We start from the raw sequence: 57,047 nt of genomic DNA on the forward strand, positions 1-57,047 counted from the left end.
CTTTCGCATGGTCCCCAAACCCCCGCAGGCGACCAAAGGGACAGAATTTCCCTTTGGAAACCCTTTCGCCGACCCGGTGCGGGTCGGAAGAGCCGGAAACGGCAGTTTTGGGGCAGAGGCATCAGGGAAAAGATTCATTTTTTTTGTTTTTTCTAAAAAAGTACAAAGAAAAACACCTTCCCAATTTTTCGGAAGGTGTTTCTTCTATTATAAATGTATCGCCGCCGATACATTTCTTATTTCAAATTCTCTGGATTCAGGCACTCCAGCTCCGGCAGGACGAACCGTCCGTCCTTACGGATGAGTACATCATCGAACCAGATTTCGCCGCCGCCGTATTCCGGTGTCATAATCAGCACCAGATCCCAGTGGATGGCGGATTTATTGCCGTTGGGGGCGTCGTCATAGCAGTTGCCGGGGGTGAAATGGATACTGCCGGAAATCTTTTCGTCAAAGAGGATATTGTTCATGGGCTTGGTGATATAAGGGTTTACGCCAATGGCGAACTCGCCCACATATCGTGCCCCTTCGTCCGTATTGAAAATATGCTCCAGACGCTCCTTGTCGTTGCCGTCACAGTCTACGATCTTTCCGTCCTTGAACGTCAGCTTGACATTTTCAAAGGTAAAGCTGTTGTATTCGGAAGGTGTGTTGTAGGTGATGACGCCGTTGATGGAGTCCCTTACAGGCGCGGTATAGATTTCCCCGTCGGGGATGTTGCAGGTGCCGGCGCATTTAATGGCGGGGATATCCTTGATGGAGAAGGTCAGGTCAGTGCCTTTTGCCACCAGACGCACTTTGTCTGTCCGGTTCATCAGCTCTACAATGCTGTCCATGGCTTTGGACATTTTGGTGTAGTCCAGATTGCAGACGTTGAAATAGAAATCCTCGAAATCCTCCAGACTGGTATGGGCCGCCTGTGCCATGCCGTTGGTGGGATAGCGCAGCACCACCCATTTGGTATGGGGCACCCGGATCTCATGGTGTACGGGGGAGGAATAATATTTTTCGTAAATACTCTGCTTTTCATTGGGGACATCGGCCTGTTCCGTAATATTGTCCTCACCTCTGACGCCGATAAAGGCGTCCATTTCCTTCATCAGCAGGCTGTCCGCCTCCGCCATCAGCTCCATCTGTTCCTTTGTGGCGCCTAAGAGCAGTTCCCGTTCCAGAGAGTTTGTCATCAGCTGCAAAAAGGGCGTAGCGCCGATGTTGTATACCTCTTTGATGATGGCCTTTACCAGCGGCGCAGGATGGATGCCGTTCTGGTGGATCATGACCTTTTCGCCTTTTTGCAGGCGGCAGGAATTGTGTACCAGGTTATATGCAAGTTGTTGGATTCTGGGGTCCATAATGATTCTCCTTTCTTTTCCTTCTGATTCCTTCCTATTTTACCCCGAAAACCGCCGATAGGCAAAAAAATTTTTCCGAAAATTTGACAAGGGCTGGCGGGCTGGATACAATAGTCACAGACAGAGAAAAAAGGACGGTGAAGGGGATGCGTGTGGCCATTCCGACAAAGAACGGCAGAGTGTACCGCCAGTACCATATGGCGAAGGAATTTACGGTCTATGATGTGGAGATCGAACTGGTAAAGGCCAGAGAGGTGGTTCCGCTGGGGAACAGGACCATGGCGGAATTTCTGACGGAACAGGGCATCAATGCCGTTATCTGCTGCAACATCCATTCGGAAGGCAGGACCCTGCTGCGGACCAAGCGGATCGAGCTGACCTACGGCGTGGTAGGAGAAGCCGATGACATCATGGTTCGTTACCTCAGCGGGGAAAAGCTGGGGGATATTGAGGAAAACGCCCTGCTGCGCATGGAGTGGAGCGAGGAGAAGAAGGAGGACTTATGATACTGGAGAGATTTTTCCCGGATTTGTATATTTCGTCTGTGTATGAGCTGCCTCTGGAGCAGCTGCGGGCCATGGGCATCCGCGGACTGGTATTCGATATCGACAATACCATTGCCCCCTTTGATGTGGCGGACCCGGACGAGAAACTCATCGCGTATTTCGCCAGACTGCGGGAAATGGGCTTCCGGCTGGTGATCCTGTCCAATAACAATAAGGAGAGGGTGAGCCGGTTCAACGCGCCATTAAAGACGCTGGCGGTGTATAAGGCGGGCAAGCCCGGCTACAAAAAAATGCATCTGGCGCTGGCAAAGCTGGGGCTGGACCCTTCCGAGGCGGCGCTGGTAGGGGATCAGGTCTTTACAGATATGTGGTGCGGCCACAGAGGCGGCCTGTACAGCATTATGACGGCGCCCATCTGCAACCGGGACCAGCTGGTGACAAAGGTAAAACGTGGCCTGGAACGTCAGGTCATGAAGGTCTATTTCCGCCGGAACGGGCTGAAATAAAGGAAAAAATGGGGCAAAACCCGTTTTTTTCTTAATTTTTTATTGAAAAATAGGCGTTTTTCCTTTAGAATATAAAAGGATATGCTTATTTTTCAGAATAAGAAGTATATAATAAGTTTCATGACAGCGGTGGAATACCACCGTAGGAAAAGAATTTGAGGAGGAATATACATGATTTCTGCAGGTGATCTTAGAAATGGCGTAACCATGGAATACGAAGGCGAAGTATACAGCGTTCTGGAGTTCCAGCACGTAAAACCCGGTAAGGGCGCGGCTTTCGTTCGTACCAGACTGAAAAACATCAAAACAGGCGCGGTAGTGGAAAAAACTTTCCGTCCTACGGAAAAAATGTCCAAGGCGCACATTGACAGACAGGATATGCAGTACCTGTACACAGACGGTGAACTGTATCACTTCATGAACAACGAAACATTCGACCAGATCGCGCTGAACGCAAGCGATGTAGGCGATGCGCTGAAATTCGTTAAGGAAAACGAAACCGTTAAGATCCTGTCTCATGACGGCAACGTATTCGGTATCGAGCCCCCTCTGTTTGTAGAACTGGAAATCACAGAAACAGAACCCGGCTTCGCAGGCAACACAGCACAGGGCGCAACAAAACCCGCCATTGTGGAAACAGGCGCATCCGTACAGGTGCCTCTGTTCATCAACCAGGGCGAGATCATCAAGATCGACACACGTACAGGCGAATACCTGAGCAGAGTAAACAACTGATTTCATGACCCAATCATGGGGAAGGAGGCCTTTGCATGGAATATTTCGAGAAGAAGATCACATATCTGCGCGGTCTTTGCGACGGCAGCGGATTTGACCCCGACAGCAAGGAAGGGAAAATCTTTCATGGCATGATGGATATTCTGGAGGATATGGCCTTTATGCTGGAGACATTTCTGGACGATGAGGATCTGGAGGAAATGGACTTTGAGACAGACGAGGAGGAACCGGTATATTTCTATTCCTTCATCTGCCCTAACTGCGGCGAGGAGATCGACGTAGACGAGGAGACCATGGAAACGGAAACTTCTATCCAGTGTCCTGCCTGCGGCAACGATATCCCCATGGGTACTACGGATATGGATGAATTGAAATTCTGAAAAAAAGAAGAGAGCTGCTTTTGCCAATTCCGGCAGAACAACTCTCTTTTTTTGCGGCAAAAGGGGGACTCCTTTGGAAAGAGGAGTGTGGAGCAGAGAGAAGGAGATGTTGCCTCTTTTTGGCGGATCAATGGTCGGGGAAGGAGTTGGCCGAAAGAATCTCCGTTAAGGCCTCCAAATATTGTCCCATCCCCTGAAGGAAGACGGTTCTGACTTCCGGCGATAGCTTTGTGAAGGCGCGCAGCTGCGCCTCGGACAGGGGCAGGATGATCTGTTTCCCGTAAGTCTCTCCTTCCGGCGTCAGGCGGATGATTTTTCTGTTTCTGGCGCCGGGAACATTTTCCAGGGTAACCAGACCCTTTTGCGCCATATGGTTGATAATGGTATTCACCGTCTGTTTGGAAAGGGACCACAAATTGCAGATCTCCTGCTGTGTCTGGTCTCCCTTCAGGACGATGAGAGAATACCAGACCCACAGCTCGTTTTCGGAAACGCCCAGACGGCTGACGGCTTTCCGATAAAGCCCCGCCAGCTCCTTCATCTGCTGGTTCAGTGTTTCCAACTGTTCCTTAGCGGGATCGGGACGCAGAAGTTTTCGCCGTTCCTTCTGCTGTTCGTAAAAAACGCCCAGAATGCCGTGATAAGATTCCTTCCATGGCTTGTTCCGGCCATAGTAATGCAGGATCACGGCGTTTTTTCTGACCCATGCCAGATCAATTTTCCGGTGCATGGGGTCGGCATTGTAAAAATCAATATCCCTGTCGCTTAAATTATATTTTAAAGGGTCCGCCAGTTTTACACGATGGCCGTACAGCGCCGTCAGGATATCCTGATCCGGAAGGAGCAGGGTATTTTTTTTCTCCGCCGCGTAAGCCTGAATTTCTTCCAGCTTTACTTCTTTTCGCATGAGGGGCAGATGCATCAGCAGGACGCCGGTATTGACATAGGGTACGTTTTCCTCTACGTCCAGACGGACCTGATTGATGCGGGAAAGAAGTTTTTTGGTGTGGGTACAGGCCACGAACAGATTTCCCTGAAAGTCGGTATCATATAATTCTCTCAGGTCGTTGATAACCAGGGTATCTATATCCAGATACAGAATCCGTTCCAGATGTTTGGGCAGAAGTTCCGCCGCGGCAAGGCGGTAATAGATCTGTCTGGGGTAACGTTTTGTTTCCGGGAAATCGGAAAACATCTCCTCCGGAACGGCGAGAAAAAAGCAGCGGACAGAGGGCGGGGAAAAGGCCTTGATCCGTTCCGCATCCATGCTCCCCAGGTCCGAATGGAAAATATAGGCGTCGTATGTTTCCGCACCGCCGTTTTCGGAAATGGAGTGCATACAGTTTAAGAGCAGGTCGATACAGTTTCGATCAATGGAAAATAATAAATTCATATAGAACACCATCCTCCTTCGCAGAGTATTTGACAATAGTCCGAAATCGTATTTTATATGGATTTTAGTCCGAAATCGTACTACTGTCAAGGGGAAACCTGTTTTTTTCATGATCTTAACTGATCGTTTATTTTATGCGGATGTTGGCAAAAAAATATCCGCCGGAAAAATCCGGCGGATATCATTAAGCCTACCGCGGCAGAGTATACGCATATCCATAGTGGTCTACATCCAGTCCCAATGTTTGCGCCAGAATGTCTGTGCGGATACAGAGGGAGCCTTTGATGGAAAGAAAAACAGGATAGGGGCCTTCCGCGGTGATCATATTGCCGTTTTTGTCTGTCAGAGACAGATCCACGTTGTAGATGTCCGTTGGTTCCGACATGACATATACTTCATAATCCGTAAAAGCAGTGCTTTTTGGTTCTCCGGCAAAGGCCATGGAGGTCAGCGAGCCTTCTGTTTTTACGGCAAGTCCCATCTGGCGGAACAGAGCGGGCGTATAGCCGATATAAGACTGATTCTGAGAGGTCTCTGTTTCCGGATGGAAAATGGACAGATCATAAAAAGGAACCACAGGTGCATCCGCTTCCGTATCTGTGGGCCGTGTCCATGCTTTGGAAACCAGTGTGCCCTGATAAAGGCTGGTGACCGGAAACGCTTCTTTCAGCGGAAGAAAGATACCGTTTTGGCCGTCTACGGCAGGCACAGCACTCTGTATCTGAAAATCTACTTTATTGATCCAGACATTGTTTTGCTGTGTTTGTTCCATGGTTACCGTACCGAATTTGGAAAATACGTCATAGAGATTCACGAACAGCTTTCCGTCGGAATAAAGAGAACGGAGGGGGAATGATTTTTCGTGTCCGCCGTAGGCCTTCATGTCGGTTGCCGCCGGGACATAGGAGGCGGGATGGTCAGCAGAGTTTTCCGGAAAGATTGTATCTTTAAAATCTGCCTTTGGTGCGATGGTAGCGCAGCGTTCCTCTGGATGCCAGAGGACTTCAAAGCCATACTGCCGCAGATCGGCAGCGGGGAGAAAGCAGTCTCCGAGGGAGTAATTGCATTGTGGCCCATAAACAGGGTCATCATAGACATCTGCCAGGAAAAAAACAGAAACGGGATGTCCTGCAATGGAAACCATGTGCTCCTTTGGCAGGGAGACCAGTGTTTCCGCGGCCAATGCGGGTACAGTATTCCCCAGAAGCAGGAAAGTGGAACAGAAGAAAGCGGCGATTTTTCTTTTCATAGCAAGGTCTCCTTTCTATTGGCAGAATGGCGGCGTTTTTTTCATCATAGCACTTGTGTGACAAGAAGCAAAGAGGAGAAGTGTGGTTTAAAGAATTTGTAAGAAAGGCCCTTCCTGTTTCCCAGGAAGGGCCTTAGCTTTAGAATTTGGCGATGACGAGGGTATCCTCTGACTGGATGACAGAGTTGCCGTCAGGGATGATGGTTCCTGCCTTATTCTGGATCATGACAATGAGAGTTCCTTTGGGCAGAGCCAGTTCCTTGAGGGATTTGCCCTTCCATTTGTGGGTCTTGTCGATGGAGACTTCGTACAGCGTCATGTTGTCCCGATCTTCAAATTCCTGCCCGGCGATGACCAGCAGGTCCCCCGGCAGCAGCACGGTGGAGCCGTTGGGGATCAGAGAGCTGTTCTGACGCAGGATCAGCACTACCAGCAGCTCCGGCGGCATAGGCGCGTCACGCAGGGGCAGATTTGCCCAGGGGTGGTTTTCCCCAATGGAGATCTTGGCGAAGGTAACGTCGCTTTCCTCCTGATAGTCATTGAAGGTTTTGCGGACGTCGGCTTTTTCGTCGATCATATTCAATTTATGGGCCAGAGGCGCCAGAAGAGACCCCTGGAAGGAAATGGACAGCAGGACAATACAGAACACCAGGTTAAACAGGTTGAATTCGTGGGAGGCTCCATGAAGCATGGCCTGGATGGCGAATACGATGGAAGCGGCTCCCCGCAGGCCGGACCAGGAAACCAAAGCGATCTGCTCCTTGGGCGCGCCAAAGGGCACCAGCACTGCCGCTACGGCAACCGGTCTGGCGATAAAGGTCAGGAATACCATAATGAGCAGAGAGGGCAGGAACACAGCCCCCAGCTCTGATGGGGTTACCAGAAGTCCCAGCAGGAAGAAAATAATCATCTGGGCAACGCCGGTCAGTACATCGAACATCAGCACCAGATCACGTTTTCTGGGAAGATAGGAGTTGCCCATGAGGATGCCGCACAAATAGGCGCTCAGATAGCCGTTGCCGCCCAAAGCACTGGGCAGGGCGTAGGCCAGAAGAGCCGTCGCGAACAGGAAAATGGTATTGCCCTGTGCAATATAGAAGTTGCAGCGGTTCAGGACAAAAACCACGATTTTTCCCAGAACCAGACCGAAGAGGCCGCCAATGAGGATCTGCTTGAGCAGCAGCAGCGGTACGGAGATGCCCTCACCGCCCAGCAGGGAAATAAAGAGCAGCGTCAGCATATAAGACATGGGGTCATTGGAACCGGATTCCATTTCCAGCATGGAGGCGGTATGGTGCTTCAGATTCAGCTTCCGGGAACGGAGGATGCTGAAGACCGAGGCCGCGTCGGTGGAGGAAATTACAGAGCCGATTAACAGACTTTCCAGCCAGTTGACGCCCAGTACGTAATGGACGAAAGCCCCTACCAGACCGGCGGTCAGAACAACGCCAGCCGTGGAAAGCAGCGTGGCCGGGACCGCGATGGAGCGGGCTTCTTTGAAATTGGTGCCGAAGCCGCCGTAAAACATAATAAAAATCAGAGCGGCGGAGCAGACGATCTCAGACAGGCCGTAATCGCTGAAAGAGATCTGCAAAGCGCCGTCGACGCCGAAAAACATCCCCAGTACCAGAAAGACCAGCAGGGAAGGCACACCCAGACGGAAGGTCAGACGGTGAGCCAGTATGCAGATCATGATGACGATACCGGAGAGCAGTAATACTTCATTCAAGATTTCATCCCTCCTATACTGCCGTCCCGGAGAACGGCGTTCCTTATTAAGAGTAAAGGAAAATTGGCTTGTTTCGCAAGGGTTTTTCCCACTTTCGTCGAAGTTGACGAAAAGTTTTCATTTTTCGCTGTTTTTTCGGTCTTTTTGAAAAAGGAAACGGGCGGGGAAAAACCGAATTACAAAAGAAGAAGAAAAAGAAAGGACGGCGGGATAATGGAGGCATATCTGCATAAGGTGCATTATTACGAAACGGATAAAATGGGCATCACCCATCACGCCAACTATGTGCGTTGGATGGAGGAGGCCCGTGTGGATTTTCTGGAAAAAATCGGCTGGGGCTTTGAGAAGATTGAGGCGGAAGGTCTGGTATCTCCGGTGGTGGGGGTGCAGGTGCGTTATCTTCACTCTACGACCTTTGCCGATCAGGTGGAGATTTCAGTGACAGTGGAGAAGTATAACGGTCTGCTGATGTATCTGGGCTATGAGATGCGAAATGCCCAAACGGGAGAAATCCTCTGCACGGCACAGTCTCAGCACTGTTTCCTGACGCAGGAAGGAAAGCCCGCCCGGATGAAACAGCGGATGCCGGAACTGGACAGCATCCTTCGCCGTCTGGCGGCGGAAAATAAATAAAAAAGGCGTGTCCGCCGTAAAAATCAGGAGGACACGCCTTTTTCTATGGAAAAACAGGGGTGTTGTCAGTTTTCTGTTCGGCAGGGAGGCAGAGGGCGGTTGGTGAGCAGTGCCCGTTCTACGCTCCAGTAGAAGTTTTCCTTGCCGATATACTCATCCAGATCGGTACGGCGCATCATTTCCATGGCCCGGGCGGGAAGACCGCAGAGGGCTACGTCAATGCCCTGCATCCGCAGATTGCCGACCAGGGTCCGCAGTGTCTGGGCACAGGAAATATCAATGTTGGAAACGCCGCGCATGGACAGCAGCAGGGTGTCGCAGCCTGCCATGTGAAGGGCGATATCCGCCACATTCTGAGTATTGGCAAAGATCATGGGGCCGGTGATATAGGCCACCATGGCGTTATCGTAACGGCGGCAGAGGGCCTCGTCTGTGACATGGAGACGGGACATATCCACCTTTTCGTAATTGATCTCGATAAAAGAGAGGCGGGAAACCAGAAATACCAGCCCGATGACCACACCGACCAGAATGGCGATGGTCAGGTCGAATACGATGGTAGCGATCATGGTAGCGACAAATTCCAGCATGGCCCCCTTGAATTTATGAGAGAACATATAGAGGATAGAGTTCCACTCGTTCATTCTCCAGGCGGTGACCATCAAAACACCGGCCAGAGCCGCCATAGGAATCTGGGACATGACGGGGGCCAGCAGGAACATGGAGATCAAAAGCCCGATGGCGTGGAATACGCCGGTAAGTCTTGTTTTGGCGCCGGAACGGATGGCAACGCTGGTACGGGCGATGGCCGCCGTGGCGGGGATGCCGCCGAAGAAGGGCAGCAGGATATTGCCTACGCCCTGGGCAATCAGTTCCTGATTGCTTTTCAGGCGCACACCCGTCATCTGGGAGGCGCTGGCGCCGCAGAGGAGACTTTCGATCATGCCAAGAATGGCGATACTGAAGGCTGGCGTAATGAGCCCCGCCATCATGGAAGGGTTCAGGGAGGACAGCTTCAGACTGTTTTCCGGGAACAGCGTCTGGGGAATGGTACCCACCACGGGCACCTCCAGCCCTGCCAGTATGGAAACGGCGGTGGCTAAGATAATACTGATAAGGGACGCCGGAACGACGGCGTTCCATTTTTTCGGGAAAAACACCATAAACAGCACCACAAAAAGACCGATGCCCACAGAGGTCAGGTTGGGATGGAAGCCCAGAGAGCCATAGCTGATGAGTTTGGCGATGGCGGAAGGGCCTTCGCTGTAAGTGCCGAAGAAATTATCTACCTGTCCCAGCGCGATGATGACGGCGATACCGGAGGTAAAGCCGGTGATGACCGGGGCGGGGATAAAGGAGGTCAGCTTGCCCAGACGCAGAAGCCCTGCCAGCAGCAGCAGGATGCCCGCCAGCAGTGTTGCCACAAAAACGCCGTCCAGACCGTACCCCGCCACCAGCGAGGTCAGAATGGCGGCCATAGCGCCGGTGGGACCGGAGATCTGATAATATCCCCCTGCCAGAAGGCTCATAACGATACCGGCGATGATGGCGGTAATCAGGCCGGAAGCGGCGTCGGCGCCGGAACTGACACCGAAGGCCAGCGCCAGCGGCAGTGCCACGGCGGCAACGGTAAGACCTGCCATCAGATCTTTTAGAAGCGCGGCGGAGCCGTACCCATGAAATTCCTGTTTCAAATCCTCTGCGAATCCACGCAGCATACAGAATACCCCCTTGTTTGATTCTTTGGATTCATGAAAAAAGCACCTGCTCCCATGTGTCTCTCGGTGTGACGCTCTAAGGGGCACGTGCGTTTACATCATAACAAAGGCGAATGATTTTCACAATGGGGAAAAAGGAAATGAGACAGAAAAAAACAGAGGAGGAAACATACATTTTTTTGTATATTTTGTCGGGGTAGGACAGAGAAAGGGAAACATAGAAAAAGACTGGGATTTTTAAAAACGGAAAAAGGATTGATTTGGAGGGGAAATACAAAAATATAAGGGATTATGCAAAAAGGACAGGAAGAGGAGAAAAAGAAGGCAAAAGTCAGACAAAAAAACGCCGCCGCGTAAGCCGCGGCGGCGAAATTTTCTTTAGAATGGGCAGCGGGTAGAGACCGCTGGAAAAGAAAAGGACGATCAGTCCTTGAAATAGATCTTTCCGTCTTCCACTTTCGTGATAACGGCCAGAGAATCTACGAGATAGCCAGCGTCCCGCAGCTTTTTGCTGCCGCCCTGGAATTCTTTCTCGATAATGGCGGCGATACCGCAGACGGTGCCCCCCGCCTGTTCTACCAGACTGGCAAGGCCCATAGCCGCTTCGCCGTGCGCAAGGAAATCGTCGATGATTAAAACCTTATCGTTTTCATTCAGATATTTTTTGGAAACACGGGCGATGGAAACGGTCCCTTTGGTAAAGGATTTCACCGGTGCGCCGTAAAATTCCTCTGTCATGGTATTGGGCTGTGTTTTCTTCGCGAAAACAACAGGCACCAGATCAAAATAAATGGCGGTGACTGCCGCGATACCGATGCCGGAGGCTTCGATGGTCAGTATTTTATTGATGCCCAGATGGCCGAAACGGCGGTAGATCTCCTTGCCCAGAGCCATAAACAGGCCGATATCCAGCTGATGGTTCAGGAAAGAGTCTACTTTTACGACCTCTGTTCCGATTTCTGTTCCGTCTTTGATGATTCTTTGTTTCAACAACTCCATGATACAAGCTCCCTCTGATACTTACAAAACTTCCTGATTTCACGTTTTTCCGCTCTCATGTTAAGGTATTTTCATTATACGGTGGTACGAATCCAATGTAAATACTTCTTTGGCGCTCTGCGCGCATTTTTGTAAATACGGAAGGAAATCCAAAAGAATTCAGAGAAATTTTATGGATTTTTGATAAAAGAAAAATGGAAGAAAACGGATGTCGTTTTATGGAAATTTGTTTTCTCAGGACGGATTTGCTGATATAATAAAAAACAGGAACAACGAAACCGGCACACAGGAAGGTGATGACCTATGGCATTTTTGGATAAACTGGGGGAATTCGCGAAAACGGCGGCGGATAAGGCCAACGACAGTCTGGAGATTAACCGCATCAACAGCGATATCGTTATGGAACAGGGGAATATTCAGGTCTATCAGACGGATCTGGGCAAGTATTACTGGGCGAAATTTGTAATGGGCGAAAAGCTGGATGATGAGGCCATGCATATCTGTGATAAGATCGTGGCGGCCCAGGACCGGATTCGGGAGCTGGAAACAGAAATCGAGGCCATAAAGGCGCAGCGGGAGGCGGAAAAAGCGGAGCGCGCCGAGCAGAAGCGGCTGGAGGCGGAGCAGGCGGCCAAAGAAGCGGCACAGCGCCTGGAAGAAGTCAAAGGAGATACGCCTGTGGCGGTCACCGTAGACGGCGAGAGATTCTGCGGCGGATGCGGCGCCCCTTTGGCGGAAGGCCAGAAGTTCTGCGGCAGCTGCGGCAAGGCTGTGGAGCATCCTTGACATGGAAAAATAGCTGTGCTACCATGAAAACAACATCAATATTGTGATTTCTTCGGAAACGAGTATATCTCTACCGGCGGTAACAGCCCGCAAGCCAAAAGCTGATTCGTTGCAATTACGAAGCCGACAGACAGTCTGGATGGGAGAAGAAATGACGGTGAGAGGATCATCGGCTTTTCGGCTGCCCGTTTTTTGGAGGAAAGGAATCAGGCGCCGAAAGGCGCCTTTTCTGATTTCAAAGGAGGGATGGACGTGACGGAAGAAAAAGGAAATATTCTGGGAACGGCGAAAATCAGCAGACTTTTGATGAAATTTTCCATACCGACGGTTATGACGCTGATGGTCAACTGTCTGTATAATATCGTGGACCAGATCTTTATTGGCCACGCGGCGGGCGTTGCGGGGATTGCCGCTACCAACGCCGCCTTTCCCATGGTGACCATTTCGGCGGCACTGGCGCTGATGGTGGGGGACGGCACAGCGGCCAATATCAGCCTTTGTCTGGGCCGGAAGGAACGCCCGGAGGCGGAGCGGACCCTGGGCAACGGCGTTGTGCTGCTGTTTCTGGCGGGGATTGTTCTGGCGGCGGCCATGCTGCTGGGCGGCAATTTCTTTGCCCGGCTTTTCGGGGCCTCGGAGGCAGTGCTGGAAGAATCGGTGGTTTATCTGCGTATTCTGGCGCTGGGCCTGCCTTTCCAGATGGCCAATATGGCCTTTACAGCCATCATTCGTTCTGACGGCAATCCCAAATACGCCATGAAAAGCATGATGATCGGCGCGGGAATCAATGTGGTGCTGGACCCGATATTTATTTTTCTGCTGGATCTGGGTGTGGCCGGAGCGGCCATCGCTACCATTCTGGGCCAGATCGTGGCGGGGATCATCTGTATCGCTTATCTGCCTAAATTTGAGCATATTACCTTTCATAAGGAAAATATGGCCCTGCGGGGGGCAGTCAGCGGCAGGATTCTGGTGCTGGGATTCCCCAGCTTCTGTATGCAGACGGCCACAGCCCTGACCCAGATCGTCATGAACAATCTGATGCGGGATTATGGCGCGCTGACCGTTTACGGCAGTGAGATCGCCCTGTCCTGCTACGGCATCATGATGAAGATCTATCAGATCGCTCATGCCATGTTTGTAGGCGTGGCGTCAGGCACACAGCCCATCAACGGCTATAATTACGGCGCCAAGCAGTACCGGCGGGTGAGACGGACCTTCCGTGTGGCGGTGACAGTCTCCTTTGTAATTTCCTTTGTGTGGTTTGGCGTATTCCAGTTGGGAGGACGGCTGCTGGCGGGGCTCTTTGTGGAAAATGAGCCGCTGTATGTGGAGTTTGCCGTGCTCAGCTTCCATGTGTATATGATGGGATTTTTCGTATACGGTCTGCCGCAGGTAACGGCCTCCTTCTTCCAGGCCATCGGCAAGCCATGGAAATCTCTTTTGACGGCCCTTTCCAGACAGGCCATTTTCCTGATTCCCCTGTCGCTGCTGCTGTCCTCCCGATACGGGCTGATGGGCGCATTGTGGGCGGCGCCGGCGGCGGATGTGCTGGCTTTTGCGCTGGCGGGGATTCTGATATTTTTTGAGTTCCGCGACTGGAAAGAACGGGGCTGGTAATGGACAGAATAAGACGGAGTGTTGGGAACGGATTCCCGGGCTTCGTCTTTTTTTCTTGTTTTACGTATAGGGGACAGGAAAAGGGGATATGAATGAGGTAGACCCATAGGAAGGGAAGAAGAATATGAGACATAAAAAAATCCCCGCGTATCTGCTGCTGTTTCTGTGCTGTTTCGTGGGGGGACAGACCACAGCCCGGTGGAAGGAGGTTTCCGCCCCCTCTGCCGCCTGCCTGGCGGTGGTCATTGATGATTTCGGCTATGGCGGGGCGGGAGAGGAGGAACTGCTGGAGCTGGAGATCCCATGGACAGCGGCGGTGATGCCTTTTTCGGAAAGGACAGAGGAGGACGCCCAAAAGGCGCGGCAGGCGGGAAAAGAACTCTTGATCCATCTGCCTATGGAATCTCTGGAAGGAAAACGGGAATGGGTAGGCGAAAAGGGGATTTTTCTGGATATGACGGAGGAAGACGTCCGGGAACGGGTGCGGGAGGCCTATGATATCCTGCCGGACGCGGTGGGCGTCAATAACCACATGGGCTCCGCCGTGATGGAACAGCCGGAATGTCTGGGCTGGGTGTTGTCGGAGGTGGCGGAAAGAGGCGGTCTGTTTCTGGACAGTATGACAACGGCGGAAAGCAAAGGAAGGGAAATGGCGGAAAAGACCGGCGTGGTGTATCTTCGGCGGGATGTGTTTCTGGACAGCACCCAGGACGCGGAAGCAGTGCGGCAGAATCTGCGGCAGGCGGCGGAGATAGCCAAACGGCAAGGATCGGCCATCGCCATTGGTCATGTGGGGCCGGAGGGCGGCAAGGTGACGGCGCAGGTGCTGGCGGAGATGGCCCCTGTGCTGGAGGCGGAAGGCGTACGGTTTGTGTTCCTGTCTCAGCTGGCGGCAGAATCTGGTTGACAGAAGTTATAAATTTCGTTTCACGGGGAAACAAAAGTGTGCTATAATATACCTCAAAATAAGATGCCCCAAAAGGAGAACCTGCGGCTTTGGACGCGGAGGAAGAATCGCTTTTTGGGACGGGGAAAACGGTGAACACGCAAAGAACTGATTTACATAGAGACGGTTTGATCCGAAGGAGAACAATATGGCCTATTGGAATTCCAGAGGGCTGCGGGGCAGCGCGCTGGAGGAGATCATCAATTTTACAAATGAATTTTACCGGAAGAAGGGGCTGGCCCTGTTCCAGAAGATACCAACGCCCATTACGCCGGTGCAGGTAGACAACGAAAAACGGGCCATTACCCTGGCCTATTTTGAAAAGGAAAGCACTGTGGACTACATCGGTGTGGTACAGGGGGTCCCCGTTTGCTTTGATGCCAAGGAGACGGCCCAGAATTTCCTGCCTCTGCGCAATATCCATGAGCATCAGCTGCTGTTTATGGAGGATTTTCGCAGACAGGGCGGGCTGGCCTTTTTACTGGTAGCTTTTACGGGGAAAGGAGAATATTTCCTTTTTCCGGTGGAGGAATTGAGAAAATACTGGGACGAGGCCTGCCGGGGCGGCAGAAAATCGGTGCCCTACGAGGCGTTTTCGCAGGAATACAGGATCGAACGGCAGGGCGGCGGTCTGCTCCATTATCTGGCGGCCGTAGCCCGTTATCTGGAAGAAACAGAAGAGAGGGGGTAATCTGTATGCTGAAAAAATCTGTGGTGGAAAATACACTGACGGCAGCCCTGGAAACGGGCGCGGATTTCGCGGAGCTATATGTGGAGGAGACAAGGCGCAATCAGATCGGCATGGTCAACGGGCAGGTGGAGACAGCTTTAGGCGGGCTGGATTACGGCGCGGGGCTGCGGCTGTTTTTCGGCAACCGGGTCATTTATGCCTTTACCAACGATACGGCGGAGGAAAATCTGGTGCGGCTGGCCAAGGAAACGGCAGCCACAGCCAAAGGAGCCAGACTTTATGCGCTGGCGGAGATGCAGAAAAAATATTGCCGGGGCATCAATCCCATCGCCCTTTACCCCAACAGTGTGGAAAAAAAGAAAAAGGCCCAGTATCTGGCGGCGGCGTCCGCGGCGGCTTTTGCCTATGACAGCCGTATCTCTCAGACCAGGACAGGCTTTCTGGATGTGACGAAGGATGTGCTGGTGGCAAATTCTCTGGGCGTATGGGCGGAGGAACAGCGTGTCCGCAGCCGGTTCACGGTGGAGGCGGTGGCTTCTTCCGCCTCAGAGAAGCAGAGCGGGCACCAGGGGCCGGGGGGCTCCGTGGGATTTGAGCTGTTCCGGCGGATCGACGTGGAGGAAGTCGCAAGAGAGGCGGCCAGAACGGCAGTGACCATGCTTTCAGCAAAGGCCTGCCCGGCGGGACGGATGCCGGTAGTTATTGACAACGGCTTTGGCGGCGTGATTTTCCATGAGGCCTGCGGCCATGGGCTGGAAGCGACGGCGGTGGCAAGGAACGCCTCTGTGTTTGCGGGAAAACTGGGGCAGGAGATCGCCTCCCCTCTGGTTACGGCCATCGACGACGGCACCATTCCCAACGGATGGGGTTCCGCCAATATGGATGACGAGGGGATGCCCACCAGAAAGAATGTACTCATTGAAAAGGGCATTCTGAAAACATATCTGATTGATAAAATGAACGGCAGGAAAATGGGTATGGAGCCTACGGGCTCCGCCAGACGGGAAAATTACCGTTTCGCGCCCACCAGCCGTATGACCAATACTTTTCTGGCACCGGGCGCCAGCACGCCGGAGGAGATCATCCGGGCTACGTCCTGGGGGCTGTACGCCAAACAGATGGGCGGCGGCAGTGTGGACCCGGCCACAGGCTCTTTTAATTTCGCGGTGCTGGAGGGCTATCTGATCCGAAATGGGCAGATCTGCGAGCCGGTGCGGGGGGCCACCCTCATCGGCAAGGGCGCGGAGACCCTCTGGAAGATCGACATGGTCGGCAACAACCTGAAACGGGCCCAGGGAATGTGCGGCAGTATCAGCGGCTCTATTCCCACAGATGTGGGCCAGCCTATGATCCGTGTCAGTGAAATGACCGTAGGCGGAAGGGGGTAAGCAAAAGAGATGGAACGAAGAGAATTTCAAAAGGAATTGATGGCGCTGGCGCTGGCGGAGGGCTTTTCCGACTGCGAGGCCTATTATCGGGAGAACCGTCATTTTGAGGTGATGGTACTGGAAGGCGAGGTTTCCGACTACGAAAACAGCGGCCTGCGGGGGGTGGCTTTTCGGGGGACCTATGAAGGCCGGACGGGGTATTCCTATACGGAACGGATGGAACGGGAAGATATTGCCTATCTGGTGAAATCCGCCAGAGAAAATGCCGTTTTGCTGCCCAAGGAGGAGCGGGAAAAGCTCTACGCGCCCGCGAAACCTGTGGGGCACTGGGAAAAACTCAATCCTCATCTGGAACAGCTGACGGCGGAGGAAAAGGTTCAGGCGGCCAAGCGCATGGAGGCGGCGGCCCTTCAGGAGGAGGACGCTGTGGTATCCATGGATTACTGTGTGCTGGGGACAGACTGGATAGAGACCGCCATTTGCAACAGCCTGGGGCTGGACGTTTCCTGCCGGCGGAATATGGTGACGGCCTATGTCTGCGCCATTGCCAAGGAAGGGGACGAGGTCAAGACCGGCGCCTATTTTTGGAAAGGGCAGAACTGGCATGAGTTTGATCCGGCGGCTACGGGGAAAAAAGCGGCGGAAATGGCCGTTTCCCATCTGGGGGCCGGCGGTGTGGCCAGCGGCCGCTATGGTGTGGTGCTGGAAGGCCGGGTTATGGCGTCCTTCCTGCGGGTATTCGCACCGGTATTTTTCGGGGAAACGGTACAGAAGGGCTTTTCTCTGCTGGCGGGAAAAAGAGGGGAGACCATCGCGGCGGCATGTGTGACCCTGCGGGACGATCCTCTGCTGGAAACAGGATATGTGTATGCCCCCTTTGACAGCGAAGGTGTGCCCTGCCGGAACAAGGCCGTCATCGAAAAAGGTGTTTTGAAAACATTCCTGTATAATCTGAAATCGGCGGAAAAGGACGGCGTCGCCTCTACGGGCAACGGGTTTAAGGCGGGACTGACCTCTCCTGTGAAAACGGCGGTGACCAATTTTTATCTGGAGCCGGGAAAACGAAGCCGGGAGGAACTGCTGGCGGACTTGGGCGATGGTCTGCTCATTACGGACATAACCGGGCTGCACGCCGGCGCCAATACGGTCTCTGGGGATTTCTCCCTTTCGGCGGAGGGATTTCTGGTGGAGAACGGGAACATCGGCCGTCCTGTGGAGCAGATCACTGTGGCGGGGAATTTTTACGAGCTGCTGCGTACCATGGAAGAAGTGGGGAATGATCTGTATTTCGCCGGAAATGGGACAGGCGCTCCCTCTGTGCGGGTAAGGGAAATGTCCGTTGCCGGGGAATAAAAGAAAAATATCATTTTGTACAAAAATTATCACGCTGGAATCCTTTGGAAGGATTCCAGCGTGATTTGTTTTCTGAGAAAAATACCTTTTGTGATGAGAAAAATCAGCTTTCCAGCTTGTCGCAGAGGCCGTTGATCTGTTTGAGAAGCTTTTCCATATCCCGGTTGGCGCCGCCTTTGTTCTGGCCAATGATGCGCAGAAGGCGTTTGCCTGCCTCATCCAGCTGTGCGGAAAGATACATGGCCCGTTTGCCGCCTTCGGAAGCGGCTTTCGCGTGGGGGTATGCCTTGGGGATAACGGGGATCTTGACTCCGGCGGAAATGAGGGCGCCGCTGGTCAGGTCGTAGCAGGCGCCGCTGTACGGCGCATCGGCTTTGAAGCCGTATTCCTCCGCCAGACACCGGCGAAAGTCCTCACAGACCTGATCTTCCCCGTGGACCACAAAAACCTTCTGGGGTTTTTCCGTAAAATGATGAATCCAGTTCAAGAGGCCTTTTTTGTCGGCATGGCCGCTGACACCGGCCAGCTGGCGGACTCTGGCGTTGACCTCGATGGTCTCGCCGAAGAGCCGTACCTCCGGGGCGCCTTCCACAATATTCCGGCCCAGAGTGCCGATGGCCTGATAGCCTACAAAGAGGATGGTACATTCCGGCCGCCAGAGGTTGTGTTTCAAATGATGGCGGATACGGCCCGCCTCACACATGCCCGACGCGGAAAGGATGACCTTGGGCGTCCGGTCGAAGTTGATGGCCGTAGAATCCTCGGCGGTGACCGCCAGATGCAGTCCGGGAAATTCCAGAGGGTTGATGCCCGCCTTTACCAGCGCCATGGCTTCTGTGTCAAAGCAGTCCATACGATTTTCCATAAATATTTTGGTGGCCTCAATGGCCAGAGGGCTGTCTACATAAACGGGGAAATTGGCGTGGTTTTTTACCAGACCCTTTTCCTTGATTTCCCGGATGAAATAAAGCATTTCCTGGGTACGGCCCACGGCGAAGGAGGGAATCACCAGATTGCCGCCGGCGTCCAGGGTTTCCTGGATTTCCCGGGCCAGTTCCTTTACATAGTCCGGGTGTTCCCCGTGGAACCGGTCGCCGTAGGTGCTTTCCATGATGACATAGTCCGCTTCCAGCGTATAGCGGGGATCATGGATGATGGGCTGGTTGGTATTGCCGATGTCGCCGGAAAAGACCAGCTTTTTGGTCACATCGTTTTCCGTCAGCCAGATTTCCATACTGGAAGAACCCAGAAGATGGCCCACATCCGTAAAACGCAGGCGGATGCCTTCGGAGACTTCCACCATTTCCATGTAGTCGCAGGGAACGAAATGCTCCATAACCGCCATAGCCTCTTCTGTGGTATATAAAGGCTCGAAGGGAGGTGTGCCGGCGCGTTTTGCTTTCCGGTTGCGCCACTGAGCCTCAAATTCCTGGATATGGGCACTGTCCAGCAGCATGATGCGGCACAGGTCACAGGTGGCGTCTGTGGCGTAGATTTTTCCCGTAAAGCCGTTTTTATACAGCAGAGGGATCAGCCCGGAATGGTCGATATGGGCGTGGGAAAGAAAGATGTAGTCGATATCGGCGGCGGATACGGGAATTTCCTGATTTTCATAGGTATCCCGTCCCTGCTCCATGCCGCAGTCCAGCAGGATGCTTTTGCCGCAGGCTTCGATATAGTGGCAGCTGCCGGTAACCTCGTGGTCAGCGCCTAAAAACATGAGTTTCATAGAAAATCCCTCCCTTGTGCTGAGAAAATCCGATGGTTTATCTTTGGGGGCGGAAGCCCTGTTTTCTTTCAGTATAGCTTTTTTCCACAGGATTGACAACGAGTTTGCGGCAAAATGGAAGAGTGGAAAAAATTGTCACGTTTTTACGGAGAAGTTTTCTGATTTTGATTGGAAATCTGTACAAAAGTGGTATATAATAGAGAAAATAATCTCCGCGCAAGAAAGAAGGGGGATGAGAGGATGATTACGATCAAACAGTTAAATGAAGTTTTTCGCATTATCAACGGGGAGCACCCGGACCCTCATACGGTATTGGGCATGCACGAGCTGGAAAATGACGGCAAAAAAATGGTGGCCGTCCGTGCGTTTATTCCCGGCGCGAAAACCATCACCGTGGTGGACGCGGCGTCCCGGCGATTGAAATATCCCATGGAGCGCATCCATGAGGACGGATTTTTTGAAGTGCTGATTCCGGACCGGGAAGAATGGTTCCGCTATAAACTGGACTGCACCGATTATCAGGAGCACAGCTGGACTACATACGATCCCTATGCCTTTTCCCCGACCATTACGGAATATGACCGGTATCTTTTCGGCGCGGGTACCCACTACAACATTTATGAGAAAATGGGGGCCCACATGATTACCTTTGAAGGGGCCAAAGGTGTTTCCTTTGCCGTATGGGCGCCCAACGCCAAGAGCGTCAGCGTCATTGGCAATTTCAACGGCTGGGATACCAGACGGCACCCCATGCGGCGGCTGGGGCTGTCCGGCATCTGGGAGCTGTTTATCCCCGGGCTGGCGGTCATGGACCAGTATAAATTCCATGTAGTGCAGTCTACGGGCAGACAGGTGGACAAGTCCGACCCCTATGCCTTTTATTCTCAGCTGCGCCCGGAAACGGCCTCTGTTATTTTCCCTATCGGACGGTATAAATGGAAGGACCGCCGCTGGATGACGGCCAGAAAGAAAGCCAATGTTTATACAGCGCCCATGAATATATACGAAGTGCATCTGGGCAGCTGGATGCGTGTGCCCGAGGAGGGGGACCGGTTCCTGACCTATACGGAGCTGGCGGAACGTCTGGTGCCCTATGTAAAGGAAATGGGCTTCAGCCATATTGAACTGCTTCCTGTGGAGGAGCATCCCTTTGACGGCAGCTGGGGCTATCAGGTAACGGGGTATTATTCCCCCACCAGCCGCTACGGCACGCCTGCCATGTTCAAGGAATTTATCGACACCTGCCACCAGAATGGCATCGGCGTCATTCTGGACTGGGTACCTGCCCACTTCCCCAAGGATGACTTTGGTCTGGGCCGCTTTGACGGTACTGCGCTGTACGAGCATCAGGACCCCAGAAGGGGCGAGCATCTCCAGTGGGGAACCTATATCTTCAATTACGGCAGAAAGGAAGTCAGCAATTTCCTGATTGCCAACGCTATTTTTTGGCTGGATGAGTACCATATCGATGGCCTTAGGGTTGACGCTGTGGCCTCCATGCTCTATCTGGATTTCTGCAAGAATGACGGCGAATGGGCGGCCAATGAGTACGGCGGCAGAGAAAATCTGGAGGCGGTGGAATTTATCAAGCATATGAATTCCATTATTGCCAAGCGTGTTCCCGGCGCTATGATGATCGCCGAGGAATCCACCTCCTGGGAGGGTGTGACCAAAAGCCCCAGAGAGCATGGTCTGGGCTTTACCATGAAATGGAACATGGGCTGGATGAACGACTTCCTGTTCTATATCAAGAAAGACCCTATTTACAGAAAATATCACCATAACAACCTGACCTTCGGCATGGCCTACAACTATTCCGAGAACTTCGTGCTGGTATTGTCCCATGACGAGGTTGTCCATGAAAAGAGTGCCATGATCGGCAAGATGCCCGGTGACTTATGGCAGAAATACGCCAACCTGCGTCTGGCCTACGGCTTTATGTACGGTCATCCCGGCAAGAAGCTGCTGTTTATGGGCGGGGAGTTTGCCCAGTTCAACGAGTGGAGCGAGGCCAGAAGTCTGGACTGGCACCTGCTGCAATATAAGGATCACCAGCAGATGCAGGGCTATATGAAGGCGCTGAATCATTTCTATCTGTCGGAAAGCGCGTTCTGGCAGATGGATTATGACCCCAGAGGCTTTACCTGGATCGAATGTGACGACGCGGAATCCTCCGTGGTTTCCTTTATCCGCCGCAGTGAGAAAAAGGAACTGTATTTCGTCTGCAACTTTACGCCGGAGACCTATATGGATTTCCGGGTAGGCGTTCCCTTCCGGGGTTCCTATCGTGAAGTCTTCAACAGCGACGAGACACAGTACGGCGGCAGCGGCGTTGTTAACGAAAAGGCCGTTGTCAGCGAGAAAATGCCGTGGAATCGGTACCAGAACAGCATCCGTATCAAACTGCCTCCTCTGGCCATGGTGGTCTTTGAAAAAGAGCCTGACAACGAAGAGGAACCCAAGCAGAAGAAATAACAGACGGGAAGGGCGTGGTGCGCGCCTCCTTCCGTAAAAATGTATCCAGCCGGAATCTCTGAGAACCAGAGGTTCCGGCGGTTGCGTTTTTGGAGGTATTTTTTTGCGGAAGAAAATGGGACAAAGGCACGAAAACGCCTCTTTTTTTCTCAGAAATGGGGAGAGATTTTCCATGTCGGGAATTTTTTTCTTGGGAATGGGCAGTTTTTCGGTTGACGGAACGGAGGTTTTTGTGTATAATTCTAAAATGTACGGTAAAAAAGGCAGTTTGGAGCCTTTCCCGTACACGAATCTCGCATCTGGGAGGGAGGGAAATTCATGTCAGAGGTAAAAGTTAAAGAAAATGAATCCTTAGACAGCGCACTGCGTCGTTTCAAAAGAACATGTGCCAGAGATGGCATCATGGGCGAAGTACGCAAAAGAGAGCATTATGACAAACCCAGCGTAAAACGCAAAAAGAAATCCGAAGCCGCTAGAAAACGTAAATTCAAATAATTTTGACCGGCAAAAAAGGGATGATGGAACATGTCATTAAAAGAACAGCTCTTTGCTGACTTGAAGACTGCGATGAAGGAAAAGGACACCGTTCGGAAAGATACCGTTCAGCTGATCCGTTCCGGCATTTTGCAGATCGAAAAAGACAAAAAAATCGAGTTAGACGATGAAGGCGTGATCGACGTGATCTCCAAACAGCTGAAAAGCCGCCGTGATTCTCTGCCTGATTTTGAAAAAAGCGGCAGACAGGATCTCATCGAAAAACTGAACAGAGAAATCGAAATTTTATTGAGTTACCTTCCAGAGCAGTTGAGCGAAACGGAAATCGAGGCTATCGTTGCCGAGGCGGTCGCGCAGACCGGCGCGTCCAATATGAAGGACATGGGCAAGGTAATGGCCATTGTGACGCCCAAGGTGAAGGGCCGCGCGGACAACAAAGTTGTCGGCGGTCTGGTAAAGAAAATGCTCCAGGGCAAATAAAATAAGATCGGAACATAAGACCGCCAATTTGGCGGTCTTAACGTTTTTTTGGGGTTTTTTCATGCACGATATTTTTTAAAAAAGCGGCAGATTTGTGCTTGACTTTTTGAAAATCAGGTCTATAATGTACTTTAACAGAGCACAGCATAACCGCATGTGCGTGTGAAAGTAAAAGGCAAGGGAGAGTGTATGAGTATGAAAAAGAAAAAATGGATGCGTATTCTGGCTGCTGCGACTATGGCGGCTATGGTATTTGCGATGGCTGGCTGCGGCGGCGGCACAGACAGCACAGAAGGCGACAGCGCTGACGGCGGCGACGGCACCGTTTATAAAGTAGGCGTTATCCAGCAGCTGGAACATGCCGCTTTGGACGAAGCTACCAGAGGCTTCCAGGATACCCTGACAGAAAAACTGGGCGACCAGGTAGAATTTGATTACCAGAACGCACAGAATGAGCAGGCAAACTGCGCGACTATCGCGACAAAATTCGTTTCCAACGGCGTGGATCTGATTATGGCCAATGCCACAACTGCATTGCAGGCGGCAGCGGCAGCAACAGGGGATATTCCCATTGTTGGTACATCCGTAACAGACTATGTGACAGCAGGCGTTATTGAATCCAACGACGCGCCCGGCTATAACGTAACAGGCGCTTCCGACCTGGCACCCGTAGACCAGCAGATCGCTCTGCTGCAGGAACTGGTACCTGATGTACAGAAAGTAGCCATCGTATACTGCAGTGCAGAACCCAACTCTCTGTTCCAGTCTGAACTGGCACAGGCGGAACTGGACGCTGCCGGCATCGAATGGGAAGAATTCACAGCCGCTGACTCCAACGAAATCCAGGCGGTAATCACAAACGCCATTACAGACTGTGACGCGGTATACATCCCCACAGACAACACTATGGCAAACAACATGGAAATCATTAAAAACGTAACAGTTCCCGCTGGCATCCCTGTTATCTGCGGGGAAGAAAATATGTGCGGCGTAGGCGGTTTGGCTACACTGAGCATCAGCTACTACGAACTGGGCTGCAAAGCCGGCGAAATGGCATATGAGATTCTGGTAAACGGCGCTGACCCCGCTACTATGCCCATCGAATATGTTTCCGAGAACATTACACCCAAATATAACGCAGAAATCGCTGCGGAACTGAACTGGACCATTCCCGAAGGAATGACAGCCATCGGTGAATAATTTCATTATTTTGTTATGATGATGTAAGAATAAGCAGGAGAAGACAGCGGCATTGTCCAGTGCCGTTGTTTTTTCCGTATAAAAGGGGAGGAGGCACTTATTGTGGAAATTATGGATTTGATCAGAGCCTTGCCGGGCTCTGTGGCACAGGGATTGATCTGGGGGATTATGGCCATCGGCGTATATATCACCTATAAGCTGCTGGACTACGCCGATCTGAGCGTAGACGGCAGTATCGGCACCGGCGGTGCCGTAGCCGTCGTGTTGATGCTGGGTGGCATGAACCCTTATCTGGCGCTGATCTGCGCTACGTTGGCGGGGGCTTTGGCAGGTCTGGTAACGGGACTGTTTCATACGGTATTCGGTATCCCCGCGATCCTGTCCGGCATTTTGACCCAGCTGGGTCTGTACTCTGTCAATATGCGGATCATGGGTGCCTCTAATACGGCTATCAATGTCAATCAGTATGATCTGCTGCTGAGTCTGCGGCAGATTCCCCACGCTATTTTGGTATCTGCCATCTTTGTGGCGGCAACCATTGCCGTACTGTACTGGTTCTTCGGCACAGAGGTAGGCCGCGCCATCCGGGCGACGGGCAACAACGCCAATATGTCCCGGGCCCAGGGCATCAACACCAATATCATGAAGGTCATCGGTCTGGTGCTTTCCAACGCGCTGGTAGGTCTGGCCGGCGGTCTGTATGCCCAGTATCAGGGCAACGCCGACGTAAATATGGGCCGTGGCGCCATCGTTATTGGTCTGGCGGCGGTTATCATTGGCGGCGTGCTTTTCGGCAAGCTGTTCAATAACTTCGCCCTGCGTCTTCTGGGCGTTGTATTCGGCGCGATTTTGTATTTTGTTGTCATTGCTGTGGTGCTGTGGCTGGGTCTGGAAACCACCGACCTGAAGCTCATCAGCGCATTGATCGTGGCGCTGTTCCTGGCGATCCCTTATCTGAAGGGAAAACGCACGGTGCGCCGTGTGAGAAAGGAGGCGTAAGGGATGCTGGAACTGAAAAATGTATATAAAACCTTTAACGCCAACACCATCAATGAAAAACGCGCCCTCAACGGCCTGAGCCTGAAGCTGGAGGAAGGCGATTTCGTAACGGTCATCGGCGGCAACGGCGCCGGGAAATCCACCATGATGAACGCCATCGCGGGTACATGGCCCCTGGATGAGGGACAGGTCATCATTGACGGACAGGATGTAACAAAACTGCCGGATTATAAACGGGCCGCTTATCTGGGACGTGTGTTCCAGGACCCCATGATGGGGACAGCGGCGGATATGGAAATCGAGGAAAATCTGGCGGTGGCTTACCGCCGGGGCAAGACCCGTGGTTTGGGCTGGGGCATCCGTGCCAAGGAACGGGAAGAGTACAAGGAACTGCTGAAAACATTGGATCTGGGGCTGGAGGACCGTCTGCGCTCCAAGGTGGGGCTGCTGTCCGGCGGCCAGCGTCAGGCGCTGACCCTGCTGATGGCAACGCTGAAAAAACCCAAGGTGCTGCTGCTGGATGAGCATACGGCGGCACTGGACCCCAAAACAGCGGCGAAGGTACTGGAGATTTCCGATCGTATTATCGCGGAAAACCATCTGACGGCGCTGATGGTTACCCATAACATGAAGGACGCCATTGCCCACGGCAATCGTCTGATTATGATGAACAACGGCGAGATCATTCTGGATATCCGGGGTGAGGAAAAGCAGAAGCTGACCGTAGATGATTTGCTGCGTCAGTTCACCGCCGCCAGCGGCAGTGAGTTTGCCAATGACAGAGCGCTGTTGTCCTAAACGAAAAACAGAGCAGAGTTTCTTCTGGAAAGAAGGGCTCTGCTTTTTTTATGGCCGGCTCATGGCGGAGGAATGAAGCTTTTGCGGAAGGCATAGGATAAAAGAGACGAAAAAAGGGGGCTTGGAACATGGGACTGGGCAGGCAGGCGGCGGAAAAACTGGATCTGCCGCGGGAAGTGATGCTGGATCTGCCCCTGATCTCCTTGACGGGCAGAGAGGAAATGACCATAGAGAATCATAAAGGACTGACGGCTTACAGTCAGGAGCAAATCCGCATTGCCACCAGAGCCGGCAGCCTTTGTGTCAGCGGCGAGGGACTGCGGCTGAAGCGGCTGTCGGCGGAGTGCATTGTTATCGGCGGACAGCTGGAAAAATTGGAATTTTTGCGTTGACGGGGTGAGGTTTTTGTTTCCTGCATTATGGTATTATTTCAGCGGATATGTTATGATAAGGGTGTCCGGATTTTCCATGGAACGGTTTCTCAACATGGCGTCCTACCGGAATGTGTATTTCTGGGATGTGGACAGCAGAGGCACGGGTTTTACCATGAAAACCTCTCTGGCAGGACTGCGGGAGGCGGAGTACTGCGCCGCCAAAACGGGGTGTACGCTGGAGGTGCTGGCCCGTGGCGGTCTGCCGGCCCGATACCGGCGGTTTCGCAAAAGGGAGGCTCTTTGGGCAGGCGCGGTGTGTTTTGCCCTGGTGCTGTATGTGCTGTCCGGTTTTGTGTGGTCGCTGGAGATTGAGGGGAACGAACGGCTGGAGGAAGAAAGCCTGCGTTCCGCCTGCGCCCAGATGGGATTGTACCCTGGGGCATGGAAAAATAATGTGGATATGGATGCGGTGACAGAGGGCCTGCTGGCCCAATTCCATGATCTGTCCTGGGTCAGTGTGGGCATGGATGGTACGAAGGCCACTGTCCGCCTGACAGAGACCATTGAAGCGCCGGAGGTTGTGGAAAAAGAGACCCCCAGTGATATTGTGGCGGCCAAGGATGGCCTGGTGCTGTCCATATCGGCGGAACGGGGCGTGCCTCTGGTAAAGGCCGGGGATGTGGTGAAGGCGGGTCAGGTACTGATTTCTTCCCAGATCACAGGCGAAACGGAGGGCGAGACCCCCTACGCGGCGCAGACGGCGGCAGCCGGCAGCGTAACGGCCAGAACATGGATGGAGTGGAGCATGGAGCTTCCTCTGTCCTACACGCAAAAGGAATATACAGGAGAGGAAAAGGTGGATCACATACTCCTTTTGGGGGATGCGGCGGTGGATCTGATCCGTCCGTCGGCAGAGGAAAACTGCCATAAAGAAGTGATCTCGGAGGGGTATTTGTCCCTGGGAGATGTCCGGTTTCCTGTGGGCTGGCGTAAGGTGCGCCTGCGCTATTACCGGGAAACGGAAAAAAGCCGGACCGTAGAAGAGGCGAAAACAGAACTGGAGTCCAGCCTGCGGCAGAAAGCGGAAGACTATCTGCGGGGACAGGGCGTTTTGGAAGATATGAATATACAGTATGAAATCTACGCGGACTGCGTCAGAGCCGTGGCGACGGCGGAAATGACGGAGGAAATCGCGGAAACGAAGGAGAAAGGGGCTGACGCCGGAAATGAGTCGAGTGGAGAAAACATTACAGCTGGAGAATGAGATCATACTGCCTGTATTTGGGCAGTTTGACAGTAATATACGAAAAATAGAGAAAGAGTGTGCCGTGCAGATCGTCAACCGGGGCGATGATGTAAAGGTGACCGGGGAGGAGCGGGACGTTCAGGCGGCCTGCAACGTACTCCAGTCCCTGGCGGCCTTGGTGCGCCGGGGAGAGGAGATTACAGAGCAGAATCTGGAATACTTTATTTCCTCCGCGGCGGAAAGCGACCTGCGGGAGCTGGAAAAGGTCTATGATGACCTGATCTGTGTCACCGCCAACGGCAGACCTTTGAAGCCCAAAACACTGGGCCAGAAAAAATATACGGATCTGATCCGGCAGAATACGATCGTCTTTGGCATCGGGCCGGCGGGTACCGGCAAGACCTATCTGGCCATGGCTATGGCCATTACGGCCTTTAAAAATAACGAAGTCAACCGGATCATACTGACCCGTCCCGCCATTGAGGCCGGGGAAAAGCTGGGCTTTCTGCCGGGGGATTTGCAGCAGAAGGTAGACCCGTACCTGCGGCCGCTCTATGACGCGCTCTATGAGATCATGGGGGCGGAGACCTTCCTGAAAAATATGGAAAAGGGTCTCATTGAAGTGGCGCCTTTGGCCTATATGCGTGGGCGAACGCTGGACAATGCCTTTATCGTGCTGGACGAGGCCCAGAATACCACGCCGGAACAGATGAAAATGTTCCTGACCCGTATCGGCTACGGCTCCAAGGCGGTCATTACCGGGGACATCACCCAGATCGACCTGACGGAGGGGAAACGCTCCGGCCTTCTGGAAGCGACAAAGATCCTCAGCGGTATCGAGGGCATCGGCCTGATTACGCTGACCAATAAAGATGTGGTGCGCCATCCGCTGGTGCAGAAGATCATTCTGGCATACGAAAAGTTTGAGAACAGAAAGCGGAGTGAGTCGGATGGAAAGAAAGAGAAACGCTTCAGATAATAAAAGCACGGGGTACAGGGAACGGGCAAAAAGAACGATCATGTTCTTTGTGGCCTTTTTGCTGACGGTGGTCTGCATTTCCACCAGTTCCGTGGAACAGAAGGAAACGGTGCAGGTGGGCTCGGTTGCCACAAAACGATATGTGGCGCCGGAGGACGCTGTGGATACGGCGGCGACGGAACGGCTGCGGGAAGCGGCGGCTGACAGTGTGGGGCCTATTTATAAAACGGACAGCGCTGTGGCGGCCAGCAGTGTAGCGGCGGTGAAAGACCTGTTTGCGGAGCTGGATCGGGTACTGGACGGGCTGGAGGAAGGAGAAAGCTTTGCCTCTGCCGTAAGTGATGCGTCTTTAAACCTGCCGGTGGTGCTGACGGGGGCCCAGCTGAGCGCCTATGAAACGCTGACAGACCAGCAGCGGGAGGAGTTTGCCGCTGACTGTGCCGCTTTTTTACAGCACGCTTATGATGAGGGGATTACGGCGGACGCCCTGGAAGAAGCAAAGGAAAATTTACAGGAAATGACGGTTCAGTCCCGGTGGAACAAGGAATTAAAGGGCATGGCGGCTGTGGTGCTGGCGGCGGCTGCGGAACCCAATGTGGTGCTGGACGAGGACGCTATGGAAATCGCCAGAGAGCAGAAACGGGCGGAAGTGGCCGATGTGCAGATCCGCAAGAACCAGAAGATCGTCGATGAGGGCGAGATCATTACCCAGGAGATCTATGACCGGCTGGTGGCGCTGAATCTGGTGCGCAGCGGGGATATTCAGGGAAGTCTGGTGCCCCTTCTGGGAACACTGATTCTGACAGGCATGGTATTTCTGGCTTTTTATCTTTTCTTCCGGTGGGGCCGGGGAAAGACTGTGGTCTTAAAGCATAACGAGGCCAAAATGCTTTTTACCATGTATGTGATTATGGTGCTGCTGATCCGTGTCATGGCAACATTAACCATGTTTACGGTGGTGCCGGCGGGGCTGTTCGCTATGCTGGTGAGCCTTTTGGTAGGCCGGCGGCTGGCCCTGTGGTTCAATGCCTTGTTCTGTATTGTAGGATGCTTTATTTTTAACGGGGACGTGCAGTTTTTGATGTACGCCCTCATCAGCGGGACTTTTGCCGCGCTGTTCATACAGAAAACGGAAAAACGCAGTCAGCTGATCCCGGCGGCGCTGGGTATGGCGGCGGTGAATTTCTTTACGGCCTTCTCTCTGGGACTGTTTTTCGAGGAAGGCTATTCCGTGGAGCTGCTGCTTCACAGCGGTGTGGGCGCCGTGATCGGTCTGGTGTCGATTATCATTGCCGTGGGCAGTCTGCCCTTCTGGGAGAATATGTTTGAGGCCAACACGCCTTTGCGGCTGATGGAGCTGACCAACCCCAACAATGAATTGCTGCGGCGGCTTCTGATTGAAGCGCCGGGCACCTACCACCACAGTCTGATCGTGGCCAATCTGGCGGAAACGGCAGTCTATGAGATCGGCGGGAATACGGCTCTGGCCCGGGCGGGGGCTTACTATCATGATGTGGGCAAGCTGCGCTATCCCATGTATTTCGGTGAAAACCAGACGGGGACCAATCCCCATGACGAGCTGGCGCCGGAAGAAAGCGCCAAAATCATTACGGGGCACACCAAAGGCGGGCTGGAACTGGCGGAAAAATACAAGATCCCGCCCATTGTGCGGGACATCATTGAGGAACACCATGGGAATTCTCTGGTAAAATTCTTTTATTTTAAGGCGCTGAAGCTCTATGGCGCGGAAAATGTGAAGGAAGAGGATTACCGTTATCAGGGACGCATTCCTTCCAGCAGGGAATCTGCCGTGGTGATGTTGGCGGATACGGTAGAGGCGGCGGTACGCTCCATGCTGGGCAGCGGCAAGACACTGGAAGAAGCGGGAAACGCCATCCGCGGTCTCATGAAGGACAAGCTGGATGATGGACAGCTCAACCACAGCGGTCTGGCCATTGACGAGCTGGAGACCATCCGGCTGGCATTTTTGAAGGTATTCCATGGGATGTACCACGAACGGGTGGCATACCCGGACAAAAAAGACATTCAGGCGGCTCAGAAAAAAGAGCCGGAAAAGGAAGAAAAGGAGGACACGGCAGAACATGACGGTACTCATTGATATACGGACGGAGGGCTTTCCGGCGGAGCTGGAGGCGGTCATAGAAAAGATCGCCGCCGACAGCCTGCGCTATGAGGCCTTCCCGGAGGAATGTGAGATCAGCGTGTCTATTGTGGATAACGCGGAGATCCATCAGATCAACAAACAGTTCCGGGGGATCGACCGGCCTACGGATGTGCTTAGCTTTCCTCAGCTGACTTTCGAGGAGGGAGAGCGGATGGAGCGCAACGAGGAAGGCGAAGTGGTGCTGGGAGACATTATCATTTCCCTGGAGCGGGCCAGAGAGCAGGCGGAGGAATACGGCCATTCCCTGAAACGGGAGATTGCCTTCCTGACGGCCCACAGTATGCTCCATCTTCTGGGCTATGACCATATGACGCCGGAGGAGGAAAAAGAAATGTTCGCCAAACAGAAGGAAATATTGGAATTGGCGGGTATCCCCAGAGTCTGAGGGAAAGGAAGTGTTTTTATGGAGAATAAAGAATTGATCGCTATGGCGAAGGAAGTGATGCAGCGGGCTTACGCTCCTTATTCCCATTTTCGGGTGGGCGCGGCGCTGCTGGCGAAGGACGGCCGGGTATTTCTGGGCTGTAATGTGGAAAACGCCTCCTTTGGGGCCACTATCTGCGCCGAGCGGACGGCAGTGACCAAAGCTGTTTCCGAAGGCGTCCGGGAATTTGAGAAGATCGCCATTGTAGCCAGCAGCGGAGAATATGCCGCCCCCTGCGGCATTTGCCGACAGGTGCTTTATGAGTTTATGCCAGAGGGCAGTGTGGTTCTTTGGAGCAAGGATGAGGGCGAACTGGAAAGGCCTCTGCGGGAACTGCTGCCTATGGGCTTTCGGGGCGAGGATATCAAGTAAGGAACGGGAAAAGGGGGAATCGCCTTGGAAGTAAAGGATCTCAAAGTATCTCTTTCGCCGGGAGAAGCGGCGGATACGGTAGAGCGTGCCCTGGAACAAAGCGTTTCCATGGTGCGTCTGGACGAATACTGTGTCCGGGCGGCAGATGGCGAGGTGGTCATGCGCCTTTTTGAGAAATATTATATCCGCGCGGGCAATCGTGTGACGCTGACCCTGCTGGCCCATAATGTGGGCGGTGTGACCCATGTGCATCTGGCGGCGGGCGGCGGCGGAAACGGCGCTATTTTCCGTTTTGACTGGGGCGCGGGAGAGAATTTTGCGGAACTGGCGGAAAATGCTTTGCGTCAGTATATGTTGGAGTGATGGTCTATGGAAAAAAGCTGGGAAATACTGGAGGGCGCCTGTTACAGCTGCAAAAAGTGCAGGCTCAGCGAGATGCGTACCAATGTGGTCATTGGCAAGGGCAGCCGGACGGCGGATATTATGTTCATCGGCGAAGGGCCGGGCCAGCAGGAGGATTTGACGGGGATTCCCTTTGTGGGGCCCGCGGGCCAGCTGCTGGATAAAATGCTGGCGGCGGTGCATCTTTCTCTGGAGGAGGTCTATGTGGCCAATATCGTCAAATGCAGGCCGCCGGGCAACCGGGACCCTCATGACGACGAAAAGGAGGCTTGTCTGAATTATCTCAGGTATCAGCTGGCCATGATCCGGCCCAAAATCATTGTCTGCCTGGGCAGGATCGCGGCGACCACCATCATTTCTCCGGATTTTAAAATCACGAAACAGCGGGGAGAATGGATCGAACGGAAGGGGTATTATATTACCGCTACCTACCACCCTTCGGCCCTGCTGCGGGACGAGACAAAAAAACGGCCGGCCTGGGAGGATATGCAGGCCATCCGGAAAAAATACGATGAATTAAAAGAACAGTAAGGAGTGCAGAAGTATGGACGCAAAAGGGATCGCGGCGTTAAAGGAACGCTTTGCCGGCGTGGAGGTCACCCCCAACGCCAAAACCATGGACGAGCTGGTGGAATACATCGAGACAAAATGGCAGGGCCAGCGGGTGAAGATCCGGGAAAGTGAGTATATCATCCACTATAAAAACGCCATGGAATTTATGAAACGGCTGGGGAAATCCACAGAAGGCGTGCAGGAGGAAATCCGCCGGTATATGCTGCCCAACCGTATCGCCATTGTGCTGGGCATGAAATCGGAGTACTTTACGGCAGAGGACGGCATGAAGTATTATCAGGCGCTGACACTGCTGAAAGGATTGACACAGGAGGATATCGCCACCAAAAACGATAGATGGCTCCAGTATATGCTGATGCTGGAAATGCAGGCGGAATGGGACGCCAGAGAGGCGGCCATGAAAGCGGCGGAGGAAGCCGAAGCGGAAGAAGTGTAAGAGAAGGAACAGGAGGAACCTATGGGGAAATTTTATTCGGGCTTTGTATCTCTGGTAGGCAGACCCAATGTGGGCAAGTCTACTCTCATGAACTGTTTGATCGGCGAGAAGATCGCCATTACATCCAGTAAGCCCCAAACCACCCGAAACAAGATTACAAGCATACTGACAAAAGAGGATCTCCAGTGCGTATTTCTGGATACGCCGGGCATCCATAAACCCAGACATAAGCTGGGGGAATATATGGTCCGTTCCGCGGAAAATACTTTCAAGGAAGTGGATCTGGTGCTGTTTCTGGTAGAACCCACGGAGACTGTGGGGGAACTGGACAGATTTGTGATGGAAAAATTGGAAAACGTGAAAACACCGGTAGTACTGGTCATCAATAAGATCGACACTGTAGCCGATAAGGAAACACTGCTGGGCATCATCGACACATACAGAAAACTCTATCCTTTTCAGGAGGTTGTGCCCATTTCCGCCGCCACAGGCAGCAATACGGAGGAGCTTTTGCGGGTGATCCGCCGCTTCCTGCCGGAAGGGCCGCAGTATTTCCCGGCGGATATGGTGACAGACCAGCCGGAAAGACAAATCGCTTCGGAGATCATCCGGGAAAAGGCACTGTATCTTTTGCAGGATGAGATCCCCCACGGTATCGCCGTGGAGATCATGTCTATGAAAAAACGGCCAGATCAGGATATGGTGGATGTGCAGGCGCTCATTTACTGCGAGCGGGATTCTCATAAAGGCATTATCATCGGCAAAAACGGCGCTATGCTCAAAAAAATCGGTTCCTTTGCCCGCCGGGATATGGAACGTTTGTTAGGCTCCAGAATTTACCTCCAGATCTGGGTAAAGGTGAAAAAGGACTGGAGAGACAGCGATTTTCTGCTGAAAAATTTCGGCTACGACAAAAAGAACCTGTAAGCGGGGAAGGATTTTCCTACATGGTTTTTTTCTTTGTGCCATACCCTAAGGACAGAAAGGGGATGGCAAGAATGGAGAAAAAACAGGATCAGCTTTGGCAGAATTTCCGCCGGACAGGACAGGTAGGAGATTATCTGCGCTACTGCGGCGCGAAAAAAGAGGAGCATAATCCCAGAGAGCGGATCATGGACAGCTCCCGATACAAACGGTTTTACTGAAAGGACAGGCTATGAGCGTAAGAAAGATCAGAGGCATCGTCATACGGGAGCAGGTCAGCGGCGAAAGCGGAAAACAGCTGGTGGTGCTGGCAAAAGGCGCGGGAAAACTGCGCCTTTCGGCTCGTGGGGCCAAAAACGCCAAAAGCAAGCTGTTGGCGGGGACACAGCTGTTTGCCTACTGTGATTTTACCCTCTTTGAGGGAAAAGGATTCCTCTCTGTGACCCAGGCGGATCTTCTGGAAAGCTTTTACGGCCTGCGGACCGATGTGGAGGTCCTTTCCGAAGCGGTATATCTGGCGGAGCTGGTGGAGAAAACCTGTCCCGAGGGCATGGAGCAGGACGATATTCTGCTGCTGCTGCTGTATACCCTCCAATGGATGGCGAAGGGCTACATACCGCCCAGACTGGCGGGACGGATTTTTGAAATTAAATATTTGCTGATGTCGGGACTGTTTGCCGGGGCGGAGTGCGCCGTCTGCCAGCGGGAGGAGGAGCCGATGTATTTCAGCAGCCGGGAGGGCGCGTTTCTCTGCGGCAGGCATAAAGACGAGAACAGCGTAATGCTGCTGCCGGCGGTACAGGAGGCTATTTTCCATGTACTGTCCAAAGAGGGGCAGAAGATTTTCGCTTTCCGACTTTCGGAAGAAGCGCTGAACCAGCTGGATGGCATCATGGAGCAGTATCTGCGTGTCCATGTGGGTGTATCGTTAAAAAGCAGGCATTTTCTGGATTAGGAAAGGAAAAGTGTTCTTCTGAGAGAGAAAAATGTTTTTGGGAAAATACAAAAATCCCCTTGACAACAACGGGGGAACGTGTTAACATAAGTCACAACTTAATCGCTGCGATGAAAAAGAGGAGTACCCGCAGGAATCTTTCAGAGAGCCGCCGGTTTGGTGTGAGGGGGCAGAGGAAAGCGGAGAATGGCACTTTGGAGCAGCATCTTTCACAAGAGCGGGTCTGCATAAACCAATGCAGATCAATGAGGGTGGAACCGCGGAAGACTGTATGGCCTTTCGTCCCTTGCTGTTACGGCGAGGGATGAAAAGGCTTTTTTTGTTCCTCGAGAAAGTTTAGATGCACTTTTTTGAAGGAGGTTTTTGCAATGACAGAAAAGACAATGGAAAAAGTAGTAGCGCTGGCCAAAAACAGAGGTTTCGTATACCCCGGCTCCGAAATTTACGGCGGTCTGGCAAACACATGGGATTACGGCCCCATCGGTGTGGAACTGAAAAACAACGTAAAGAAGGCATGGTGGAAGAAATTCATCCAGGAAAGCCCTTATAACGTAGGTGTGGACTGCGCTATTTTGATGAACCCCCAGACATGGGTGGCTTCCGGTCACGTTGGCGGTTTCAGCGATCCTTTGATGGACTGTAAGGAATGTAAGGAAAGATTCCGTGCCGACAAACTTATTGAGGACTTTATCAAAGAGCACAATATGCCCGAGGTGGTTGTAGATGGTTGGAGCAACGAGCAGATGAAGGCTTTCGTGGACGAGAATCAGGTAGCCTGCCCTTCCTGCGGCGCTCATAACTTTACGGATATCCGTCAGTTCAACCTGATGTTCAAGACCTTCCAGGGTGTTACAGAGGACGCGAAAAACGTGGTTTACCTGCGTCCCGAAACAGCGCAGGGTATTTTCGTAAACTTCAAGAACGTACAGCGTACCAGCAGAAAGAAACTGCCCTTCGGTATCGGTCAGATCGGGAAATCCTTCCGTAACGAGATCACACCCGGTAACTTCACTTTCCGTACCAGAGAATTTGAGCAGATGGAACTGGAATTTTTCTGCGAACCCGGCACAGATCTGGAATGGCTGGATTACTGGAGAAAATACTGCAGAGAATGGCTCTTGAAACTGAATATGACAGAAGAAAATATCAGACTGCGTGACCATTCCAAAGAAGAACTGTCTCATTACAGCGCAGGCACAACAGATATTGAATATCTCTTCCCCTTCGGCTGGGGCGAACTGTGGGGCATTGCGGACAGAACCAATTATGATTTGAGATGCCATCAGGAAACAAGCGGTCAGGATATGACATACTACGATCAGGAAAAGAACGAGAAATATATCCCTTACTGCATCGAGCCCTCTCTGGGTGCTGACAGAATGACACTGGCCTTCCTTATCGACGCTTACGACGAGGAAGAAGTGGGCGAGGGCGATGTAAGAACCGTACTGCATTTCCATCCCGCGCTGGCGCCTGTGAAAGCGGCTATCCTGCCTCTGTCCAAGAAGCTGGGCGACAAGGCGGCGGAAGTTTATACTATGCTGGCTAAGGAATTCAACTGCGAATACGACGAGACCGGTTCCATCGGCAAGCGTTACAGAAGACAGGATGAAATCGGTACTCCCTTCTGCATCACATACGACTTCGATTCCGAAAACGACGGCTGCGTGACCGTTCGTGACAGAGATTCCATGGAGCAGGTAAGAATGCCGATAACAGAGCTGGTAAGCTATCTGGAAGAAAAAATGGAATTCTGATTTTTGAACAAAGAAAACACCGGAAAATTCAGAACATCATTTCAATGAAAAATCGCTGGCGACCTTTTGGGAAAGGATGCCAGCGATTTTTTATGAAGATGTATGAGATATTTCCGGTGTTTTTTATACGGGGATGGAAACGGATTTTTTCAAAGTCCGCTTGATCTCTTCCGGACTTTGTCCCAGAACCGCCGCCAATTCCCCCAGAATTAAATATTCCGCCTCCTTGATGAACCGCTGGTCCGTCTGGGAAACACGCCGGCCGGTATTGGCTTCCGCCGCCGTTTTTAGATACAGCGTTTTGAGCAGGGAGAGCTCTTTTCGGCAGTCTCCGCTTTCCAGGATATGCTGGTACTGTGCGGCAGTCTGTTTGGGGTCCCGATGGACGGCTGTGACAGATGGAAGCGTGTCAAAATCCTCCAGACAGGCGTGGGCCTCCGGAAGAGAGAGCAGGGGACGCATGGGCGCCTTGCTGCGGACGGAAACATAAATGGTCTCGGCGATGGGGGCGAAAACAGGTGCCATCACATAATACTGACCGTTGGACGGAGGCAGTACGGTGATGTCGGTAACACGGCATACACCGGTAGCGCCATAGACGATCAAGTCACCGGGCTGAAACATAAAAATCCCTCCTTTTCGCAGTACCTGTTTAATCCAGATAATGACCGCAGCTGTGGAGCTGATACTGTTTTTTGACTTCTAACAGAACGGAGCCGTCAGGCTGAACGCTTTCCGAAATGATGTTATAAGGAATACGCTTGCTTTCCATCTGGTGTTTATAATGGGCGATCTCATCCTGTACCATTTTTGCCGCGGCTGCTTTGGGCATGTCCTCTTTTGCGAGAAAATGCAGTGTCTGGATGAGACAGGCGGCTTTGATTCTTCTCATAAGAAATTCCTCCTTGTTGTAAATATACATTGGTAATCAAACTTTCTGCATATATTTTACCATTTTCTTTTCTGAAAAATCAAAGCGAAAAAATGAAAGAATCTGATTTTTGTGGAAAACGCGCAGAGCGGATAGGAGGATTTTTATGCAAAAATGAAAAAGAAACTTTCACTAAAAAAAGATTCCAATATAACAGAAACGCCGGCATCCCCTGCGCGAAGGGATGCCGGCGCTCTTTTTTTCAGGAAACGCTGTCCAAAGGGAACCTGAGAATACTGTTTAAAGGGTTTACAGGCTCATTTCCAGTTTCTTTCTCATGTCCTCGATCTGTTCATCGGTCAGATCCATCGGCTTGTAGCTGATGTTGATGCCATCGTTTTCATAACGGGGGATCAGATGCAGATGGAAATGGAATACGGTCTGACCAGCAACAGTGCCGTTGTTCTGCATGACATTCATATGGTCAAAGCCCAGTCTTTCTTTCATTTCTCTTGCGATTTTTGCAGCCAATGCAAAGAGTCTGCCGGCTTTGTCGGGGTCGATTTCAAAGATATTTGCCACATGGTCCTTTACCAGAATCAGGGCATGGCCTTCGTTGGCGGGAAAACGGTCCAGAATTACTTTGAATTCCTCGTCTTCATATATGGTGGCGGAAGAAAATTCGCCGGAAACGATTTTACAGAAAATACAGTCGCTCATTTGACTCATCCTTTCATTTGTTATTTGCTAACAGTATAGCACGAAAGGAAGAATTTTGCATAATGTTTTCCTTAAAAATATTTGCTGTATAAGTAGGTGAGGCCGCTGACATGGTTCTGTTTGTCTGTCAGGATCTCAAAAAACAGATCCCGCAGTTCCCCGGCTGGGACGGCCAGCAGGAAATTTCGGTAGAAACTGACCTGATCCATTTCTGAAAGGAGCATTTCCTCCAGAGCGGTTTCCGCGTCCACCTCCTCCAGTGTGGCGGGTGTATTTTCCGGCGATGTGGTTCCGGGGCGCTTTTTGGTGATGGTGTAATAGATTTCCTGAAGCCGTTTCTGGTTCTTTTGCTCGTCCAGAGCCATGGACTCCAGAATATTTTTGGAGGGGGCAAATCTGTCATAGGATGCCAGACGGCGGAATCGGGCCGCCGTTTCTCCGCTTTCCTCCATGGCAAGATGGAGCAGGGCCAGCAGTCTTTGGTCCGCCGCCAGCTCGGAGAGGGTCACCTCCGTGCTTTCTCTGGTCCGCAGGGTGTTCCGAGGGGCCGGCTGTGTATTTTGATGATAGGGATACATGGCGTTTTCTCCTTTCCATAAGCGTCTCAAAGAGAATTTGGGACGGGTCTTTTCTTTTTTTCTTTTATCTTATGCGCCGAAGTTTGTATTCTTTCCCAAAAGGGCATAAAATAGTATGGAAGAAAGGGCGTTTTTCTGTTATGATAAGGAACGCAGATAAGAATTTTTGTATCATATTAAAATGAGGTGGAGATAAAATGAAAAGGATCGTTTTGACCGGCGGCGGCACAGCGGGACATGTGACGCCGAATCTGGCGCTGCTGCCCGCCCTGAAAGCGGACGGCTGGGAGATCGTATACATTGGTTCCGAGACAGGCATCGAGAAAAAGCTCATTGAGGCGGAGGGGATTCCTTATTACAGCATTCCTACCGGCAAACTGAGAAGATACCTGTCCAGGCAGAACATCAGCGATATGTTCAAGGTGGTCAAAGGCGTGAAGGAAGCGGGAAAGCTGCTGAAGGAGCTGAAGCCGGACCTGGTATTTTCCAAGGGTGGCTTTGTGGCGGTGCCGGTAGTGCTGGGAGCGAAAAAGAACAAGATCCCTGTTATTGTTCATGAGTCCGATATTACCCCGGGGCTGGCAAACAAGATCGCGGCGCCCTTTGCCAGAACCGTCTGCACTACCTTCCCGGAAACGGTGAAGTATGTGGGCAAGGGAAAAGGCGTACACACTGGTACCCCTATCCGGGCGGAGCTGTTTCGGGGAAGCCGGGAAAAAGGGCTGGAGCTGTGCCAATTTACGGCGGATAAGCCGGTACTGATGCTCATGGGCGGTTCTCTGGGCGCAGTGAAGCTCAATGACTGCCTCAGAGAAATCCTGCCTCATCTGTTGGAGGAGTTTCAGGTGGTGCATCTTTGCGGCAAGGGCCATCTGGATCAGGAGAAGGCGGATTGGCCGGGATACCGTCAGTTTGAGTACGTTTCTGATGGCCTGGCAGACCTGTTCGCCATGGCGGATGTGCTGATTTCCAGAGCCGGAAGCAATTCCATTTCCGAATTTCTGGCACTGAAAAAACCCCATCTGCTGATCCCGCTGTCCGCTAAGGCCAGCCGGGGGGATCAGATTCTCAACGCCAGATCCTTCGAGAAGCAGGGCTTTTCCATGGTGCTGCCCGAGGAGGATATGACGCCGGAGACCATGGAGCAATCCGTGCGGCAGCTGTACGCGGACCGGGAAAAATATATCCGGGCCATGGAACAGGCGGGGCAGACCAGCGGTGTAGAGGCGGTTATGGCCCAAATCCGGAAATTTTAATAAAAGCTTAAGAAAAAGAAATTGACACCCTTTCGGGAAAGGCATACAATATTTTTCGTATGATTAAAAACGGTCAGGAGGAAAGACTTATGAAGAAATACATGGGGCTGATACTTGCCGGTATTCTGGCAGTGACCGCAGCAGGCTGCGGCAAGACTGAAACCGCGGAAACCACACAGGAAAACGATACTACGGTGCAGACAGAGGAGATCCTGCAGGCGGAGCTTCCGGCGGAAGGCGATGAAATCGCCGTCATTACTACAACGCAAGGCGTCATCAAAATGATGTTCTATCCCGAGGAAGCGCCCAAGGCAGTGGAAAACTTTAAAACACTGGCCAAGGAAGGCTATTATGACGGTGTGATCTTCCATCGTGTCATTGAGGACTTTATGGTGCAGACAGGGGACCCGGAAGGTACCGGTCTGGGCGGCGAAAGCTGCTGGGGCGAGCCCTTTGAGGATGAAATCTCCCCCAAGCTGCATTTCTATAACGGCGCGGTAGCCATGGCCAATAAAGGCGCCAATACCAATGGCAGTCAGTTCTTTATTGTCCAGTCCGATACGGTAAATCAGGAATATCTGGACGCGTTGGTACAGGCCAGAGACGAAAATGAGGATCTGGGCATTTCCGTAGGAGATCAGTTCTATACCATGAACCAGTGGTTCCCCGACAGTGTGCTGGATTATTATAAAGAGCACGGCGGCGCGATCCATCTGGAATACGCCTTTGGCAACCCTTATACCATCTTTGGTCAGGTAATCGAAGGCATGGACGTAGTCAATGCCATTGCGGCGGCGGAAACCGACGAGAACGATAAGCCCGTGGAGGATATTGTGATCGAGAGCATCACATTTGAGCCCTACGCGGCGGAATAAGAAAGGATTGTAGAAAATGAGAAAATTTTTGTTGTGTTTGATGACAGCAGTCTGTCTTTTGGGCTTTTCCGCCTGCGGCGGCAGTGAACAGGAAACAGAGGAAGTGGAAATTTCTTATTCCATGACGTTTGTCAACGATACCGGCCACGACATCACTTCCCTGCAGCTGCGTCCCACAGAGGATTATGACTGGACCGACAATATGCTGACAGAAGAAGTATGGCAGAACGGTTATGAGGTGCCCGTCAGCCTCAGCGGCATGGCACCGGTAACAGAAAACGGCTGGCAGGTTAAAGTCGTTTTTGATGAGGATGTGGAGCATATCTGGGAAAATGTAGAGCTGGGTGATGGCGCGGCCATTGAGTTTACGCTGGAAGAATCTGACGAAACAGCAGCGGATGACCAGACAACCGACGATACGGAAGAACCTGTACTGGAAGAGACAGGAACTGAAGAATAAGACAGAAAAAGACGCGGGCTTTCACGGGCGGTGAGGGCGCACGTCTTTTTTTGCGCCCAAAAGGGACATCGTAAGAAAGATTTAAGGGAAATCCCTGTGGAATTCTAAGAATCCTGTGCTATGCTGACAGTGGAGTGTATGAAAAGCCTTTGGAATGGAATTTCAGTTTTGGCGGAAGCCGGGGCAGTGTGTTTTCTTTGCCCCACGGCCGCGGCGCCGCTGAATATGGGATTACAGGAGGTTGTTTCTATGAAAAGAGAACGGAAAGAGAAGATTCTGGTGCTGGTCAGCGGCGGAGCCGAGTCTCTGCGATGGATGGACGAAGGCTGTGACGCCGCCAGAGAAGCAGGCGGAGAGCTGTATATCCTTCATGTGGAACAGGGAAGCTCCATGGATCTGGAACAGATGGCCGCGCTGCAGGAAGTGGCGGAGTACGGCGGCAGGCTGGGGGGCATTGTCTGCTTTGGCTGCGGCGAGGATGTGGCGGCCTATGTAGGAGGTTTCGCCAGACAAAAGGGGATTACAGAGATCTTTGCTCAGCCGCCGGAAAAAGAGAGAAAAAGCCGTCTGGCAGCATGGCTGGAGGGTCTGCGGGAACTGCTGCCGCCGGAGACCAGACTGTTTGCGGGTCCGGAATGGGCCATGGGATCATAATACGGAAGAGCCGTCCGGCACTGTACGGGCAGGCTCTTCTTTCTGTGTGTCCGGCAGGCCGTTTTCCCCCGGAAATCAGACGGAATTGCTATTTTTTGTTGCAAATAGGACAAAATTATATTATCATTTCAGAGAGTGCAGTTTTTTGCACATGAGAAAACGAAGGCATAAAGGAGAGAAACAACATGAGTTTATATGAAAGCTGGATGGAAAAGGCTTTTTCCAAGGATGGCAGAAGCGTAGAAGCAGTCTGGGACGAATATCTGCCCAAGGAACAGAAGATCTATGAATATATTATCGGTCAGAAACTGACAAAGGTGGAAGGCAAGGTATCCGAACTGGCGGAGCGCTTCCAGATGACAGCGGAAGAGATCGTGGCTTTTGTGGACGGCATCAATGACGCTCTGCCCACACCCTATGAAATGAAGGAACTGACAGAGGATTCCCAGATCGTTCTGGATATTGATTTTGAACGCCTGTTCAAGAAAATGGTGGAATACCATGCGGAACATCTGTATCAGCTGCCTCAGTGGGACGGCATTTTTGACGCGGAAACAAGAAAACGTCTGACACTGGAACAGAAACGCTCCCGCACCATCGTCAAGGGCCAGAAGATCGGACGCAACGACCCTTGTCCCTGCGGCAGCGGCAAAAAATATAAAAAATGCTGCGGAGCGAACCTGTAAGGATATGAATACCATCATTCGAACAGTGGATGCGGATTATCCGGACCCTTCCGTGATCGCGGAGGCGGCGGAGATCCTGCAAAAGGGCGGTCTGGTGGCCTTTCCCACGGAAACGGTCTATGGTCTGGGCGGCAGCGGCCTCAACGGCGATGCCTGCAAACGGATCTATGAAGCCAAGGGCCGGCCTTCTGATAATCCGCTGATTCTGCATATTTCCCAGCTCAGTGAACTGCGTCCCATTGTGCGGGAGATCCCGGACGCTTCCAGAAAACTGGCGGAGGCCTTTTGGCCCGGCCCTCTGACGATGATTTTTCCCAAGTCGGAAAACATCCCTCCGGAGGCCACCGGCGGATTGGATACGGTAGCGGTGCGCTTCCCTTCCCATCCGGTAGCCATGGCATTGATCCGCGCGGCGGGACTGCCCATCGCGGCGCCCAGCGCCAACGCCTCCGGCAAGCCCAGTCCTACCAGAGCCTCCCATGTGGCTTTTGATCTGGAGGGACGGATTGATATGATTTTGGACGGCGGCCCGGCGGAGTGGGGACTGGAATCCACCATTGTGGATGTATCCGTCACACCGCCTATGATCCTGCGGCCCGGCGCCATCACCAAAGAGATGATGGAAAGAGTCGTGGGCGAGGTACAGGTGGACCCGGCTATTCTGGAGAAACCCTCCGCGGATCTTCGGCCCAAGGCCCCCGGTATGAAGTATACCCATTATTCGCCCAAGGCGGAGGTATATCTGGTGCGGGGAGACCTGACGGCAGTACAGGAAAAGATCAATGCGCTGGCGGCGGAAGAAATGGCGGCAGGCAAAAAAGTGGGCGTTTTGGCCACAGAGGAAAGCAGAAAAGGCTACCATGCTACAACGGTGCTTTCGGCGGGCAGCCGGAACCGTCTGGAGGAAATCGGCGCCAACCTGTTTAAAATGCTGCGGAAATTTGATTTTTTGGAGACTGATATTGTTTACGCGGAGGTCTATCCTCTGGAAGGGGAAGGCATGGCCATTATGAACCGGCTGCAAAAATCTGCGGGATACCGCTATATTGAAGCGGAAGACGGAAAGGAGCGGGAAGAAAAATGATAGCTTTAGGATGTGACCACGGCGGTTATCCGCTGATGAAAGAGGTAATTGCTTATCTGGACGCGCAGAAGATCCCTTATGAAAACTTTGGGACTTATTCCGAGGAGTCTGTGGACTATCCCGTATATGCCAAGAAAGTGGCCCATGCTGTGGCAGAGGGCAAATGCGACAAGGGTATTTTGATCTGCGGCACCGGCATTGGCATTTCCATTGCCGCCAATAAGGTAAAAGGCATCCGTGCGGCTCTTTGCGGCGATGTTTTTTCCGCGAAGGCCACCAGAGAGCATAATGACGCCAATATTCTGGCCATGGGGGCCAGAGTGACCGGTCCCGGTCTGGCGCTGGAGATCGTAAAAGCGTTTTTGGAAACACCCTTCTCCAACGACGAGCGTCATATCAGAAGAATCCGTCAGATTGAGGATTAAAAAGGAGAAAAAGATAATGAGCAGATTATTTGTATCGGATCATCCGCTGATCCAGAACAAAATGGCCATGCTGCGGGACGAGAACACCGGCGCCAAGGATTTTCGGGAGATCGTAGGAGAGGTGGCCATGCTGCTTTCCTATGAGGCCACCAGAGATCTGCCGCTGAAGGATGTGCAGGTGCAGACGCCTGTGGCGAAGGCCGACTGCCGTATTGTAGACGCGAAACTGGCCATTGTGCCTATCCTCAGAGCGGGGATCGGTATGACAGAAGGGCTTTTGCGCCTGATGCCCACGGCGAAGATTGGACATATTGGATTATACCGTGACCCGAATACATTACAGCCGGTGGAATACTACTGCAAGCTGCCGGTGGATGTGGCGGAGAGAACCGTATTTTTGACGGACCCTATGCTGGCCACAGGCGGCACAGCGGAGGCGGCCATTGGCTTTTTGAAGGAAAAAGGTGTAAAGAAAATCGTTTTTCTTTGTATTCTGGCGGCGCCGGAGGGCGTGGAAAAGATCCAGAAGGCCCATCCCGATGTGGATATTTACGCCGCGGCCTACGATGAAAAGCTCAATGACCACGGATACATCGTCCCCGGCCTGGGAGATGCCGGAGACCGGATCTTTGGTACGAAATAAGTTGTTTTCTTCCGTGGGAGACTCCATGGAAGTGAGGAGTGAATTTTTTTGATAGAGCATAACTGGTTATTATATATTGCCGCCTTTGCCAGCGCCTTTGCCATTACATTGGTGACGACGCCCTTTGCCAAATGGCTTTCGGTAAAGGTGGGGGCCATCGACTACCCCAAGGACAGAGGCGTTCATAAAAAGCCCATGCCCCGTATGGGCGGTGTAGCCATTATTCTGGGCTTTCTGGTGACAGTGCTGATGGTGTATTTCTTTGACCGCAGCATGAGTCCCAGACAGTTTGCCGGATTTATCGTTGGGGCCTTGATGATCGCTGGGCTGGGTGTGGTGGACGATATGAAAAACCTGCCCGCCAAGCTGAAATTCTGCGTGCAGATTCTGGCGGCGCTGATCGTTATTTTTTCCGGCACGAAAATACAGATCGTATTGTGGCCGGTGACAGCGGCCCTGCAAAAATTCAGCGTACCCATTACCCTGATCTGGATCGTGGGGGTAACCAATGCCGTAAACCTTATCGACGGGCTAGACGGTCTGGCGGCGGGGGTGACAGGCATCGCGGCGCTGAGTCTGATGGTACTGTGCATCATGACCGGCAGCACTACCGCCGTGGTACTGACGGCGGCACTGGCGGGAGCCTGCCTTGGTTTCCTGCCCCGTAACTTCAACCCGGCGGAGATTTTTATGGGAGATACCGGTTCTACCTTTTTGGGCTTTGTCCTGGCGGTGACCAGTATTCTGGGGGTATTCAAGGGCTATGCCCTGCTGGCGCTGATCGTCAGCGTTCTGTGCATTGGCCTGCCTATTTTTGATACCATTTTCGCCATGCTGCGGCGGATGGCAAAGCATCAGCCCATTATGCAGGCGGACCGGGGGCATCTGCACCATAAGCTCATCGACCATGGCTTCGGCCAGAAGAAGGCCGTTTTAACCATGTATGCCATCAGCCTGTGTCTGGGGCTTCTGGCTATCTTTATTGCCGTGAAGGATTCCGGCACCTTTGTGGTGGCGCTGCTGACGGTAATTGTGCTGAGCTTTATCATTTATTATTTCAATGCCCATATTAAAAACAAAAACCAGTAATACAGGCGCGGCCCTCTGGAAAAGAGCGGCCGCGTTTTTGATTTTCCGGCAAAACGGTGGATGCTGGCAGGCGGGGAAGGTTCGCGCCGCCTTGTGCCATCGGGGATTTTGTAGTATAATGAAGTACCGAAAAAACGAAAAGGAGGGAGATATATGGCGGAGGAAATCCGAGTATCTGTGGAATTTATCGAAAAAGAACTGCCTTTGGCGCCGCCGCTGTATGTGTCCGTCTTTTTCATGACTCAGGCCATGGGCAGACAGGCAACGGCGGCGGAAGTGGCCCAAAAGCTGGATATTCTGGAAAGCGATGTATTAAAGGCGTGGAAATACTGGAAAGGGCGGGGCTGCGGCCTTTGGAAAGAGGAGAAAAAAGCAAGGGCTCTGCCTTCGGCAAGACCCTCCTATTCCGCGGCGGAGGTGGCCGTTTCTTTGAAGAATGAAGGCGTGAAGGAGTTGTTTTCCTACGCGGAGCAGAAGCTGGGCAAGTGCCTTTCCCATCATGATATGGTGCTGCTGCTGGGCCTGCACGACTGGCTGGGCCTGCCGGTGGACGTCATTGAGCTGCTTCTCAATTACTGTGTCTCCTTAGATAAAAGAGGGATGCATTATATCGAAAAAGTAGGCATCAGCTGGGCGGAGGAAGGCATCGACACCGTGGAAAAGGCGGCGGAGTTCATTGAAATGCGCCGTCGGGGCTACCGGGAGATTATGCGAGAATTCGGTCAGGGCAACCGTCTGCCTTCCCAGGCGGAGGAGGCCTATATGAAGAAATGGATTCGGGAGTACAAGCTGCCGATGGAGATCATCAAAACGGCCTGTCAGCGGACGGTGCTGCGTACCGGCGGCGTCAGCTTCCCCTATGCCGACAGCATCCTGCGGCACTGGCAGAAGGCGGGCGTTAGGACCATAGAGGATGTGGCGGCTTTGGACGCGGCCCATACGGCCAAAAAGGAAAAGGCCCCGGAAACGAAAAAAGCAGCGGCTCAGCCCAAAAAGAACCGCTTTATCAATTATACCCAGCGGGAATGGGACGAGAGCGAATGGGAAGAAATGGAACGCAGAGAACGGGATCAATGGTAACAGGAGGGAACGGCTTTGGCAACGAGAGCACAGCTTTATAAAGAAATCCTGCGGGAGTATGACAGTCTGCGCAGCCAGAAGGCGGCCCAGCTGCGCCAGCGGACAGAGGAAGTGGAGCGGAGGTTTCCCAGACTGGCCCAGATCCGGGAGGAAATGGCACTGGCCGGCGTAGAGGCGGCAAAGATGGTTCTGCAAAAACCGGAGCGTGTGGCGGAAGATGTTCTGGCTCTGCGGCAGAAACAATCCGCTCTGAAGGAAGAAAAGGAAGCCATACTGGCATTGGCGGGAATGAGTCCAGCACAGCTGGAAATGGAATATGAGTGTGCCACCTGTCGGGATACGGGCTTTGTGGACGGTCAGCCCTGTGTCTGCTTCAAACGGCGGCTGATGGATAAAATGTACGACCAATCCAATATCCGCCAGATTCTGGAGCGGGAGAATTTTGACTATTATGACCTGAGCCTGTACAGCCAGCAGAAGGTAGAACGGGAAGGTATTTCCCCCCGGGACAACGCCGGAAAGATTTTGCGGCGGGGTCTGGCTTTTGTGGAGAACTTCGACCGGGGCGGCGAAAACCTGCTGCTCTACGGCCCCACAGGATTAGGAAAGACCTTTTTATGCAGCTGTATCGCCAAGGAGCTGCTGGATCGGGGAAAGATTGTGCTGTATCTGACGGCAGGGCAGCTGTTCCGTCGGCTGGAGGAAATCCGTTTTTCCCACGAGGAAGACAGCGAGCGGGAGGACTGGGATAGGGAACTGCTGGAGGCGGACCTGCTCATCATTGACGACCTGGGAACAGAGTTTCCGACCCTTTTTACGGCGACGGAGCTGTTCCGGATCATGAATGACCGAAAGCTGGCGGGGAAATCCATCATCATTTCCACCAATCTGACGCCGGAGCAGATGAAGGAGCAGTATTCCGACCGGATCATTTCCCGGATACAGGAGTACAGCATCCTGCGCTTTTTCGGCGAGGATGTGCGTCTTGTAAAACGCAGAAGGAGATGATCCTATGGAAGAACTGCGGCGGATTCCCGGCGTAGGCAAGCGGATGGCCTCTTATCTGGAGGCGCTGGGCATCGAGACATTGGCGGATCTTCGGGGAAAGGACCCAGAGGCCATTTACGCGGCGGACTGCCTTCGCAAAGGAGAGCAGGTTGACCGCTGTGCCCTGTATGTGTGGCGGCTGGCGGTGTATTACGCCGAGCAGGAGGTGCATGACCCCGAAAAGCTGAAATGGTGGTACTGGAAGGACCACGAATACCCGGAAACAGAAGAAGAGCGAAACAAAAACGGAGAGCCTGAGAGATGACACAAACCAGGGGCATCCTTCAAAGAAAGCAGATATTGCCGGAATCCTTGCGGAAATAGGGTTCCGGCAATTTTATTATGATGGACACCGATTTTTTCTGTTTGTTTTCCGCTGTTTCTGTCGCAAAAAAAAATCCGGGGGGAGTCCCGTTTCGACAAAAAAAGCAGGCATATTTCCCTACAATAGGGGATATGGAGGGAAGACGCATGGAAAAGACGGAAATTACGCTGGAAACGAGAGAAGAAGAACAGAAAGCGGTTTATGAACCGGAAAAGAAGCTGGCGGCAGAACTGCCATGGAAGAAATGGGGGGCCTGCGCCTTTTTCTGGGGGACAGGCTTTCTGTGGGCCAGAGGAGAGCTGGTGCAGATTCTGCACCCCATGGGTATGGCCTATCTGTCCGCTTATTTCGGAAAGGGCCCCATGTTCTGGCTTATGTTTTCCGCCGCGGCGGCGGGCATGGCCGGCAACGGCGCTACTGTAAAGAATATGGGCGTTCTGCTGGCAGCGGTGCTGATCCATTTGACGCTGGGCCGTTTTGTCAAGGAACGGGAGGTATGGAAAAAAGCACTGCTGGGGGCCTTTGCCATGGCACTGGGCGGCGCCTTTTACGCTGTGGGCACCGGCGGTCTGCGGTTTTATTTTGTAGTGGCGGCGGTGGAAAGTCTCTTAGTGCTGGGCCTTTCCGCTGTACTGCAAAAGGGGCTGACAGCCTGGGGGCAGATGGCAAAGGGCCCGCTGAGCCGGGAGGAATCTCTGGCGGTCTTTCTGATTTTGGGCGGCGCTCTGGCGGGTACGGCCCATTTGGGAGCTCCAAAGGCAGAGGAGGTTCTGTTTCCTCTGTTGACGACATTTTTCCTGCTGGCGGCGGCCTGGAAGGAAGGCCCGGGAGCGGGAGCGGCTTCCGGTGTCCTGCTGGGGTTCTTTTTGCTGTTGAGCGGCAGTGGGGATCTGGCTCTGTTTGCGGTGCTGGCGCTGGGCGGTATGCTGGCGGGGAGTGTCCGGGAATTGGGGCGTATCCCGGCGGCTGCGGCTTTTCTGCTGACGGCGGTGCTGCTGCGGTTTTATGTGGAGCAGGAATTTTTCCGGCCTGTGTGGCTGATCTGGATGACGGCGGGGGCGGTTTCTTTTGTGGTGATGCCCAGACGGGTACTGGAAAAGGGCGGCGGCTTCCGGCAGGAGGAGACCAGCCGGGACCGGTATCAGCAGATGCTGGCCATGACAGAAGAAAAGCTTCATGGCTTTGCCGGAGCGTTCCGGGATTTATCCCGCCTTTTTTCTCAAAAGGAGCGGGAGGAGAAAAAGGATATTTCCTCGCTGGTGGATACCATTGCCCAGCGGGCCTGCAAGGGCTGCGGCATGGCGGAATACTGCTGGCAGGAAGAGGTCTACCGTACCTACGGCATGACCTTTTCCGCCTTATCCCGCTGTGACAGCCGGGGGCAGGTGCGGATGGAGGATATGCCCAGATGGTTTCTGGACCTTTGCCCCAGAAAAGAGCTGTTTCTGGGGATACTGACGGATACATACAGCCGCTACCGCCATGATCTTCTCTGGACAGAGCGGCTCCAGGAGTGCCGGGAACTGGTGGCTCAGCAGCTGGAGGCCGTAGGCGGTATTTTGGAACGGCTTTCCGGACAGGCGGCGCCGGAGGCGGTGTTTCTGGCGGCGGAAACGGAGGAGTTGTCTCTGGCCTGCAAAAAAGCGGGCATTTCCCTGAAGGAGGTCAGAGTGACGCGGGAGAAAAAAACAGGCGTCTGCCGGGTGGAATTTCTGGTAAAGGGCTGTGAGAAGCAGGGCCTTTGCCGGGAAGGTCTGCTGCCGTTAGCGCAAAGGGTTCTGGACCGGAAGATGCTCCAGGAAGGAGAGCACCTTTGCCGGAGGGAAAAGGAGGGTTTTTGTCGGGTGGTGTTGGCGGAGGAACCGGCCTTTCGTCTGACGGCGGCCACGGCTTTTTCCTCGGCGAAGAAGGAACAGCCCTGCGGGGATGCTTCTTCCTGTGTGATGATGGAAAACGGTACGGCCAGAATGGCGCTTTCCGACGGCATGGGTACAGGCGAAAAAGCGGCGGCGGAAAGCCGGACGGCGGTGGAACTGCTGGAGCGGTTCGCCGAGGCGGGATTTTCCGGAGAAATGGCCGTGCAGATGATCAACTCCGTGCTGCTGCTGCGCAACGGAGAAGAAGCCTATGCCACACTGGATATTTTGAGCGTGGATCTGTACAGCGGAAAATCGGAATTTATCAAGCTGGGGGCGGCGGCCTCCTATATTTGCCGGGGCGGGCGGGTCATTTCCGTCTATACCCGATCTCTGCCTGCCGGTATCCTGCGGCAGGTGTCTGTGGAGAAAAATGATATGCTTTTGAAGGATGGGGACATGGTGCTGATGATGACGGACGGTATCATCGATGCCATGGGCGGAGAACAGAAAACGGCCCAGTGGCTCCAGGAGGTCTTTCTGCCCAAGGGCTTTGCCAATCCCCAGGACGCGGCGGAGTTTATTCTGCGGGCGGCGGAAGAAGTCTGTACCGGAGAGAAGGACGATATGACGGTACAGGCCGGCCGATTCTGGAAAAGAGCGGGCTAAGGGCTAAGGTTGACGGCACAGCCGTTTTCGTGTAAAGTTTTCCTAAGAAAAACAGGAAGGCGGTGGAGGCTGTGCTGGAAAAGGTGCGCTGGACCATGAAACAATATCATATGTGCGGGCGGGGAGAGCGGATCGCCGTAGGTGTATCCGGCGGGGCCGATTCCATGGCGCTGCTCCATCTCCTTTGGCGGCTCTCCGTCCAGGAAGAGTGGCAGGTGCAGGCGGTCCATGTACACCACGGCCTGCGGGGAGCGGAGGCCGACGCCGATGCCGCCTATGTGGAAGAAACCTGTCGATGCTGGGGGATTCCCTGTACGGTTATTCGGCTGGATGTGGCGGCGGAAGCGGCGAAACGGAAGCTGGGCGTAGAGGAAACAGGGCGTATCCTCCGCTATGAGGCCCTGCGGCAGGCGGCGGCAGGCGGAAAAATCGCTGTGGCCCATCATGCCAACGATCAGGCGGAAACGCTGCTGATGCGTCTTTGTCGTGGGACGGGTATGCAGGGGCTGGCGGCGATGCGTCCCGTCCGGGAAGACGTGATCCGGCCCCTGCTTTTCTGCGGCAGGGAGGAAATCGAGGTATACTGCCGTCAGAAGGGCATTCTCTGGCGGGAGGACAGCACCAACCGGGAGACCGCTTATACCCGAAACCGCCTGCGGCATCAGGTTCTGCCCCTTTTGGAACAGGTCCATGGGGGGAGTATCCGCCATTTATCGGAAGCGGCGGAGCTTCTGGCGGCGGAGGAGGATTTTCTGGAAAAAGAGGCGCAAAAGGCCCTGGCGGCACTGGAGGAAAGAGGCGGCCTTTGGGCGGCCGCGCTGTTGGAACTGCATCCTGCCCTGCGGCGGCGTGTGCTGCGGCTGGCGGTAGCCCAAAAAGGAAGTCTGCGGGATGTGACAAGAAGCCATATCCTCCAGCTGGAGGAATTGTTGGAAAAGGAAAGCGGCAAAAGTATTTGTCTGCCCCATGGTCTTTGGGCGGGGATGGAGTACGGCAGATTGGTGCTGAAACGACAGGAGATGGCGGCGGTGGGTTTTTGCCATTCGCTGGAGATTGGAGGGCAGACGGCGGTGCCGGAGCTGGGCTGGCTGGTGGAGACGGAAGTATCTTTGGAGAAACCGGGGGAATTTTGCCGGGATGACTATACGAATGTATTCGATTATGATAAAATAAAAAGAGAGCTGTGCTGCCGAAGCCGGCGGCCGGGAGACCGGATGGCTTTGCGGGCGGGCAGCAAAAAGCTGAAGGATCTTTTTATCGACGAGAAGATCCCCAGAGAAGAACGGGACCGGAAGGCCCTGATCGCCTGCGGCGGTGAAGTGCTGTGGATTGTGGGCGGCAGAATTTCCCCGGCCGTTCTTCCGGAAAAGGATACAAAAAGATATATCACGGTACGAATACGGAGGGTATAGAGACATGAAAGAACGGATCGAAGTTATGATTTCTGCGGAAGAGATCTCCCAGAGACTGGAAGAGATCGCAAGACAGGTGGAAAAGGACTTCTGCGGTGAGCAGGTAGAGCTGGTCTGCGTATTGAAGGGCGGCGTGGTGACGCTGGTGGATCTGGCCAAAAAGCTGCATCTGCCGGTTACATTGAACTTTATGGATGTTTCCAGCTATGGGGACGCCACGGAAAGCAGCGGCCGCATCAAGATCCTGCGGGATCTGGACGAGGATATTACAGGCAAGAACGTACTGCTGGTGGAGGATATCATTGACAGCGGCAGAACACTGAGCCATCTGCGGGCGCTGATGCTCCACAGAAACCCCAAAAAATTCAAGATCTGCACGCTGCTGGATAAGCCCGACCGCCGTGTGACAGAGGTGCCGGTGGATTATGTTGGTTTTACCATCCCTGATGCCTTTGTGGTAGGCTATGGTCTGGACTATGCCCAGAAATACAGAAATCTGGATTATGTAGGCGTGGTGCATTTTGAGGAAGACTGATGCGGGAAGGCGCCACAAGGGCGCAGTGAACTTTAGGAAAAAATGACGATGGTCGGAAGCCTTGTGAAAAAAGGTTTCCGGCCATTTTGTTTTTACGGGGCTATCCAGAGGGCGATTTTGAAGAAAAAATATTCTCTCATGGGATTTTAATAAAGAGACGGCGGAGGGGGGAAGGCGAATCCCTTGATTTTTTCAGGAAAAAGAGAATTTTTCCAAATGGGAATTTCCCAAAAGGTAAGTTGCGTTTCGGGGAAAAGTATGATAAAATTGTAAATTGATATGCCGCACCTATCGGCATGACAACAAAAAAAAGATAATGTGAATTAGGGGGGAAGCTCTTGAACAAATATTGGCGGTCAGCCGGTTTATACGTGCTGATATTTATTGTGATCTTCGCCATCGTTTCTTTCAGCGGACAGGGTATCGTCCCGCAGGAAAAAGAAGTGGTGGTCTATACGTACAGCGACCTTTTGACGTCCTTGCGCAAGGATGATGTAAAAAGCATCTCCATCACCAAGGCCACAGAGGTATCTGACTACGGTATGGCGGAAGCGGTACTGGATGACGGTACGAAGATCTCCGTGAACCTGCCCAGCGTAACGGCGTTTATGCAGGAGATCAATGATCTGCCCATGGAGGGCAGTGATCTGGAGATCATTTCCGCGGAGGCTCAGAAGCAGAGCCTGCTTTCGGCGATGCTGCCGACACTGATCCTCATGGGCATTATGGTGGTTATCATGGTAGTGCTCTTTGGCAGGATGCAGGGGGGCGGCGGAAAGATGGCCTCCTTCGGCAAGAGCCGGGCAAAAATGAATCTGGATGAAAACAACAAAGTCACCTTTGACAACGTGGCCGGCTGTGATGAGGAAAAGGCCGAGCTGGAGGAACTGGTGCACTTCCTGAAAAATCCTAAGAAATTTACGGATTTGGGAGCGAGAATCCCCAAAGGCGTTCTGCTGGTGGGCCCTCCCGGTACCGGTAAAACACTGCTGGCAAAGGCCGTCGCCGGTGAGGCCAACGTGCCGTTTTTCAGCATTTCCGGTTCCGACTTCGTAGAGATGTTCGTCGGCGTGGGCGCGTCCCGTGTCCGTGACCTCTTCGACCAGGCAAAGAAAAACGCCCCCAGTATCGTCTTTATCGACGAGATTGACGCGGTGGGCCGGCGCAGAGGCGCAGGTCTTGGCGGCGGACATGACGAAAGAGAACAGACATTGAACCAGCTGCTGGTAGAGATGGACGGTTTCGGTATCAATGAAAGCGTTATTATCATCGCTGCCACCAACCGGGCGGATATTCTGGACCCCGCTCTGCTCAGACCGGGCCGTTTCGACCGTCAGGTCTATGTAGGCAGACCGGACGTAAAGGGCAGAGAAGCCATCCTGCGGGTACACTCCAAAGGCAAGCCCATGGCGCCGGAGGTAGACCTGAAGGTAGTAGCCCAGACCACAGCGGGCTTTACCGGGGCGGATCTGGCCAACCTGCTGAACGAGGCGGCGCTGCTGTCCGCCAGAGACGGCAAGAAAGCCATCGACATGGAGGAGATCCAGAAGGCTCTCATCAAGATCGGTGTTGGTACAGAAAAGAAAACGAGAGTCATTTCCGAAAAGGAAAAATATATTACGGCATACCACGAAAGCGGTCATGCCATCCTCTTTGAGGTACTCAGTGAGCTGGACCCTGTCCACAGCATTTCCATTATCCCTACGGGCATGGCCGGCGGCTATACCATGCCTTTGCCCGGTGAGGACAAGATGTATATGACGAAGCTGTTTATGGAACAGGAAATCGTCAGCCTGCTGGGCGGCCGCGCGGCGGAGGCTCTTGTCATCAAGGACATTACCACAGGCGCCTCCAACGATATCGAACGTGCCACCGCCATGGCAAGAAGCATGGTAACACAGTACGGTATGAGCGATATTCTGGGCCCTATCCAGTTTGGGGATGACAGCAACGAGGTATTTATCGGCAGAGACTGGGGTCACACCAGAAATTACAGTGAGGCCGTAGCTACTACCATCGACGAGGAAGTAAAACGGATCGTGACCAAAGGCTACAACGAAGCGTTGCAGATTCTGCGGGACAACATGGAGGTCCTGCACGCTTCCGCCAAGCTGCTGGTAGAAAAAGAGAAAGTAACAGGCGAGGAATTCAGACAGCTGTTTGACCCGTCTGTAAGAGCAAATATCCTGGGGCTGACCGTGGAAGAGGAAGAAGCGCCTTCCGCACAGACACAGGAAGAGGATCATCAGACAGAAATGTAAGAAAGGGGTCTTTCAAGTGGATTTCAACAACATCGTACCCGGCATGAGCTATGAAAGAGAATACGTTGTAGAGGAAAGCGATACAGCGGCACACTTTGGTAATGATAAGGTGCCTGTATTTGCCTCTCCTAAGTTGCTGTCCTGGATCGAAGGCACAGCCATCGGCACAGTAGCGCCTTTCCTGCCGGAAGGCTGGGAAACCGTAGGCACAACCTTTGATTTCAAGCATCTGGCCGCAACACCTGTGGGTATGAAAGTGCGTGTGGTAACAGAACTGACAGAGGTAAACGGCAAGCTGCTGACCTTCAGCGTAAAGGCTTACGACGAAGTGGATAAGATCTGCGAAGGTACCCATGGCCGTGCCATTATCGAACTGAAAAAATTCCTGAGCCGCGTAAACGCGAAAGCGAAATAAGTCCCCGGACTTGTTTCCACGGCGATAGAAACCCAAGGCAAAGTGATAAGACCGCGGAGAACAGGACGGTCTTATCACTTTTTTGCGTTTGGAGCGGGAAAGGAGAAGGAAGATGTATCGAATTTTAGAGATCCTGCGGCAGAAGGAGGGCTTTGTTTCCGGCGAGGAACTGGGGCGGCAGCTTTCTGTTTCCCGGGCCGCTGTATGGAAAGGCATCAAAAAGCTGCGGGAGGAAGGCTATGTCATCGAAGCGGTGACCAACCGGGGGTATCGTCTGATCCGGGAGGAGAGTCTTTATAACGCCAGAGAGCTGGAGGCGGGCATGACTACAAAGCGAATGGGCCGCAAAGTGTATTTTTTCGCCGAAACGGATACCACCAACAACCGGGCCAGAGAACTGGCACTGGAGGGGGCGCCGGAGGGCACGCTGGTGGTGGCGGAGCGGCAGACGGCAGGCCGGGGCCGCCGGGGCAAGGTCTGGGAGTCCCCTGTGGGCGTCGGTATCTGGATGAGCCTGATTCTGCGGCCGGAGATTCTGCCGGCGGAGGCCTCGGTGCTGACCCTTATGTGCGGTCTGGCTGCGGCGGAAGCCATTGAGGAAATGACGGGACTGAAAGCGGGCATTAAATGGCCCAATGACGTATTGATCCATGGGAAAAAGACGGTGGGCATCCTGACGGAAATGGACTGCGAAATGAGTCAGGTGCATTTTGTCATCCCCGGCATTGGCATCAATGTCAATACGGAGGAATTTCCGCCGGAACTGGCGCAGGTGGCTACTTCCCTTTATCTGGAAAGCGGAAAGACCGTTTCCCGCTGTGCGCTGGTCCAGAAGATCATGGAGCGGATAGAAGTTCATTATGACCGTTTTCTGGAGAGCGGAAGTTTTTCTTCCATGCTGGCGGATTACGCGCAACGCTGTGTCACACTGGGCCGGGAGGTTCATGTGCTGGGCCGGGAATCCTTCTGGGCGGAGGCCCTGTCCGTTACGCCGGAGGGGGAACTGCTGGTCAGAAGAAAAGATAATGGCGCCGAGGAAGTGGTATTTTCCGGCGAGGTATCCATAAGAGGAGTGATGGGATATGAATAAAAAAATACTGGCTGCGGCGGATTACGCTCAGCAGAAATATTATCTGGAGCCGGAGTTCTCCGCCCTGCCGGAGAGTATTCAGGAAGAGGTGCGGGTATTCTGCGTGCTGCTGGCTCAGAAGCTGTGCTGTACCTTTCTGGTGGGCTTTCATGAGGACGGCAGTCTGTATTTCGAGACGGTGAAGCGGGAGGATGATTTCGACTTCGACGACATCGGCGCGGAGCTGGAG

General features: G+C 53.0%; 60 protein-coding genes and 1 riboswitch (1 of these 61 running past the window's edge). Of the genes, 49 read left to right on the plus strand and 11 right to left on the minus strand.

Annotated elements, in window-relative coordinates:
• Positions 1–236: 236 nt before the first annotated feature.
• Positions 237–1,352, minus strand: a complete 1,116-nt coding sequence (locus tag H9X84_RS07580; RefSeq protein WP_207750544.1) for an aminopeptidase — start codon at positions 1,350–1,352, stop codon at positions 237–239.
• Between the two features lie 146 nt (positions 1,353–1,498).
• On the opposite strand from H9X84_RS07580, the gene H9X84_RS07585 reads away from it, so the two are divergent.
• The 4 genes from H9X84_RS07585 to H9X84_RS07600 all read left to right on the plus strand — a co-directional run bounded on the left by H9X84_RS07585 (position 1,499) and on the right by H9X84_RS07600 (position 3,479).
• On the plus strand, positions 1,499–1,858 hold the full coding sequence (locus H9X84_RS07585) for a NifB/NifX family molybdenum-iron cluster-binding protein (protein WP_205133792.1): 360 nt from the start codon (positions 1,499–1,501) through the stop codon (positions 1,856–1,858).
• Complete coding sequence (locus H9X84_RS07590; RefSeq protein ID WP_205133791.1) at positions 1,855–2,364, plus strand: YqeG family HAD IIIA-type phosphatase; 510 nt, start codon at positions 1,855–1,857, stop codon at positions 2,362–2,364. Before H9X84_RS07585 ends, H9X84_RS07590 begins: the two co-directional genes overlap by 4 nt.
• Before the next feature lie 171 nt (positions 2,365–2,535).
• Positions 2,536–3,099, plus strand: coding sequence for an elongation factor P (efp, locus tag H9X84_RS07595; RefSeq protein ID WP_205133790.1), 564 nt, complete (start codon positions 2,536–2,538; stop codon positions 3,097–3,099).
• Positions 3,100–3,134: 35 nt separating this feature from the next.
• A complete protein-coding gene (locus H9X84_RS07600; RefSeq protein WP_205133789.1) occupies positions 3,135–3,479 on the plus strand; it encodes a CD1247 N-terminal domain-containing protein in 345 nt (114 codons plus the stop codon).
• A gap of 127 nt (positions 3,480–3,606) precedes the next feature.
• Here H9X84_RS07600 and H9X84_RS07605 read toward each other — a convergent pair whose 3' ends face one another.
• From H9X84_RS07605 to H9X84_RS07615, 3 genes are all read right to left on the minus strand, one after another.
• Entirely contained in the window at positions 3,607–4,872 is a 1,266-nt protein-coding gene (locus H9X84_RS07605) for a glycosyltransferase (RefSeq protein ID WP_205133788.1), read from the minus strand.
• A gap of 190 nt (positions 4,873–5,062) precedes the next feature.
• Complete coding sequence (locus H9X84_RS07610) at positions 5,063–6,121, minus strand: hypothetical protein (protein ID WP_205133787.1); 1,059 nt, start codon at positions 6,119–6,121, stop codon at positions 5,063–5,065.
• Between the two features lie 139 nt (positions 6,122–6,260).
• Entirely contained in the window at positions 6,261–7,850 is a 1,590-nt protein-coding gene (locus H9X84_RS07615; protein WP_205133786.1) for a potassium/proton antiporter, read from the minus strand.
• A 213-nt stretch (positions 7,851–8,063) separates the two neighbouring features.
• On the opposite strand from H9X84_RS07615, the gene H9X84_RS07620 reads away from it, so the two are divergent.
• Complete coding sequence (locus H9X84_RS07620) at positions 8,064–8,483, plus strand: acyl-CoA thioesterase (RefSeq protein WP_205133785.1); 420 nt, start codon at positions 8,064–8,066, stop codon at positions 8,481–8,483.
• Positions 8,484–8,548: 65 nt separating this feature from the next.
• On the opposite strand, the gene H9X84_RS07625 is transcribed toward H9X84_RS07620, so the two are convergent.
• Together H9X84_RS07625 and H9X84_RS07630 are read right to left on the minus strand one after the other, a co-directional pair.
• Positions 8,549–10,201 carry a SulP family inorganic anion transporter gene (locus H9X84_RS07625; RefSeq protein WP_205133784.1) on the minus strand — a complete coding sequence of 551 codons (1,653 nt, stop codon included), beginning with the start codon at positions 10,199–10,201 and terminating at the stop codon, positions 8,549–8,551.
• A gap of 423 nt (positions 10,202–10,624) precedes the next feature.
• On the minus strand, positions 10,625–11,200 hold the full coding sequence (locus H9X84_RS07630; RefSeq protein ID WP_205133783.1) for a xanthine phosphoribosyltransferase: 576 nt from the start codon (positions 11,198–11,200) through the stop codon (positions 10,625–10,627).
• A gap of 303 nt (positions 11,201–11,503) precedes the next feature.
• On the opposite strand from H9X84_RS07630, the gene H9X84_RS07635 reads away from it, so the two are divergent.
• From H9X84_RS07635 to H9X84_RS07660, 6 genes are all read left to right on the plus strand, one after another.
• Positions 11,504–11,986 carry a zinc ribbon domain-containing protein gene (locus H9X84_RS07635; protein WP_205133782.1) on the plus strand — a complete coding sequence of 161 codons (483 nt, stop codon included), beginning with the start codon at positions 11,504–11,506 and terminating at the stop codon, positions 11,984–11,986.
• 44 nt (positions 11,987–12,030) lie between these two features.
• A riboswitch (FMN riboswitch) is annotated at positions 12,031–12,141 on the plus strand.
• 97 nt (positions 12,142–12,238) lie between these two features.
• Complete coding sequence (locus tag H9X84_RS07640) at positions 12,239–13,606, plus strand: MATE family efflux transporter (RefSeq protein WP_330612307.1); 1,368 nt, start codon at positions 12,239–12,241, stop codon at positions 13,604–13,606.
• A 124-nt stretch (positions 13,607–13,730) separates the two neighbouring features.
• Positions 13,731–14,513, plus strand: a complete 783-nt coding sequence (locus H9X84_RS07645) for a divergent polysaccharide deacetylase family protein (protein ID WP_205133780.1) — start codon at positions 13,731–13,733, stop codon at positions 14,511–14,513.
• A 187-nt stretch (positions 14,514–14,700) separates the two neighbouring features.
• Positions 14,701–15,243, plus strand: a complete 543-nt coding sequence (locus H9X84_RS07650) for a Holliday junction resolvase RecU (RefSeq protein ID WP_205133779.1) — start codon at positions 14,701–14,703, stop codon at positions 15,241–15,243.
• Between the two features lie 5 nt (positions 15,244–15,248).
• Positions 15,249–16,631, plus strand: a complete 1,383-nt coding sequence (locus H9X84_RS07655) for a TldD/PmbA family protein (RefSeq protein ID WP_205133778.1) — start codon at positions 15,249–15,251, stop codon at positions 16,629–16,631.
• Positions 16,632–16,640: 9 nt separating this feature from the next.
• Complete coding sequence (locus H9X84_RS07660; protein WP_205133777.1) at positions 16,641–17,984, plus strand: TldD/PmbA family protein; 1,344 nt, start codon at positions 16,641–16,643, stop codon at positions 17,982–17,984.
• Between the two features lie 103 nt (positions 17,985–18,087).
• Here the strand turns inward: H9X84_RS07660 and H9X84_RS07665 are convergent, their stop codons facing one another.
• Positions 18,088–19,713 carry an MBL fold metallo-hydrolase RNA specificity domain-containing protein gene (locus tag H9X84_RS07665; RefSeq protein WP_205133776.1) on the minus strand — a complete coding sequence of 542 codons (1,626 nt, stop codon included), beginning with the start codon at positions 19,711–19,713 and terminating at the stop codon, positions 18,088–18,090.
• A gap of 240 nt (positions 19,714–19,953) precedes the next feature.
• On the opposite strand from H9X84_RS07665, the gene glgB reads away from it, so the two are divergent.
• From glgB to H9X84_RS07760, 19 genes are all read left to right on the plus strand, one after another.
• Positions 19,954–22,188 carry a 1,4-alpha-glucan branching protein GlgB gene (glgB, locus tag H9X84_RS07670; protein ID WP_205133775.1) on the plus strand — a complete coding sequence of 745 codons (2,235 nt, stop codon included), beginning with the start codon at positions 19,954–19,956 and terminating at the stop codon, positions 22,186–22,188.
• A 318-nt stretch (positions 22,189–22,506) separates the two neighbouring features.
• Positions 22,507–22,683, plus strand: coding sequence for a 30S ribosomal protein S21 (gene rpsU, locus H9X84_RS07675; protein WP_022255363.1), 177 nt, complete (start codon positions 22,507–22,509; stop codon positions 22,681–22,683).
• 30 nt (positions 22,684–22,713) lie between these two features.
• Positions 22,714–23,163: a GatB/YqeY domain-containing protein gene (locus H9X84_RS07680; RefSeq protein WP_205133774.1), complete on the plus strand. Its 450-nt coding sequence runs from the start codon at positions 22,714–22,716 to the stop codon at positions 23,161–23,163.
• A gap of 195 nt (positions 23,164–23,358) precedes the next feature.
• The gene (locus H9X84_RS07685) at positions 23,359–24,363 is read left to right on the plus strand and encodes an ABC transporter substrate-binding protein (protein ID WP_205133773.1); all 1,005 of its coding nucleotides are present in this window, start codon (positions 23,359–23,361) and stop codon (positions 24,361–24,363) included.
• A gap of 102 nt (positions 24,364–24,465) precedes the next feature.
• Positions 24,466–25,362 (plus strand): ABC transporter permease, encoded by an 897-nt coding sequence (locus H9X84_RS07690; RefSeq protein ID WP_205133772.1) that lies wholly within the window; start codon positions 24,466–24,468, stop codon positions 25,360–25,362.
• A gap of 3 nt (positions 25,363–25,365) precedes the next feature.
• Positions 25,366–26,160, plus strand: coding sequence for an ABC transporter ATP-binding protein (locus tag H9X84_RS07695; RefSeq protein WP_205133771.1), 795 nt, complete (start codon positions 25,366–25,368; stop codon positions 26,158–26,160).
• Positions 26,161–26,288: 128 nt separating this feature from the next.
• Entirely contained in the window at positions 26,289–26,552 is a 264-nt protein-coding gene (gene yqfC, locus H9X84_RS07700; protein WP_205133770.1) for a sporulation protein YqfC, read from the plus strand.
• 13 nt (positions 26,553–26,565) lie between these two features.
• A complete protein-coding gene (yqfD, locus tag H9X84_RS07705; protein WP_205133769.1) occupies positions 26,566–27,798 on the plus strand; it encodes a sporulation protein YqfD in 1,233 nt (410 codons plus the stop codon).
• Positions 27,761–28,759, plus strand: a complete 999-nt coding sequence (locus tag H9X84_RS07710) for a PhoH family protein (protein WP_205133768.1) — start codon at positions 27,761–27,763, stop codon at positions 28,757–28,759. Before yqfD ends, H9X84_RS07710 begins: the two co-directional genes overlap by 38 nt.
• Positions 28,731–30,878 carry an HD family phosphohydrolase gene (locus H9X84_RS07715; RefSeq protein WP_205133767.1) on the plus strand — a complete coding sequence of 716 codons (2,148 nt, stop codon included), beginning with the start codon at positions 28,731–28,733 and terminating at the stop codon, positions 30,876–30,878. The genes H9X84_RS07710 and H9X84_RS07715 overlap by 29 nt, the downstream gene beginning before the upstream one ends.
• Positions 30,862–31,329 carry an rRNA maturation RNase YbeY gene (gene ybeY / locus H9X84_RS07720; RefSeq protein ID WP_205133766.1) on the plus strand — a complete coding sequence of 156 codons (468 nt, stop codon included), beginning with the start codon at positions 30,862–30,864 and terminating at the stop codon, positions 31,327–31,329. The genes H9X84_RS07715 and ybeY overlap by 17 nt, the downstream gene beginning before the upstream one ends.
• Positions 31,330–31,347: 18 nt before the next feature.
• Positions 31,348–31,740, plus strand: a complete 393-nt coding sequence (locus H9X84_RS07725) for a cytidine deaminase (RefSeq protein ID WP_205133765.1) — start codon at positions 31,348–31,350, stop codon at positions 31,738–31,740.
• Positions 31,741–31,764: 24 nt separating this feature from the next.
• Positions 31,765–32,103 carry a DUF6054 family protein gene (locus H9X84_RS07730; protein WP_205133764.1) on the plus strand — a complete coding sequence of 113 codons (339 nt, stop codon included), beginning with the start codon at positions 31,765–31,767 and terminating at the stop codon, positions 32,101–32,103.
• A 6-nt stretch (positions 32,104–32,109) separates the two neighbouring features.
• On the plus strand, positions 32,110–32,673 hold the full coding sequence (locus tag H9X84_RS07735) for a uracil-DNA glycosylase (protein ID WP_205133763.1): 564 nt from the start codon (positions 32,110–32,112) through the stop codon (positions 32,671–32,673).
• Between the two features lie 13 nt (positions 32,674–32,686).
• Positions 32,687–33,151 (plus strand): hypothetical protein, encoded by a 465-nt coding sequence (locus H9X84_RS07740; RefSeq protein ID WP_205133762.1) that lies wholly within the window; start codon positions 32,687–32,689, stop codon positions 33,149–33,151.
• Between the two features lie 21 nt (positions 33,152–33,172).
• On the plus strand, positions 33,173–34,078 hold the full coding sequence (gene era / locus H9X84_RS07745; RefSeq protein ID WP_205133761.1) for a GTPase Era: 906 nt from the start codon (positions 33,173–33,175) through the stop codon (positions 34,076–34,078).
• A gap of 71 nt (positions 34,079–34,149) precedes the next feature.
• Positions 34,150–34,296, plus strand: a complete 147-nt coding sequence (locus H9X84_RS07750; protein ID WP_205133760.1) for a hypothetical protein — start codon at positions 34,150–34,152, stop codon at positions 34,294–34,296.
• Positions 34,297–34,307: 11 nt separating this feature from the next.
• A complete protein-coding gene (recO, locus tag H9X84_RS07755) occupies positions 34,308–35,030 on the plus strand; it encodes a DNA repair protein RecO (RefSeq protein WP_205133759.1) in 723 nt (240 codons plus the stop codon).
• 368 nt (positions 35,031–35,398) lie between these two features.
• Positions 35,399–36,787 carry a glycine--tRNA ligase gene (locus H9X84_RS07760; protein WP_205133758.1) on the plus strand — a complete coding sequence of 463 codons (1,389 nt, stop codon included), beginning with the start codon at positions 35,399–35,401 and terminating at the stop codon, positions 36,785–36,787.
• 123 nt (positions 36,788–36,910) lie between these two features.
• Here H9X84_RS07760 and H9X84_RS07765 read toward each other — a convergent pair whose 3' ends face one another.
• From H9X84_RS07765 to H9X84_RS07780, 4 genes are all read right to left on the minus strand, one after another.
• Positions 36,911–37,411 carry a CarD family transcriptional regulator gene (locus H9X84_RS07765; RefSeq protein WP_205133757.1) on the minus strand — a complete coding sequence of 167 codons (501 nt, stop codon included), beginning with the start codon at positions 37,409–37,411 and terminating at the stop codon, positions 36,911–36,913.
• 28 nt (positions 37,412–37,439) lie between these two features.
• On the minus strand, positions 37,440–37,679 hold the full coding sequence (locus tag H9X84_RS07770) for a hypothetical protein (RefSeq protein WP_205133756.1): 240 nt from the start codon (positions 37,677–37,679) through the stop codon (positions 37,440–37,442).
• 288 nt (positions 37,680–37,967) lie between these two features.
• Positions 37,968–38,378: an HIT family protein gene (locus H9X84_RS07775; RefSeq protein ID WP_205133755.1), complete on the minus strand. Its 411-nt coding sequence runs from the start codon at positions 38,376–38,378 to the stop codon at positions 37,968–37,970.
• A gap of 71 nt (positions 38,379–38,449) precedes the next feature.
• Entirely contained in the window at positions 38,450–38,956 is a 507-nt protein-coding gene (locus H9X84_RS07780) for a ferritin-like domain-containing protein (RefSeq protein ID WP_205133754.1), read from the minus strand.
• Between the two features lie 197 nt (positions 38,957–39,153).
• On the opposite strand from H9X84_RS07780, the gene H9X84_RS07785 reads away from it, so the two are divergent.
• From H9X84_RS07785 to H9X84_RS07875, 19 genes are all read left to right on the plus strand, one after another.
• Entirely contained in the window at positions 39,154–40,212 is a 1,059-nt protein-coding gene (locus H9X84_RS07785) for an undecaprenyldiphospho-muramoylpentapeptide beta-N-acetylglucosaminyltransferase (protein ID WP_205133753.1), read from the plus strand.
• An 89-nt stretch (positions 40,213–40,301) separates the two neighbouring features.
• Complete coding sequence (locus H9X84_RS07790) at positions 40,302–41,087, plus strand: peptidylprolyl isomerase (protein WP_243423644.1); 786 nt, start codon at positions 40,302–40,304, stop codon at positions 41,085–41,087.
• 16 nt (positions 41,088–41,103) lie between these two features.
• Positions 41,104–41,547, plus strand: coding sequence for a hypothetical protein (locus H9X84_RS07795; RefSeq protein ID WP_205133752.1), 444 nt, complete (start codon positions 41,104–41,106; stop codon positions 41,545–41,547).
• Positions 41,548–41,796: 249 nt separating this feature from the next.
• Positions 41,797–42,201: a hypothetical protein gene (locus H9X84_RS07800; protein WP_205133751.1), complete on the plus strand. Its 405-nt coding sequence runs from the start codon at positions 41,797–41,799 to the stop codon at positions 42,199–42,201.
• A gap of 185 nt (positions 42,202–42,386) precedes the next feature.
• Complete coding sequence (locus H9X84_RS07805; RefSeq protein ID WP_205133750.1) at positions 42,387–42,887, plus strand: SEC-C metal-binding domain-containing protein; 501 nt, start codon at positions 42,387–42,389, stop codon at positions 42,885–42,887.
• Between the two features lie 4 nt (positions 42,888–42,891).
• Positions 42,892–43,971: an L-threonylcarbamoyladenylate synthase gene (locus H9X84_RS07810; protein WP_205133749.1), complete on the plus strand. Its 1,080-nt coding sequence runs from the start codon at positions 42,892–42,894 to the stop codon at positions 43,969–43,971.
• Complete coding sequence (rpiB, locus tag H9X84_RS07815; protein ID WP_205133748.1) at positions 43,968–44,396, plus strand: ribose 5-phosphate isomerase B; 429 nt, start codon at positions 43,968–43,970, stop codon at positions 44,394–44,396. Before H9X84_RS07810 ends, rpiB begins: the two co-directional genes overlap by 4 nt.
• A gap of 16 nt (positions 44,397–44,412) precedes the next feature.
• The gene (gene upp / locus H9X84_RS07820; protein ID WP_205133747.1) at positions 44,413–45,039 is read left to right on the plus strand and encodes a uracil phosphoribosyltransferase; all 627 of its coding nucleotides are present in this window, start codon (positions 44,413–44,415) and stop codon (positions 45,037–45,039) included.
• Positions 45,040–45,087: 48 nt separating this feature from the next.
• Positions 45,088–46,128, plus strand: coding sequence for an MraY family glycosyltransferase (locus H9X84_RS07825; protein ID WP_207750543.1), 1,041 nt, complete (start codon positions 45,088–45,090; stop codon positions 46,126–46,128).
• Positions 46,129–46,281: 153 nt separating this feature from the next.
• The gene (locus H9X84_RS07830; RefSeq protein ID WP_205133746.1) at positions 46,282–47,208 is read left to right on the plus strand and encodes a DnaD domain protein; all 927 of its coding nucleotides are present in this window, start codon (positions 46,282–46,284) and stop codon (positions 47,206–47,208) included.
• 15 nt (positions 47,209–47,223) lie between these two features.
• Complete coding sequence (locus tag H9X84_RS07835; protein ID WP_205133745.1) at positions 47,224–48,216, plus strand: ATP-binding protein; 993 nt, start codon at positions 47,224–47,226, stop codon at positions 48,214–48,216.
• 4 nt (positions 48,217–48,220) lie between these two features.
• Entirely contained in the window at positions 48,221–48,520 is a 300-nt protein-coding gene (locus H9X84_RS07840; protein WP_205133744.1) for a helix-hairpin-helix domain-containing protein, read from the plus strand.
• Between the two features lie 206 nt (positions 48,521–48,726).
• Positions 48,727–51,105 (plus strand): SpoIIE family protein phosphatase, encoded by a 2,379-nt coding sequence (locus H9X84_RS07845; protein WP_205133743.1) that lies wholly within the window; start codon positions 48,727–48,729, stop codon positions 51,103–51,105.
• Between the two features lie 71 nt (positions 51,106–51,176).
• Positions 51,177–52,517 (plus strand): tRNA lysidine(34) synthetase TilS, encoded by a 1,341-nt coding sequence (gene tilS / locus H9X84_RS07850; protein ID WP_205133742.1) that lies wholly within the window; start codon positions 51,177–51,179, stop codon positions 52,515–52,517.
• Between the two features lie 4 nt (positions 52,518–52,521).
• Positions 52,522–53,052, plus strand: coding sequence for a hypoxanthine phosphoribosyltransferase (gene hpt, locus H9X84_RS07855; RefSeq protein WP_205133741.1), 531 nt, complete (start codon positions 52,522–52,524; stop codon positions 53,050–53,052).
• 371 nt (positions 53,053–53,423) lie between these two features.
• Positions 53,424–55,313, plus strand: coding sequence for an ATP-dependent zinc metalloprotease FtsH (gene ftsH, locus H9X84_RS07860; RefSeq protein ID WP_330612306.1), 1,890 nt, complete (start codon positions 53,424–53,426; stop codon positions 55,311–55,313).
• A gap of 16 nt (positions 55,314–55,329) precedes the next feature.
• Complete coding sequence (locus tag H9X84_RS07865) at positions 55,330–55,728, plus strand: thioesterase family protein (RefSeq protein WP_205133739.1); 399 nt, start codon at positions 55,330–55,332, stop codon at positions 55,726–55,728.
• 112 nt (positions 55,729–55,840) lie between these two features.
• Positions 55,841–56,818, plus strand: a complete 978-nt coding sequence (locus tag H9X84_RS07870) for a biotin--[acetyl-CoA-carboxylase] ligase (protein ID WP_205133738.1) — start codon at positions 55,841–55,843, stop codon at positions 56,816–56,818.
• Positions 56,811–57,047, plus strand: partial view of a DUF6145 family protein gene (locus H9X84_RS07875; RefSeq protein ID WP_205133737.1) — the 5' portion only. It continues 138 nt past the right edge of the window; only the first 237 of its 375 coding nucleotides appear in the window; its start codon is at positions 56,811–56,813; its stop codon lies beyond the right edge, outside the window. The genes H9X84_RS07870 and H9X84_RS07875 overlap by 8 nt, the downstream gene beginning before the upstream one ends.

Source organism: Anaerotignum lactatifermentans, from assembly GCF_016902535.1.
GTDB lineage: Bacteria > Bacillota > Clostridia > Lachnospirales > Anaerotignaceae > Anaerotignum > Anaerotignum lactatifermentans_A.

Coding starts and splice junctions, on each gene's coding strand:
- H9X84_RS07580 (WP_207750544.1), bottom strand. CDS start 1,352: ATGGACCCCAGAATCCAACAACTTGCATATAACCTGGTACACAATTCC.
- H9X84_RS07585 (WP_205133792.1), top strand. CDS start 1,499: ATGCGTGTGGCCATTCCGACAAAGAACGGCAGAGTGTACCGCCAGTAC.
- H9X84_RS07590 (WP_205133791.1), top strand. CDS start 1,855: ATGATACTGGAGAGATTTTTCCCGGATTTGTATATTTCGTCTGTGTAT.
- efp (WP_205133790.1), top strand. CDS start 2,536: ATGATTTCTGCAGGTGATCTTAGAAATGGCGTAACCATGGAATACGAA.
- H9X84_RS07600 (WP_205133789.1), top strand. CDS start 3,135: ATGGAATATTTCGAGAAGAAGATCACATATCTGCGCGGTCTTTGCGAC.
- H9X84_RS07605 (WP_205133788.1), bottom strand. CDS start 4,872: ATGAATTTATTATTTTCCATTGATCGAAACTGTATCGACCTGCTCTTA.
- H9X84_RS07610 (WP_205133787.1), bottom strand. CDS start 6,121: ATGAAAAGAAAAATCGCCGCTTTCTTCTGTTCCACTTTCCTGCTTCTG.
- H9X84_RS07620 (WP_205133785.1), top strand. CDS start 8,064: ATGGAGGCATATCTGCATAAGGTGCATTATTACGAAACGGATAAAATG.
- H9X84_RS07625 (WP_205133784.1), bottom strand. CDS start 10,201: ATGCTGCGTGGATTCGCAGAGGATTTGAAACAGGAATTTCATGGGTAC.
- H9X84_RS07630 (WP_205133783.1), bottom strand. CDS start 11,200: ATGGAGTTGTTGAAACAAAGAATCATCAAAGACGGAACAGAAATCGGA.
- H9X84_RS07635 (WP_205133782.1), top strand. CDS start 11,504: ATGGCATTTTTGGATAAACTGGGGGAATTCGCGAAAACGGCGGCGGAT.
- H9X84_RS07645 (WP_205133780.1), top strand. CDS start 13,731: ATGAGACATAAAAAAATCCCCGCGTATCTGCTGCTGTTTCTGTGCTGT.
- H9X84_RS07650 (WP_205133779.1), top strand. CDS start 14,701: ATGGCCTATTGGAATTCCAGAGGGCTGCGGGGCAGCGCGCTGGAGGAG.
- H9X84_RS07655 (WP_205133778.1), top strand. CDS start 15,249: ATGCTGAAAAAATCTGTGGTGGAAAATACACTGACGGCAGCCCTGGAA.
- H9X84_RS07660 (WP_205133777.1), top strand. CDS start 16,641: ATGGAACGAAGAGAATTTCAAAAGGAATTGATGGCGCTGGCGCTGGCG.
- H9X84_RS07665 (WP_205133776.1), bottom strand. CDS start 19,713: ATGAAACTCATGTTTTTAGGCGCTGACCACGAGGTTACCGGCAGCTGC.
- glgB (WP_205133775.1), top strand. CDS start 19,954: ATGATTACGATCAAACAGTTAAATGAAGTTTTTCGCATTATCAACGGG.
- rpsU (WP_022255363.1), top strand. CDS start 22,507: ATGTCAGAGGTAAAAGTTAAAGAAAATGAATCCTTAGACAGCGCACTG.
- H9X84_RS07680 (WP_205133774.1), top strand. CDS start 22,714: ATGTCATTAAAAGAACAGCTCTTTGCTGACTTGAAGACTGCGATGAAG.
- H9X84_RS07685 (WP_205133773.1), top strand. CDS start 23,359: ATGAAAAAGAAAAAATGGATGCGTATTCTGGCTGCTGCGACTATGGCG.
- H9X84_RS07695 (WP_205133771.1), top strand. CDS start 25,366: ATGCTGGAACTGAAAAATGTATATAAAACCTTTAACGCCAACACCATC.
- yqfC (WP_205133770.1), top strand. CDS start 26,289: ATGGGACTGGGCAGGCAGGCGGCGGAAAAACTGGATCTGCCGCGGGAA.
- H9X84_RS07710 (WP_205133768.1), top strand. CDS start 27,761: ATGAGTCGAGTGGAGAAAACATTACAGCTGGAGAATGAGATCATACTG.
- H9X84_RS07715 (WP_205133767.1), top strand. CDS start 28,731: ATGGAAAGAAAGAGAAACGCTTCAGATAATAAAAGCACGGGGTACAGG.
- ybeY (WP_205133766.1), top strand. CDS start 30,862: ATGACGGTACTCATTGATATACGGACGGAGGGCTTTCCGGCGGAGCTG.
- H9X84_RS07725 (WP_205133765.1), top strand. CDS start 31,348: ATGGAGAATAAAGAATTGATCGCTATGGCGAAGGAAGTGATGCAGCGG.
- H9X84_RS07735 (WP_205133763.1), top strand. CDS start 32,110: ATGGAAAAAAGCTGGGAAATACTGGAGGGCGCCTGTTACAGCTGCAAA.
- H9X84_RS07740 (WP_205133762.1), top strand. CDS start 32,687: ATGGACGCAAAAGGGATCGCGGCGTTAAAGGAACGCTTTGCCGGCGTG.
- era (WP_205133761.1), top strand. CDS start 33,173: ATGGGGAAATTTTATTCGGGCTTTGTATCTCTGGTAGGCAGACCCAAT.
- H9X84_RS07750 (WP_205133760.1), top strand. CDS start 34,150: ATGGAGAAAAAACAGGATCAGCTTTGGCAGAATTTCCGCCGGACAGGA.
- recO (WP_205133759.1), top strand. CDS start 34,308: ATGAGCGTAAGAAAGATCAGAGGCATCGTCATACGGGAGCAGGTCAGC.
- H9X84_RS07760 (WP_205133758.1), top strand. CDS start 35,399: ATGACAGAAAAGACAATGGAAAAAGTAGTAGCGCTGGCCAAAAACAGA.
- H9X84_RS07765 (WP_205133757.1), bottom strand. CDS start 37,411: ATGTTTCAGCCCGGTGACTTGATCGTCTATGGCGCTACCGGTGTATGC.
- H9X84_RS07770 (WP_205133756.1), bottom strand. CDS start 37,679: ATGAGAAGAATCAAAGCCGCCTGTCTCATCCAGACACTGCATTTTCTC.
- H9X84_RS07775 (WP_205133755.1), bottom strand. CDS start 38,378: ATGAGCGACTGTATTTTCTGTAAAATCGTTTCCGGCGAATTTTCTTCC.
- H9X84_RS07780 (WP_205133754.1), bottom strand. CDS start 38,956: ATGTATCCCTATCATCAAAATACACAGCCGGCCCCTCGGAACACCCTG.
- H9X84_RS07785 (WP_205133753.1), top strand. CDS start 39,154: ATGAAAAGGATCGTTTTGACCGGCGGCGGCACAGCGGGACATGTGACG.
- H9X84_RS07790 (WP_243423644.1), top strand. CDS start 40,302: ATGAAGAAATACATGGGGCTGATACTTGCCGGTATTCTGGCAGTGACC.
- H9X84_RS07795 (WP_205133752.1), top strand. CDS start 41,104: ATGAGAAAATTTTTGTTGTGTTTGATGACAGCAGTCTGTCTTTTGGGC.
- H9X84_RS07800 (WP_205133751.1), top strand. CDS start 41,797: ATGAAAAGAGAACGGAAAGAGAAGATTCTGGTGCTGGTCAGCGGCGGA.
- H9X84_RS07805 (WP_205133750.1), top strand. CDS start 42,387: ATGAGTTTATATGAAAGCTGGATGGAAAAGGCTTTTTCCAAGGATGGC.
- H9X84_RS07810 (WP_205133749.1), top strand. CDS start 42,892: ATGAATACCATCATTCGAACAGTGGATGCGGATTATCCGGACCCTTCC.
- rpiB (WP_205133748.1), top strand. CDS start 43,968: ATGATAGCTTTAGGATGTGACCACGGCGGTTATCCGCTGATGAAAGAG.
- upp (WP_205133747.1), top strand. CDS start 44,413: ATGAGCAGATTATTTGTATCGGATCATCCGCTGATCCAGAACAAAATG.
- H9X84_RS07830 (WP_205133746.1), top strand. CDS start 46,282: ATGGCGGAGGAAATCCGAGTATCTGTGGAATTTATCGAAAAAGAACTG.
- H9X84_RS07840 (WP_205133744.1), top strand. CDS start 48,221: ATGGAAGAACTGCGGCGGATTCCCGGCGTAGGCAAGCGGATGGCCTCT.
- H9X84_RS07845 (WP_205133743.1), top strand. CDS start 48,727: ATGGAAAAGACGGAAATTACGCTGGAAACGAGAGAAGAAGAACAGAAA.
- hpt (WP_205133741.1), top strand. CDS start 52,522: ATGAAAGAACGGATCGAAGTTATGATTTCTGCGGAAGAGATCTCCCAG.
- H9X84_RS07870 (WP_205133738.1), top strand. CDS start 55,841: ATGTATCGAATTTTAGAGATCCTGCGGCAGAAGGAGGGCTTTGTTTCC.